This window comes from Kluyvera fluvialis (assembly GCF_059725275.1).
Genome location: NZ_AP046142.1, coordinates 3,386,663 through 3,444,333 on the forward strand (window position 1 = coordinate 3,386,663; position 57,671 = coordinate 3,444,333).

At 53.2% G+C, this 57,671-nt stretch carries 50 protein-coding genes (2 of these 50 running past the window's edge); 21 read left to right on the forward strand and 29 right to left on the reverse strand.

Features of this window, described 5'->3' with window-relative positions; genetic code table 11:
- From tolA to mngA, 10 genes are all read right to left on the reverse strand, one after another.
- On the reverse strand, positions 1 to 576 hold the 5' portion of the coding sequence (tolA, locus tag AC6I4B_RS15990; protein ID WP_497766470.1) for a cell envelope integrity protein TolA. Its footprint begins 669 nt before the window's first position; 576 of the gene's 1,245 nt are visible here — the first part of the coding sequence; it begins with the start codon at positions 574 to 576; its stop codon lies off the left edge, out of view.
- A gap of 94 nt (positions 577 to 670) precedes the next feature.
- Entirely contained in the window at positions 671 to 1,099 is a 429-nt protein-coding gene (tolR, locus tag AC6I4B_RS15995; protein WP_035892731.1) for a colicin uptake protein TolR, read from the reverse strand.
- A 3-nt stretch (positions 1,100 to 1,102) separates the two neighbouring features.
- Complete coding sequence (gene tolQ, locus AC6I4B_RS16000; RefSeq protein ID WP_497766472.1) at positions 1,103 to 1,795, reverse strand: Tol-Pal system protein TolQ; 693 nt, start codon at positions 1,793 to 1,795, stop codon at positions 1,103 to 1,105.
- Positions 1,792 to 2,196: a tol-pal system-associated acyl-CoA thioesterase gene (gene ybgC, locus AC6I4B_RS16005; protein WP_497766474.1), complete on the reverse strand. Its 405-nt coding sequence runs from the start codon at positions 2,194 to 2,196 to the stop codon at positions 1,792 to 1,794. Before ybgC ends, tolQ begins: the two co-directional genes overlap by 4 nt.
- Positions 2,197 to 2,342: 146 nt before the next feature.
- Positions 2,343 to 2,639 (reverse strand): cyd operon protein YbgE, encoded by a 297-nt coding sequence (ybgE, locus tag AC6I4B_RS16010; protein WP_497766475.1) that lies wholly within the window; start codon positions 2,637 to 2,639, stop codon positions 2,343 to 2,345.
- Complete coding sequence (gene cydX / locus AC6I4B_RS16015; protein ID WP_497766477.1) at positions 2,639 to 2,752, reverse strand: cytochrome bd-I oxidase subunit CydX; 114 nt, start codon at positions 2,750 to 2,752, stop codon at positions 2,639 to 2,641. The genes ybgE and cydX overlap by 1 nt, the downstream gene beginning before the upstream one ends.
- Positions 2,753 to 2,766: 14 nt before the next feature.
- Positions 2,767 to 3,906, reverse strand: coding sequence for a cytochrome d ubiquinol oxidase subunit II (gene cydB, locus AC6I4B_RS16020; RefSeq protein ID WP_497766478.1), 1,140 nt, complete (start codon positions 3,904 to 3,906; stop codon positions 2,767 to 2,769).
- Between the two features lie 15 nt (positions 3,907 to 3,921).
- Positions 3,922 to 5,490, reverse strand: a complete 1,569-nt coding sequence (gene cydA, locus AC6I4B_RS16025) for a cytochrome ubiquinol oxidase subunit I (RefSeq protein ID WP_497766480.1) — start codon at positions 5,488 to 5,490, stop codon at positions 3,922 to 3,924.
- Between the two features lie 713 nt (positions 5,491 to 6,203).
- Positions 6,204 to 8,837, reverse strand: a complete 2,634-nt coding sequence (gene mngB / locus AC6I4B_RS16030; protein WP_497766482.1) for a mannosylglycerate hydrolase — start codon at positions 8,835 to 8,837, stop codon at positions 6,204 to 6,206.
- 24 nt (positions 8,838 to 8,861) lie between these two features.
- On the reverse strand, positions 8,862 to 10,778 hold the full coding sequence (mngA, locus tag AC6I4B_RS16035) for a PTS 2-O-a-mannosyl-D-glycerate transporter subunit IIABC (RefSeq protein WP_497772202.1): 1,917 nt from the start codon (positions 10,776 to 10,778) through the stop codon (positions 8,862 to 8,864).
- A gap of 184 nt (positions 10,779 to 10,962) precedes the next feature.
- Between mngA and AC6I4B_RS16040 the strand changes: the two genes are divergently transcribed.
- Positions 10,963 to 11,679 (forward strand): GntR family transcriptional regulator, encoded by a 717-nt coding sequence (locus tag AC6I4B_RS16040; protein ID WP_497766483.1) that lies wholly within the window; start codon positions 10,963 to 10,965, stop codon positions 11,677 to 11,679.
- Between the two features lie 99 nt (positions 11,680 to 11,778).
- On the opposite strand, the gene sucD is transcribed toward AC6I4B_RS16040, so the two are convergent.
- From sucD to sdhC, 8 genes are all read right to left on the reverse strand, one after another.
- Positions 11,779 to 12,648, reverse strand: coding sequence for a succinate--CoA ligase subunit alpha (gene sucD / locus AC6I4B_RS16045; protein ID WP_497766485.1), 870 nt, complete (start codon positions 12,646 to 12,648; stop codon positions 11,779 to 11,781).
- The gene (gene sucC / locus AC6I4B_RS16050) at positions 12,648 to 13,814 is read right to left on the reverse strand and encodes an ADP-forming succinate--CoA ligase subunit beta (RefSeq protein WP_497766486.1); all 1,167 of its coding nucleotides are present in this window, start codon (positions 13,812 to 13,814) and stop codon (positions 12,648 to 12,650) included. The genes sucD and sucC overlap by 1 nt, the downstream gene beginning before the upstream one ends.
- Positions 13,815 to 13,925: 111 nt before the next feature.
- A complete protein-coding gene (odhB, locus tag AC6I4B_RS16055) occupies positions 13,926 to 15,149 on the reverse strand; it encodes a 2-oxoglutarate dehydrogenase complex dihydrolipoyllysine-residue succinyltransferase (RefSeq protein WP_497766488.1) in 1,224 nt (407 codons plus the stop codon).
- A gap of 14 nt (positions 15,150 to 15,163) precedes the next feature.
- Positions 15,164 to 17,965, reverse strand: a complete 2,802-nt coding sequence (gene sucA, locus AC6I4B_RS16060) for a 2-oxoglutarate dehydrogenase E1 component (RefSeq protein ID WP_497766489.1) — start codon at positions 17,963 to 17,965, stop codon at positions 15,164 to 15,166.
- A gap of 260 nt (positions 17,966 to 18,225) precedes the next feature.
- Entirely contained in the window at positions 18,226 to 18,942 is a 717-nt protein-coding gene (gene sdhB / locus AC6I4B_RS16065) for a succinate dehydrogenase iron-sulfur subunit SdhB (protein ID WP_497766491.1), read from the reverse strand.
- Positions 18,943 to 18,957: 15 nt separating this feature from the next.
- On the reverse strand, positions 18,958 to 20,724 hold the full coding sequence (gene sdhA / locus AC6I4B_RS16070; protein ID WP_497766493.1) for a succinate dehydrogenase flavoprotein subunit: 1,767 nt from the start codon (positions 20,722 to 20,724) through the stop codon (positions 18,958 to 18,960).
- The gene (gene sdhD / locus AC6I4B_RS16075; RefSeq protein ID WP_497766494.1) at positions 20,724 to 21,071 is read right to left on the reverse strand and encodes a succinate dehydrogenase membrane anchor subunit; all 348 of its coding nucleotides are present in this window, start codon (positions 21,069 to 21,071) and stop codon (positions 20,724 to 20,726) included. Before sdhD ends, sdhA begins: the two co-directional genes overlap by 1 nt.
- Positions 21,065 to 21,469 (reverse strand): succinate dehydrogenase cytochrome b556 subunit, encoded by a 405-nt coding sequence (gene sdhC / locus AC6I4B_RS16080; RefSeq protein ID WP_497766496.1) that lies wholly within the window; start codon positions 21,467 to 21,469, stop codon positions 21,065 to 21,067. The genes sdhD and sdhC overlap by 7 nt, the downstream gene beginning before the upstream one ends.
- A 637-nt stretch (positions 21,470 to 22,106) precedes the next feature.
- Here sdhC and AC6I4B_RS16085 point away from each other — a divergent pair.
- On the forward strand, positions 22,107 to 23,390 hold the full coding sequence (locus AC6I4B_RS16085; RefSeq protein WP_497766497.1) for a citrate synthase: 1,284 nt from the start codon (positions 22,107 to 22,109) through the stop codon (positions 23,388 to 23,390).
- 279 nt (positions 23,391 to 23,669) lie between these two features.
- Here the strand turns inward: AC6I4B_RS16085 and nei are convergent, their stop codons facing one another.
- The gene (gene nei / locus AC6I4B_RS16090) at positions 23,670 to 24,461 is read right to left on the reverse strand and encodes an endonuclease VIII (protein WP_497772203.1); all 792 of its coding nucleotides are present in this window, start codon (positions 24,459 to 24,461) and stop codon (positions 23,670 to 23,672) included.
- A 57-nt stretch (positions 24,462 to 24,518) separates the two neighbouring features.
- The gene (locus tag AC6I4B_RS16095) at positions 24,519 to 25,262 is read right to left on the reverse strand and encodes a type 2 GTP cyclohydrolase I (RefSeq protein WP_497766499.1); all 744 of its coding nucleotides are present in this window, start codon (positions 25,260 to 25,262) and stop codon (positions 24,519 to 24,521) included.
- 281 nt (positions 25,263 to 25,543) lie between these two features.
- On the opposite strand from AC6I4B_RS16095, the gene dtpD reads away from it, so the two are divergent.
- Complete coding sequence (dtpD, locus tag AC6I4B_RS16100) at positions 25,544 to 27,025, forward strand: dipeptide permease DtpD (RefSeq protein WP_497766501.1); 1,482 nt, start codon at positions 25,544 to 25,546, stop codon at positions 27,023 to 27,025.
- Between the two features lie 23 nt (positions 27,026 to 27,048).
- Here the strand turns inward: dtpD and phrB are convergent, their stop codons facing one another.
- From phrB to AC6I4B_RS16115, 3 genes are all read right to left on the reverse strand, one after another.
- The gene (gene phrB / locus AC6I4B_RS16105) at positions 27,049 to 28,473 is read right to left on the reverse strand and encodes a deoxyribodipyrimidine photo-lyase (protein WP_497766503.1); all 1,425 of its coding nucleotides are present in this window, start codon (positions 28,471 to 28,473) and stop codon (positions 27,049 to 27,051) included.
- Positions 28,474 to 28,519: 46 nt separating this feature from the next.
- The gene (locus AC6I4B_RS16110) at positions 28,520 to 28,693 is read right to left on the reverse strand and encodes a hypothetical protein (RefSeq protein ID WP_497766505.1); all 174 of its coding nucleotides are present in this window, start codon (positions 28,691 to 28,693) and stop codon (positions 28,520 to 28,522) included.
- Positions 28,694 to 28,966: 273 nt separating this feature from the next.
- Complete coding sequence (locus tag AC6I4B_RS16115; RefSeq protein WP_497766506.1) at positions 28,967 to 29,173, reverse strand: YbfA family protein; 207 nt, start codon at positions 29,171 to 29,173, stop codon at positions 28,967 to 28,969.
- A 306-nt stretch (positions 29,174 to 29,479) separates the two neighbouring features.
- Here AC6I4B_RS16115 and kdpF point away from each other — a divergent pair, with 306 nt between their 5' ends.
- From kdpF to AC6I4B_RS16165, 10 genes are all read left to right on the forward strand, one after another.
- The gene (kdpF, locus tag AC6I4B_RS16120; protein ID WP_349594468.1) at positions 29,480 to 29,569 is read left to right on the forward strand and encodes a K(+)-transporting ATPase subunit F; all 90 of its coding nucleotides are present in this window, start codon (positions 29,480 to 29,482) and stop codon (positions 29,567 to 29,569) included.
- Positions 29,569 to 31,248, forward strand: a complete 1,680-nt coding sequence (gene kdpA / locus AC6I4B_RS16125; protein WP_497766509.1) for a potassium-transporting ATPase subunit KdpA — start codon at positions 29,569 to 29,571, stop codon at positions 31,246 to 31,248. Before kdpF ends, kdpA begins: the two co-directional genes overlap by 1 nt.
- Before the next feature lie 20 nt (positions 31,249 to 31,268).
- Complete coding sequence (gene kdpB / locus AC6I4B_RS16130; RefSeq protein ID WP_497766511.1) at positions 31,269 to 33,317, forward strand: potassium-transporting ATPase subunit KdpB; 2,049 nt, start codon at positions 31,269 to 31,271, stop codon at positions 33,315 to 33,317.
- A 10-nt stretch (positions 33,318 to 33,327) separates the two neighbouring features.
- On the forward strand, positions 33,328 to 33,903 hold the full coding sequence (gene kdpC / locus AC6I4B_RS16135; RefSeq protein WP_497766513.1) for a potassium-transporting ATPase subunit KdpC: 576 nt from the start codon (positions 33,328 to 33,330) through the stop codon (positions 33,901 to 33,903).
- A gap of 2 nt (positions 33,904 to 33,905) precedes the next feature.
- Positions 33,906 to 36,593 (forward strand): two-component system sensor histidine kinase KdpD, encoded by a 2,688-nt coding sequence (gene kdpD / locus AC6I4B_RS16140; RefSeq protein ID WP_497766515.1) that lies wholly within the window; start codon positions 33,906 to 33,908, stop codon positions 36,591 to 36,593.
- Positions 36,590 to 37,267: a two-component system response regulator KdpE gene (gene kdpE / locus AC6I4B_RS16145; protein ID WP_497766517.1), complete on the forward strand. Its 678-nt coding sequence runs from the start codon at positions 36,590 to 36,592 to the stop codon at positions 37,265 to 37,267. Before kdpD ends, kdpE begins: the two co-directional genes overlap by 4 nt.
- Positions 37,268 to 37,544: 277 nt before the next feature.
- Complete coding sequence (gene speFL, locus AC6I4B_RS16150) at positions 37,545 to 37,649, forward strand: leader peptide SpeFL (RefSeq protein ID WP_006819052.1); 105 nt, start codon at positions 37,545 to 37,547, stop codon at positions 37,647 to 37,649.
- A 244-nt stretch (positions 37,650 to 37,893) separates the two neighbouring features.
- Positions 37,894 to 40,089, forward strand: a complete 2,196-nt coding sequence (gene speF, locus AC6I4B_RS16155) for an ornithine decarboxylase SpeF (protein ID WP_497766519.1) — start codon at positions 37,894 to 37,896, stop codon at positions 40,087 to 40,089.
- Positions 40,086 to 41,399, forward strand: a complete 1,314-nt coding sequence (potE, locus tag AC6I4B_RS16160) for a putrescine-ornithine antiporter (RefSeq protein ID WP_497766521.1) — start codon at positions 40,086 to 40,088, stop codon at positions 41,397 to 41,399. The genes speF and potE overlap by 4 nt, the downstream gene beginning before the upstream one ends.
- Positions 41,400 to 41,467: 68 nt before the next feature.
- Positions 41,468 to 41,944 (forward strand): pyridoxamine 5'-phosphate oxidase family protein, encoded by a 477-nt coding sequence (locus AC6I4B_RS16165; protein WP_497766523.1) that lies wholly within the window; start codon positions 41,468 to 41,470, stop codon positions 41,942 to 41,944.
- A gap of 79 nt (positions 41,945 to 42,023) precedes the next feature.
- Here the strand turns inward: AC6I4B_RS16165 and pgm are convergent, their stop codons facing one another.
- The gene (gene pgm, locus AC6I4B_RS16170) at positions 42,024 to 43,664 is read right to left on the reverse strand and encodes a phosphoglucomutase (alpha-D-glucose-1,6-bisphosphate-dependent) (RefSeq protein ID WP_497766525.1); all 1,641 of its coding nucleotides are present in this window, start codon (positions 43,662 to 43,664) and stop codon (positions 42,024 to 42,026) included.
- A gap of 23 nt (positions 43,665 to 43,687) precedes the next feature.
- The gene (gene seqA / locus AC6I4B_RS16175) at positions 43,688 to 44,251 is read right to left on the reverse strand and encodes a replication initiation negative regulator SeqA (RefSeq protein ID WP_497766527.1); all 564 of its coding nucleotides are present in this window, start codon (positions 44,249 to 44,251) and stop codon (positions 43,688 to 43,690) included.
- A 183-nt stretch (positions 44,252 to 44,434) separates the two neighbouring features.
- Between seqA and ybfF the strand changes: the two genes are divergently transcribed.
- The 4 genes from ybfF (at position 44,435) to fur (ending at position 47,073) form a co-directional block, all read left to right on the forward strand.
- Positions 44,435 to 45,199, forward strand: coding sequence for an esterase (ybfF, locus tag AC6I4B_RS16180; RefSeq protein WP_497766529.1), 765 nt, complete (start codon positions 44,435 to 44,437; stop codon positions 45,197 to 45,199).
- 129 nt (positions 45,200 to 45,328) lie between these two features.
- Positions 45,329 to 45,622 (forward strand): LexA regulated protein, encoded by a 294-nt coding sequence (gene ybfE, locus AC6I4B_RS16185; protein ID WP_497766531.1) that lies wholly within the window; start codon positions 45,329 to 45,331, stop codon positions 45,620 to 45,622.
- 150 nt (positions 45,623 to 45,772) lie between these two features.
- Positions 45,773 to 46,303 (forward strand): flavodoxin FldA, encoded by a 531-nt coding sequence (gene fldA, locus AC6I4B_RS16190; RefSeq protein WP_497766533.1) that lies wholly within the window; start codon positions 45,773 to 45,775, stop codon positions 46,301 to 46,303.
- A gap of 317 nt (positions 46,304 to 46,620) precedes the next feature.
- On the forward strand, positions 46,621 to 47,073 hold the full coding sequence (fur, locus tag AC6I4B_RS16195; protein WP_497766535.1) for a ferric iron uptake transcriptional regulator: 453 nt from the start codon (positions 46,621 to 46,623) through the stop codon (positions 47,071 to 47,073).
- A 191-nt stretch (positions 47,074 to 47,264) separates the two neighbouring features.
- Here fur and AC6I4B_RS16200 read toward each other — a convergent pair whose 3' ends face one another.
- The 4 genes from AC6I4B_RS16200 to nagE form a co-directional block, all read right to left on the reverse strand.
- Complete coding sequence (locus AC6I4B_RS16200; protein ID WP_497766537.1) at positions 47,265 to 47,597, reverse strand: ChiQ/YbfN family lipoprotein; 333 nt, start codon at positions 47,595 to 47,597, stop codon at positions 47,265 to 47,267.
- Between the two features lie 49 nt (positions 47,598 to 47,646).
- Complete coding sequence (gene chiP, locus AC6I4B_RS16205) at positions 47,647 to 49,053, reverse strand: chitoporin ChiP (protein WP_497766539.1); 1,407 nt, start codon at positions 49,051 to 49,053, stop codon at positions 47,647 to 47,649.
- A gap of 426 nt (positions 49,054 to 49,479) precedes the next feature.
- Entirely contained in the window at positions 49,480 to 51,135 is a 1,656-nt protein-coding gene (gene glnS, locus AC6I4B_RS16210) for a glutamine--tRNA ligase (protein WP_497766541.1), read from the reverse strand.
- Positions 51,136 to 51,354: 219 nt separating this feature from the next.
- Complete coding sequence (gene nagE, locus AC6I4B_RS16215; protein ID WP_497766543.1) at positions 51,355 to 53,304, reverse strand: PTS N-acetyl glucosamine transporter subunit IIABC; 1,950 nt, start codon at positions 53,302 to 53,304, stop codon at positions 51,355 to 51,357.
- A 342-nt stretch (positions 53,305 to 53,646) separates the two neighbouring features.
- Between nagE and nagB the strand changes: the two genes are divergently transcribed.
- The 4 genes from nagB to nagD form a co-directional block, all read left to right on the forward strand.
- Positions 53,647 to 54,447 (forward strand): glucosamine-6-phosphate deaminase, encoded by an 801-nt coding sequence (nagB, locus tag AC6I4B_RS16220; RefSeq protein WP_497766545.1) that lies wholly within the window; start codon positions 53,647 to 53,649, stop codon positions 54,445 to 54,447.
- Positions 54,448 to 54,506: 59 nt separating this feature from the next.
- On the forward strand, positions 54,507 to 55,655 hold the full coding sequence (gene nagA, locus AC6I4B_RS16225) for an N-acetylglucosamine-6-phosphate deacetylase (RefSeq protein ID WP_497766546.1): 1,149 nt from the start codon (positions 54,507 to 54,509) through the stop codon (positions 55,653 to 55,655).
- An 8-nt stretch (positions 55,656 to 55,663) separates the two neighbouring features.
- Positions 55,664 to 56,884, forward strand: a complete 1,221-nt coding sequence (nagC, locus tag AC6I4B_RS16230) for a DNA-binding transcriptional regulator NagC (RefSeq protein ID WP_497766548.1) — start codon at positions 55,664 to 55,666, stop codon at positions 56,882 to 56,884.
- A 67-nt stretch (positions 56,885 to 56,951) separates the two neighbouring features.
- Positions 56,952 to 57,671, forward strand: the 5' portion of a protein-coding gene (gene nagD, locus AC6I4B_RS16235; RefSeq protein ID WP_497766550.1) for a ribonucleotide monophosphatase NagD. The gene runs 33 nt beyond the window's last position; only the first 720 of its 753 coding nucleotides appear in the window; its start codon is at positions 56,952 to 56,954; its stop codon lies off the right edge, out of view.

Sequence of the window (57,671 nt, forward strand, 5' to 3'; positions counted from 1 at the left end):
TTTTGCTGCTTCTGCTTCTGCTTTTTTCTGTGCATCGGCGGCGGCTTTTTTCGCAGCTTCTGCGGCAGCTTTCACTTGAGCATCGGCCTTCGCTTTCGCATCAGCAGCGGCTTTAGCTGCAGCCTCAGCCGCCTCTTTTGCCTGCGCATCCGCTTTGGCTTTCGCGTCCGCAGCTGCTTTCGCCGCCGCTTCTTCCGCCTGCTTCTGTTGTTCTTGAGCTTGCTTCGCAGCTTCCTGAGCCTGTAAGCGCTCTTTTTCCAGCGCTTTTAAACGTTCCTGTTCAGCAGCCTGCTTTTCACGCAACTCTTCAGCCTGCTGCTGTGCCTGTTTTTCGCGCTGCTCTTGCGCGCGTTTGGCACTCGCTTGTTGCTGCTGTGTACGATTATAGTTGTTAACGACCGCTCCAGGATCGACCATAACCGCATCGATAGACGAACCGCCGCCACCGCCGGCAGCAGCGTCCATGTGCTCATCGAACGAACTCCAGATAAGTGCTGCAAACAGAATAACGTGCAGCACTGCTGAAATAATTATCGCTCGTTTAAGCTTGTCGTTTTGTTCGGTTGCCTTTGACACTCTCGGTTCCCAAAAACTGTTCCCCCATTACCCTGCAACGCAGGTGCAGGCCGTTCCCAACCTGCAAACCCGCGAGCGTGCGGCATGTCGGCGATTAAATTGGCTGGGTCATCAACCCGACCGATTTCACCCCGGCGCTGTGTAACAGGTTAAGCGCTTTAATTATTTCATCGTAAGGCACGTCTTTCGCGCCCCCAATTAAGAAGACCGTTTTCGGATTCGCCTGCAAACGGCGCTGCGCTTCTGCAACCACCTGTTCAGGCGGTAGCTGCGGCATCTTCTCCTGACCTACGTTCACGCTGTATTGCCCCACACCGGAAACTTCAACAATCACCGGGGGTTCATCATTACTGCTTACAGCCTGTGATTCGGTTGCATCAGGCAGATCCACTTCCACGCTCTGCGTAATGATCGGCGCTGTCGCCATAAAGATAAGCAGCAGCACCAACAACACATCCAGCAGCGGAACGATGTTAATTTCGGACTTCAGTTCGCGACGCCCGCGTCCACGTGCTCTGGCCATGGCTTACCCCTTGTTGCTCTCGCTGGCGGTAAAAGCCTGACGGTGCAGAATGGCGGTGAACTCTTCCATAAAGTTGTCGTAGTTCATTTCCAGCTTGTTCACGCGCTGGTTCAGGCGGTTGTACGCCATAACCGCAGGAATTGCCGCGAACAGACCGATAGCCGTCGCGATCAACGCTTCCGCAATACCTGGCGCAACCATTTGCAAAGTAGCCTGTTTCACCGCGCCCAGCGCGATAAAGGCGTGCATGATCCCCCACACCGTACCGAACAGACCGATATACGGGCTGATAGAACCGACAGTACCCAGGAACGGTATGTGCGTTTCCAGATTTTCCAGTTCGCGGTTCATGGAAATGCGCATCGCACGCGAAGCCCCTTCCACTATCGCTTCCGGTGCATGGCCATTGGCACGATGCAGCCGCGCGAACTCTTTGAAGCCGCTATAGAAAATCTGCTCAGAACCTGCCAGATTGTCCCGACGCCCCTGGCTCTCCTGGTACAAGCGAGACAGTTCGATGCCAGACCAGAACTTATCTTCAAACGCTTCTGCTTCACGGCTTGCGGCGTTAAGAATGCGCGTTCTCTGGATAATGATGGCCCAAGATGCGATTGAAAAACCAATCAAAATCAGCATGATAAGTTTAACCAGAAGGCTCGCCTTCAGGAACAAATCAAGGATATTCATGTCAGTCACTGCTTAAACTCCGCGACAATAGACTTGGGAAGCGCACGAGGCTTCATGATGAGTGGATCAACACAGACAATCAGGACTTCTGCTTCGTTCAGAACCTTATTCTCAGCGTTGACAATTCTCTGCGTAAATACCATTGAAGTACCCCGCATTGATGTAATTTCTGTCTGGACTTCGAGCATATCGTCGAGTCGGGCAGGCGCAAAATACTCCAGCGTCATCTTACGCACGACAAAGGCCACGCGTTCAGCCAGCAATACCTGTTGACTGAAGTGATGGTGACGCAGCATCTCTGTGCGTGCTCTTTCATAGAAAGCGACATAGCTGGCGTGGTAAACCACACCACCGGCGTCGGTATCTTCGTAATAGACCCGAACCGGCCATCGAAACAGCGTTGTATTCACTTTACATCCCAGTAATACAAAAAAAATTTGGGGTTTTTGAACTTCGCTACTATACGCGCGGGAAAGATGGTTTGGAATGGGGGGAAGTAAACGGAGCGTAAATTTTTATGGGCTTATGCAAGCCCATTATCATTAGGCGATAATTTTCATCTGTAGAAGAAAAAAATCAGTCCCGCGAACAGGACGAGATCGGCGATAAGCGGACAAAAAATCCCCTGCCAGTGGATTGCACGTGGACGGAACCCCACCCCGTGAATTACGCCAGCGCACACTGACCACATCAGCAGAAAACCATGCCAGATTTCCAGCTCACTGGTCTTCGCCGCAAAACGCGCCGGATCCCAGAAAATGCAGCCAGCTAACGCCAGGGCCATAACAAGGGAAAGCGCCCGCAAGGGGCGCTTATCCATTATCGCGTACAACATTGCGATAACATTTTTCATTACTGGTTTTCTTCACCTGCTTTGGACGCTTCTACATGCTCCAGCGCCAGGGCGGTGATCACGCCGAATGCACAGGCAAGAAGCGTTCCCAAAATCCATGCGAAATACCACATATCTAGCTCCTTACTTAGTACAGAGAGTGGGTGTTACGTTCGATATCTTCTTTGGTGATACGACCGAACATTTTCCAGTAACACCAGGTGGTGTAGGCCAGGATAATCGGTACGAAGATAATCGCAACATAGGTCATCACGTTCAGCGTCAGCTGACTAGATGTCGCATCCCACATGGTCAGGCTCGCATTCATCATTGTGCTGGATGGCATAATGAACGGGAACATGGTGATGCCCGCAGTCAAAATGATGCACGCCAGAGTCAATGAGGAGAACAGGAACGCCCACGCGCCTTTATCTGCTTTAGTGCTCAGAATCGTCAACAACGGCAGCACCACGCCCAGAGCAGGAATCGCCCACAGCGCTGGCATGTTGTTGAAGTTCACCATCCATGCACCCGCTTCACGCGCGACGTCTTTGGTCAGTGGGTTCGATGGGCCTGCGTGATCCATAACAGATTTCACCACATAACCGTCGATACCGTAGTAAATCCAGACGCCCGCCAGAGCGAAGCACACCAGTGTAACCAGCGCCGCCGCCATCGATACGGAGCGAGTACGCAGATGCAGTTCACCCACCGTACGCATTTGCAGGTAGGTCGCGCCCTGAGTCAGGATCATCCCCACGCTCACAATCCCAGCCAGCAGGCCAAACGGGTTCAGCAGCTGGAAGAAGTTACCGGTGTAGTACAGGCGCAGATATTCATCAATGTGGAACGGCACGCCTTGCAGCAGGTTGCCGAACGCCACGCCGATAACCAGCGGTGGCACGAAGCTACCAACAAAGATGCCCCAGTCCCACATGTTGCGCCAGCGGGTGTCTTCAATCTTCGAGCGGTAATCAAAACCTACCGGACGGAAGAATAAAGAAGCCAGCACCAGAATCATCGCCACATAGAAGCCGGAGAACGCAGCTGCGTAGACCATCGGCCAGGCAGCGAACAGCGCGCCGCCTGCGGTGATGAGCCACACCTGGTTACCGTCCCAGTGCGGGGCGATGGCGTTAATCATAATTCGACGCTCGGTATCATTGCGACCGAGGAAACGGGTGAGCATCCCCACCCCCATGTCGAAGCCGTCGGCGACAGCGAAGCCAATCAGCAGAATGCCAATCAGCAGCCACCAGATAAAACGTAGTACTTCATAATCGATCATTTGACGACTCCTGTCTTAGCGTGCCGGCTGAGTAGTCGCGGTGGACTGCTCAAAGTGGTAGCGACCGGTTTTCAGGCTGCTTGGCCCTTTGCGCGCGAACTTGAACATCAAGAACAGTTCGGCCACCAGGAACAGCGTGTAAAGACCGCAAATCAGCACCATGGAGAAGATAATGTCGCCGGCTGTCAGTGACGAGTTCGCCACTGCGGTTGGCAGCACTTCACCGATGGCCCACGGTTGACGCCCATATTCGGCGACAAACCAGCCCGCTTCTACGGCAATCCACGGCAGCGGCAGCCCGAAGAACGCAGCGCGCAGCAGCCATTTTTTCTCACCGATACGGTTACGAATCACCGTCCAGAAGGATGCCGCGATAATCAGCAGCATCAGTACACCGCACGCCACCATGATACGGAAGGCGAAATACAGCGGCGCAACGCGTGGAATGGAATCTTTGGTCGCTTTCTGAATCTGCTCTTCGGTCGCGTCAGCCACGTTCGGCGTATAGCGTTTGAGCAGCAGACCGTAGCCCAGGTCTTTCTTCACGTCGTTGAACTGAGAACGCACCGCAGGGTCAGTTGCGCCGGAACGCAGTTGCTCCAGCAGCGAGTAAGCCTTCATGCCGTTACGGATACGCTCTTCGTGCTGCACCATCAGATCTTTCAGACCGGTAACCTGCTTGTCCACAGAACGGGTTGCGATGATGCCCAGCGCGTAAGGAATTTGAATCGAGAAGTGGTTTTCCTGCGCATCCTGATCGGGAATACCAAACAGCGTAAAGGATGCCGGAGCCGGCTGAGTTTCCCATTCGGCTTCAATGGCAGCCAGTTTGGTTTTCTGCACGTCACCCATTTCGTAACCCGATTCGTCACCCAGGACGATAACGGACAGGATAGCCGCCATGCCGAAGCTGGCTGCAATCGCGAAAGAGCGCTTAGCAAAGGCGAAATCACGGCCTTTGAGCATGTACCAGGAGCTAATAGCAAGGATGAACATCGCGCCAGTCACATAGCCCGATGCCACGGTGTGAACGAATTTCACCTGAGCAACTGGGTTCAGTACCAGCTCAGAGAAGCTCACCATCTCCATGCGCATGGTTTCAAAATTGAAGTCTGAGGCAATCGGGTTCTGCATCCAGCCGTTCGCAACCAGGATCCACAACGCAGAAAGGTTGGAGCCCAGAGCCACCAGCCAGGTTACCGCCATGTGCTGGACTTTGCCCAGACGATCCCAACCGAAGAAGAACAGACCTACAAAGGTAGATTCGAGGAAGAAGGCCATCAGACCTTCGATGGCCAGCGGCGCACCGAAAATATCACCCACATAGTGAGAATAGTAAGACCAGTTAGTCCCGAACTGGAACTCCATGGTCAAACCGGTAGCCACACCCAGCGCAAAGTTGATACCAAACAACTTGCCCCAGAACTTGGTCATATCTTTATAAATCTGTTTGCCGGAAAGGACGTACACCGTTTCCATGATTGCCAGCAAGAACGCCATACCCAGCGTCAGCGGTACAAACAGGAAGTGGTACATCGCGGTCAAGGCAAACTGTAAGCGCGACAGTTCGACTATATCTAACATTATGACTCCTTGCTCATCGCATGAAGACTCCGAGATTGAACCCGTGAACCAGATTCAAACACATGCCCCAATACAAATTTATTTGTGTCCCGTTTCGTTACGACTTCATCCCGAGAGGAAACCATCGTCGGCAAAGGTTACAAATACGTTAATAAAAAAACCAATTTGATCCCTCAATATATTACGCCGTAATAACCATACAATAAACAGGTTTTTACTGTAGTGTCTTTACGTTTTACGACGTTGATCAATATATAGCGGAGAGGGTACTTTTCATCCAGTTTGATGTGGGGCAATTAAACTCTCTTTTGTCATCGTTTCCAAGTATTACATATTGATATAAATCAATATTTACGTTTTATGTTGAATATGTGTTTAAACAAACAATCAATGTGAATTGATTGTTAATTAAATGTTCAAACAAAGAATTTTATAGTTGCCAAAAAAGACAATATGAGAATTATAGGTAATTTTATTTAACCTAATGGCGGGAAGCAAAAAGAAAAGACAAGATGGGATTGTGTTAATTCGTTCACAGTAATTTTTAGCTAGCACATATTTAGGTATTTTCTACCCTCGCCGCATTTTCCTTCCTCTCCGGCAAACATCACGGCGTTAGTTTATGGATATAATAAACCAGGTTGATTATTTCAACATCACTTAACAACGCGCATTATCTGCCGGAGCCAACGGCTCCGGCAGCGTCGTTATGCTCAGTTTAGCTTCACACTAAACGTTCGCGACTGCCCCGGCAGGAACACTCCGGTAATACCGCTGGTGTCTAACGGCTCCCCTTTTGGCACTTCATCCATTCCCGTTTCGCTGCAATGGGCAACGCTTCGGCTAAACGAGACAGCGGCATCGCCACACAGGCTGTCTGAAGGGTTGAACAGCCGCAGAATAATTTCATCACGGTCTTCCGCTTTCTTTAATGCGCTCAGTTGGCAGCCAACCGGTGACATCGTCAACAGGCTATAGCTGTCTGGCGTCGTAAACGGCGCTTTATTGAGTTTCATCGCATCCCACGGAATTTTGTTGTAACACTGAACCGGCGTTAACCACGCGCGCGCTTGCTGCGCCAGCCCCACGCTCAACGGCGTACCGTTGTAGCTAAACATACTGAAACGCGCATGGAATACGCCGCGCATTTGTGAATCTGGCACTGGCATTTTTATCCCCGATGGTCGCCCCGGGCGGAGCAGTAAATCTTCTTTGCCCAGCAAGCCGACACCGCGCAGTAAGGTCAGCGCAAAGGTTTTATTCTCCTCCCCCACCACTTCAAATTCGCGCAGCCCTTCACTGAATATCGCCAGGCCGTTACTCCCTTCCTGCAACGCGGCATAATTCAATAAATTCCACACCGGAACCGGCGCTTCTTTCCACCCCTCTTCCTGCCAGTTCGCCATTGCCGGGTCTTGAATCGGGCGCATTACCGTACCAAACTGGGTATCCGCCAGCACTTCCTGTGTGTTGAATGGTGTAGGAATCAGTACGCGCACACGATGGTCGTCGGCCTGGTTATCAAGACGGACATCGACATCAATACGGCGGCTGTTATGGCTGAGCGTAACGGTCATTTCAACGCCTAATTCGCCGTTACGTTGCCGTGCCGAACGTTCGCTCAGGTTAGCTGGAACCGCCATGCGATAGCGAAGAATCACCCGACTTTGCCACGCCTCGTGGATAACCTGGTGCTCAACGCCCGCCCCCGCTGATGTTAGCCGCCACTCTTCGCGCGACGGCGAATAATCATATTCATCGCCGTCATCGGCGCTTTCTTCTATTTCCAGCACGCGTTGGTAAACAATGCCGGTGTCTTTATCGCGCAGGCACAGCGTCCCATCAACGTTGAGAGAGATTTGCCAAAATGCGTTTTCCAGCAGCGCAGAGGTGTCGGCAAGCGGAGCTGCCAGGTGACCCGCAACGTGCGGTTCTATATATAAGGTGCGATAGCCCATCGACGGCAGGGTCTGATAAAGTTGAATATCAAACTCCATAAACGGTTCATAGTTGCCGTAATGCACAATTTGTCGGTCAATCAGGCCAGGGTCTAATTCACGCGCGCTGCGGATAAAATAAGGAATCTCGTTGCCGTTACCGTCCACCAGGCGGAACTGGCTGGCGCGCAGGCGAACGGTAGTGTTAATCACCTCTTCGCGCGGCCACGGCATCAGGTTAAACATCACCAGCTTGTCTTCGTCGCTTTGCGGCATGTTATCGACAATTTTGCGCAGATAAAAACGCAGCAGATTGTCAGCCATATCCTCGGCAAGCTCGAAACGCGAGGCAATTTCCCGATGCACTTTGTCGCTACAGCAGCAACCAATGCTGTCGTGCGCATGGTTTTTTAAGATCTCTTTCCACATTTTTTCCAGCAAACCGTGGTGATACTCAAAACCCAACGTCCAGGCGAGGGTTGCCAGCGGTTCCAGCAGATTAACAATCTTATTTTCAATGCGCGCGTGGGCGACTTTGATATCCATACGCGTCGAACCAATAGTGCGGTGCACACGCATATATTTGCCATCAATAAACTCACCACGCAGCGTCGCTAACTCATCGCGATGCGCTTCTATGGCGCTAAATACCTCTTCGAAGCGGCTCATCACGAACTCACGCTGCGGGTAGACTTCTCGCAGCTTGTCCATCACCGCAAAGATATTTTGCTGGAGTGGCATTTGATCATGCCCGTTAGGCAGCAAAATCTCTTTCGTCACCGAGGCGTTTTCCAGCACCTCAAAGTAGCTGTCGAGCCGTTTACGCAGCCCGGCTTCATCCTCCGGTAAGTACTTACCAATCGCGTAGCCCAGCGGTAGCACCTGTGCCGCCACTTCGCTGCCATCGCTGCTTTGCCATAAGAATTCGGTTTTGTCAGTGCCGTGGCGTTCAGAACAGCCCCGCCAGAACATGGTCCGCGTGATACCAAAACCGTTATAGATATGCGGCAGTTGCCCGGACATACCGAACGAGTCCGGCAGATAGCCAATTTTCATCGGCTCACCAAACGCCATGCAGTCACGAATGCCGTACATCAGGTTGCGAACAATCGACTCACCGGCAACGATGGTGGTGTCCGTTTGCGTATACCACGGGCCGATAATCAGCTTTCCGGCTTGCACCAGCGCTTTCACTCGCTCTCGGTTTTCTGGCTTCACGGCGAAATAGTCTTCCAGCACCGCCGTTTGCCCGTCGAGTACGTAATATTTGTACTCGGCATCCTGCTCAAGGCGAGTCAGGATTTCTTCCATATTGTTAACCAACAAAATACGCGACTCTTCAGTGGTGAAATACCACTCACGGTCCCAGTGCATATGTGGCGTAATGTGAACGCGAGATACTGTTTTCATCTTCGTTTCCTGTGAAGTAAATGCTTACGGCATCACGCTATCGGTGACATATTTTCCCTGCTTAACCGCCTGGCGACGCCAGACCAGCAGAACCGCCGTGGAGATCATCGCGCCCACTAACGCAGCGCCAAACCAGCCCGCCGCCGCGACAAATGCGCTGATTCCGGCGTGGTGAAGTAAAAAGATCGAGAAAATCCCCGCCCCTGGTGTCGCCAGGCCAATGCCCATCGCGCCGACAATGGCACCAGTCACCATCGAACCGAGAACAAACGAACCAATAACCCGCAGCGGATCTTCAATCGCCAGCGGGATCGCCCCTTCGGTAATGCCCGCCAGCCCCAATAGCCAGGTCGATTTACCGGTTTCAATTTCAAACTGTTTAAACAACTGCGGCGCAATCATGGTCGAGGCGGTGACGGTAAAAGCGGAAACCATTTTGACCGAGGCGAAAATGGCATAAGGCCCATACACCCCGTTCGCCATCGCGCCCAGACAGAAGGCATAGGAGGCTTTGTTCACCGGCCCGCCTAAATCGAACGAACACATAAAGCCGAGAATCATGCCAAGCAACAGCGCATTGGTTCCCGAAAGGCCATTCAGCCAGGCGGTCAGCGAGTTGTTAATCCAGGCGACAGGTTCACCAATGACGAACAGCATCAGGCTACCCGCCACCAGCGTGCCAATAACCGGATAAAGATAGAACGTTAAAAAGCCATTGAATTTGCTGCTTAAACGCAGGTGCTGTTTCACCCAACGCATGAGATAACCGGCAATCAGGCCACCGGCGACACCGCCAAGAAAACCCGAACCGATTAAGTTCGCCGCCAAACCTGCCGCAAAGCCCGGAGCCAGCGCCGGTTTATCCGCCAGTGAATAGGCGGTATAGGCCGAAAGCACCGGAACCATCAGTGTGCCCAGCATCCCACCGCCCAATTGGCGATACATCCACAGCCAGGATTTTTCTAAGCTATACACATCTTGTAGGCCGAAAATCTGCGCAATTAATACCGCCACCGCCAGCACCGTCCCTCCGGCGACGATTAACGGCACGGCAAACGAAATGCCGCTCAGCAGCGCTTGTTTCAGGTCAGTTTTCAGCCCTTTTTTCACCTCTGCCTGTGGCTGAGAAACGCGCTGGCCTTGTAGCGGCTCCAGCGCTAACGCTTGTTCAATCAGCGCTTTTGCGTGGCGCAGCGGTTCGGCTACCGGAACGGAAATCGCCGGGATGCCGTTGAAACGTTCACTTTCTTTAAGCGCGACCTCGGCGGCAAAAATACAGGCGCGCGCATCGTTAAGCTGTTGAGCCGTTAAGCGCCCTTCAATGCCGTTGGCCCCCTGCTTTTCAACCACCACGTTGACGCCCATTTGCCGACCGGCTTTCTCCAGATATTCAGCCGCCATATAGGTATGTGCAATGCCCGCCGGACAGGCGGTAACGCAAACAATCGTAGGAGCATCTGCCGCTACAGCCGACGTAGGCTGTTGCGCCTGCACGTCTAACGCCGCTAACACGTCGTCGGCGCTGGTCGCCGCCATGACACGAGCGCGCAGTGAATCATCAGCCAGACACGTCGTCAGTTCGGTCAGAATTTGAATATGAGTCGAACCGGCTTCACTTGGCGGGATCGCCAGCAAAAAGATCAGCTCAACGGACTCCGGGCCATCAACCCCTTCCCAGCTCAGCGGTTCACTCAGCGTTGCCACTGCAAAAGCCGCCTCTTTAACCGCCGACGATTTGCCGTGCGGCACTGCCAGCCCCTCACCAAGCGCCGTTGGCCCTTGAGATTCGCGGTGAAAAACTTCCGTCAGATAAGCATCCGCATCGGTGATTTTGCCCAATTCAACGAGCCGCTGCGCTAACTGGCGAATGGCATCGTCACGATCGGTAAATCGTGCATGTACACAGACCGCACGAGGGTGGGACAAGGTCGTTAGGTTCATCATGATACTCAGAGGATTGTCATTATTGTGTGCAGCGATTGTCGCAGACAAAACAATACCTTTATGTGATCACTTTCACTAACGAGAAAATATTTGTATTTAATTTGTATTATTTACTATTGTACAAATGTCGGCATAATTCGTCCTAACCGTCTGACTTTATTGCCGACAAAAGCGAAAAAAGATGAGCAAAAAACCGATGTACCGCCATATAGCTGACATACTGCGCGCACAGATAGCGAAAGGTGAATTAAAACCGGGTGATGCTCTCCCCACCGAATCAACGCTACAGGCCCGTTTCGAGGTAAGCCGCGTGACCATCAGACAGGCGCTTAAGCAGCTGACGGAACAAGGCATCATCGAGAGTATTCAGGGCAGCGGTTGGTATGTAAAAGAGGAGCGGGTTAACTACGATATCTATCAGCTCACCAGCTTTTATGAAAAGCTCGCCGACCGTCATGTCGAAACGCATAGTGAAGTGAAAGTTTTTGAGGTCATTGCCGCCGGAGAATCGTTGGCTGAACAGCTACAGGTCGCGGCTACGGATAAAGTCTGGCATATCAAACGCGTTCGATTTATTAAGCAAAAGGCCGTCACTCTGGAAGAAACCTGGATGCCGCTGGCGCTGTTTGCCGATCTCACCTGGGAGGTGATGGAGAACTCCAAATATCACTATATTGAACAGACGAAAAAGATGGTGATTGAGCGCAGCGAGCAGGAAATTATCCCGGTGATCCCCAATGAAGAAACGGTCACCATGCTGGGGATAGCGCCCGGTAAGCCGGTACTGGAAAAAGTCTCACGCGGTTTTCTTCAGGATGGTCGTATTTTTGAATACAGCCGCAACACCTTTAAAAGTGACGATTACAAATTTACGCTGGTTGCCAGACGTCGCCATTAAAAAAGGCCATCATCAGATGGCCAACCATGTCGAAACTAGACATATAAGGCTCCCTCTTTCCCTGTATGCAACGGGAATTCGATGAGGGAGCAGAGAGGATTACTTAATAACGGATTTCAGTGCTTCGCCGATATCGGCCAGGCTGCGCACGGTTTTCACGCCAGCAGCTTCCAGCGCCGCGAATTTCTCATCCGCAGTCCCTTTCCCGCCCGCGATGATTGCGCCCGCGTGACCCATACGTTTACCTTTCGGCGCAGTCACACCGGCGATGTAACCCACAACCGGCTTGGTGACATGATCTTTAATGTACGCCGCCGCTTCTTCTTCCGCGCTACCGCCGATCTCACCGATCATCACGATCGCTTCAGTTTGCGGATCTTCCTGGAACAGTTTCAGGATATCGATAAAGTTAGAGCCAGGGATCGGATCACCGCCGATGCCCACACAGGTGGACTGGCCGAAACCGTAATCGGTGGTCTGTTTAACCGCTTCATAGGTCAGCGTACCGGAACGGGAAACGATACCTACTTTACCTGGTTTGTGAATATGGCCTGGCATGATGCCGATTTTGCATTCGCCTGGGGTGATAACCCCTGGGCAGTTCGGGCCAATCATGCGCACACCGGCTTCATCCAGTTTCACTTTCACGGTCAGCATATCCAGCGTTGGGATACCTTCGGTGATGGTGATGATAAGTTTAATGCCTGCGTCGATGGCTTCCAGAATGGAGTCTTTGCAGAACGGTGCAGGAACGTAGATAACAGAGGCGGTTGCGCCCGTTGCTTCTACGGCTTCACGCACGGTGTTAAACACTGGCAGACCCAGATGCTCAGTACCGCCTTTACCTGGCGTTACGCCGCCAACCATCTGCGTGCCGTAGGCAATCGCTTGTTCGGAGTGGAAAGAACCCTGGCTACCGGTAAAGCCCTGGCAGATAACCTTGGTATTTTTATCGATTAAAATGGACATTATTTCCCCTCCACTGCGGCAACAACCTGCTGTGCTGCGTCCGTCAGACTTTTCGCTGCAATAATATTCAGGCCGCTGTCAGCCAGTTTTTTCGCGCCGAGTTCGGCGTTGTTACCTTCCAGACGTACGACAACGGGAACGTTAACGCCCACTTCGGCTACTGCGCCGATGATACCGTCGGCAATCAGGTCGCAACGCACGATACCGCCGAAGATGTTAACCAGAACGGCTTTAACATTGTCATCAGAGAGGATGATTTTGAACGCTTCGGTCACGCGCTCTTTGGTTGCGCCGCCGCCAACGTCAAGGAAGTTAGCCGGTTCGCCGCCGTGCAGTTTAACGATGTCCATCGTGCCCATTGCCAGGCCCGCACCGTTAACCATACAACCGATGTTACCGTCCAGCGCAACGTAGTTCAGTTCCCACTGTGCCGCCTGCGCTTCACGTGGATCTTCCTGAGACTGGTCACGCATTTCACGCAGATCCGGCTGGCGGAACAGGGCATTGCCGTCAGCGCCCAGTTTACCGTCGAGGCAAATCAGATCGCCCTGCTTGGTGATAACCAGCGGGTTGATTTCGATCAGTGCCAGGTCGCGCTCAAGGAAAATAGTCGCCAGACCCATAAAGATTTTGGTGAACTGCTGAACCTGTTTACCTTCCAGACCCAGTTTAAACGCCAGCTCACGACCCTGGTAAGGCATTGGACCTGCCAACGGATCGAGCGCCACTTTGTGGATCAGGTGCGGGGTTTCTTCCGCCACTTTTTCAATTTCCACGCCGCCTTCGGTAGACGCCATGAATACAACGCGACGAGAGCTACGGTCTACAACCGCGCCCAGGTACAGCTCTTTACCGATGTCGGTAGCAGATTCAACCAGAATCTGGTTTACCGGCTGACCGTGCGCATCCGTTTGGTAAGTCACCAGACGTTTGCCCAGCCAGTTTTCAGCAAAAGCACGAATCTCTTCTTTGGTGTTAACGACTTTCACACCGCCCGCTTTGCCGCGGCCACCAGCGTGAACCTGACATTTCACTACCCACGGGCCAGCGCCGATTTTTGAAGCGGCTTCTTCTGCTTCACGCGGAGTAGTACAGGCATAACCCACCGGAGCCGGTAAGCCATAGCGGGCAAAGAGTTGTTTTGCCTGATATTCATGTAAGTTCATGTGTTCTATCCATCCTATAAAATGTTATTGAGTTGTGGTCTGGATCTTTTAGTTCTGCATAGCACAGAGCGAACCCTCTCCCCGCTCGGGGAGAGGCCGCCAATATCACGACTACACGTCTAACAGCAGACGGGTTGGATCTTCCAACAACTCTTTAATTGCCACCAGGAAGCCTACAGACTCGCGTCCATCAATCAGACGGTGGTCGTAGGACAACGCCAGGTACATCATCGGCAGAATTTCAACTTTGCCATTTACCGCCATTGGACGGTCTTTAATGGCATGCATACCCAGAATCGCGCTCTGAGGCGGGTTGATAATCGGGGTAGACATCAGGGAACCGAAAACGCCGCCGTTGGTAATGGTGAAGTTACCGCCGGTTAAGTCTTCTACTGTCAGTTTGCCGTCACGGCCTTTCACTGCCAGCTCTTTGATGTTCTTTTCAATGTCTGCCATGCCCAGCGCGTCTACGTCACGCAGAACTGGGGTTACCAGGCCACGTGGGGTCGAAACCGCCATGCTGACATCGAAATAGTTGTGGTAAACCACATCATCGCCATCGATAGATGCGTTCACTTCCGGGTAGCGCTTCAGCGCTTCAACCACGGCTTTCACGTAGAAAGACATAAAGCCCAGACGGATACCGTGGCGTTTTTCGAACGCTTCACCGTACTGCTTACGCAGGTCCATAATCGGCTTCATGTTGACTTCGTTGAAGGTCGTCAGCATCGCGGTCGAGTTTTTCGCTTCCAACAGACGTTCAGCAACACGTTTACGCAGACGCGTCATCGGTACGCGTTTTTCGCTACGACCGGCCAGCAGGGCAACCGGTGCAGCAGCGGCAGCCGCAGGTGCTTTGGCTTCTGCTTTCGCTGGAGCTTTCGCCAGATGTTTTTCAACATCTTCACGAGTGATACGGCCACCGACGCCAGTGCCTTTAATCGCGCTGGCTTCAAGGTTGTGTTCACTCAGCAGGCGACGAATCGCCGGGCTGAGCGCATCGTTGGACTGTTCTTCCAAAGAGGCCTGCTGGCGCTGCGCTGGGGTAGCTTCTTTGTTTTCAGCTTTCGCGCTGGTTTCTTTACCCGCGCTGTTGCCTTCACGCAGGCGGCCCAGAATCTGGCGAGAAGTCACGGTCGTGCCTTCATCTTCCAGAACGGCATCCAGAATGCCATCAGCCGACGCCGGTACTTCCAGTACCACTTTGTCAGTTTCGATTTCTACCAGCACTTCATCACGAACTACCGCATCGCCCGGTTTTTTATGCCAGGTTGCCACGGTCGCATCAGCTACGGATTCAGGCAGGTCGGGAACCAGAATATCTACGCTACTCATTGTGTATCCTTTAATTAATCGACGTTCAGCGCGTCATTGACCAGATCTTGTTGCTGTTTCTGGTGAACGGACATATACCCTACCGCCGGTGAGGCGGAGGCTGGGCGACCTGCGTAACGCAGAGCGGCCCCAAATGGAACTACTTCACGCAAGTGATGCTGGCTACAGTACCAGGCCCCCTGGTTCAGAGGCTCTTCCTGGCACCAGACAAAATCATGCACGTGAGCAAATGGTTTCAATGCTTCCTGTACCGCCTGGTGTGGGAACGGATACAGCTGCTCGATACGCACGATGGCGACATCTTTTTGGTCGTTTTTGCGACGCTGTTCCAGCAGGTCGTAGTACACCTTACCGGAGCACAGCACGACGCGTTTCACCGCTTTCGGATCCAGCTCGTCAATCTCGCCAATCGCTGGCATAAACGTGCCGTTTGCCAGTTCATCCATGCTAGAAACCGCCAGCGGATGACGCAGCAGCGATTTCGGTGACATCACCACCAGCGGACGGCGCATCCCGCGCAGCGCCTGACGACGCAGCATGTGATAAACCTGTGCCGGGGTAGACGGAACACAAACCTGCATGTTTTGCTGAGCGCAAAGTTGCAGATAACGTTCCAGGCGCGCGGAGGAGTGCTCCGGCCCTTGCCCTTCGTAGCCATGCGGCAGCAGCATCACCAGGCCACACATACGACCCCATTTTTGCTCACCCGAGGAGATGAACTGGTCGATAACCACCTGCGCACCGTTGGCGAAGTCGCCGAACTGCGCTTCCCAAATGGTCAGCGTGCGCGGTTCAGCCGTTGCATAGCCGTATTCAAAGGCCAGAACCGCTTCTTCAGACAGTACGGAGTCCCACACTTTGAACACGCCCTGGCCGTTATGCACGTGCTGTAACGGGGTGTAGGTAGAACCATTGGATTGGTTATGAATTACTGCGTGACGGTGGAAGAAAGTACCGCGACCGGCATCTTCACCGGACAAGCGCACCGGAATACCTTCGTCAACCAGCGTCGCGTACGCCAGGTTTTCCGCACCGCCCCAGTCGAACAGCTTCTCACCCGCCGCCATTAACTGACGGTCGCCGTAGATTTTCGCTACGCGAGACTGCATTTCAATGGCATCCGGTACGGTACTGATACGGTTAGCCAACTCCTGCAAGCGCTTCATGTCAACCTTGTTCGGGTAACTTTCGTCCCACTCATGGTTGAGGTACGGCGACCAGGTAAAGGAGTGCATGTTCATTGGACGCCACTCTTTCACCACGCATTCGCCCGCGTCCAGCGCGTCGCGATACAGGTTAACCATCTCGGTAGCATCTTCCAGCGTGGCAACTTTCTCTGCTTCTAACTTGTCAGCGTAGATTTTGCGCGGCGTTGGATGTTTTTTGATTTTCTGGTACATCAGCGGCTGGGTTGCGCTCGGCTCGTCGGCTTCGTTATGGCCGTGACGGCGGTAGCAAAACAGGTCGATGAAGACATCGCGTTTAAAGGTATTACGGAAGTCCAGCGCCAGACGGGTAACGAAAGCCACCGCTTCCGGGTCATCCGCGTTAACGTGGAAAATCGGCGCCTGCACCATTTTACCGATATCAGTACAGTACGGCGTAGAGCGCGCATCCAGCGGGTTAGAGGTCGTGAAGCCTACCTGGTTATTGATAACGATACGCACCGTACCGCCCACTTCGTAACCCCGCGCTTTGGACATGTTCAGGGTTTCCTGAACCACGCCCTGCCCGGTCACTGCGGCGTCGCCGTGAATGGTGATTGGCAGAACTTTATTGCTGCTCGGCTCGTCCAGACGGTCAAGGCGCGCACGAACGGAACCCATAACCACTGGGCTAACGATTTCGAGGTGCGACGGGTTGAACGCCAGTGCCAGGTGCACCAGGCCACCTTCGGTTTCGATGTCGGAGGAGAAGCCCATGTGGTACTTCACATCCCCCGTACCGAGGTGTTCTTTATGTTTGCCGGAGAACTCGTCAAACAGTTCCTGAGATTGTTTACCCAGGACGTTAATCAGCACGTTCAGACGGCCACGGTGCGCCATACCCAGCACCACTTCACGCGTGCCGCTCTTTCCCGCATGGCGGATCATCTCTTTGAGCATTGGCACCAGCGCATCGCCGCCTTCCAGCGAGAAGCGTTTTGCGCCCGGGAATTTCGCCCCCAGATAACGTTCCAGACCTTCCGCCGCCGTCAGTTCGCTCAGGAAGCGTTTTTTCTCTTCGGCGCTAAAGGTGGCGTGACCGGCTTCAAAACGCTGCTGAATCCAACGTTTTTCTTCGGTGCTGGTAATGTGCATGTACTCTGCGCCAATCGAGCCGCAGTAGGTCTGTTTGAGCGCGTCAATCAGATCCCCGAGCTTCATCGTATCTTTGCCGATGGCGAAAGAACCGACGTTAAAGCTCTCCTGGAAGTCGGCCTCAGTCAGATCGTGGAAAGCGGGATCTAAATCAGCCACTTTATCCTGCTGCCACAGTCCCAGCGGATCAAGATTCGCATGCTGGTGACCACGGAAGCGATAAGCGTTGATAAGTTGCAGGACTTTAACCTGCTTCGCATTCGTGTCAGGGTCGGAAATCGAAGAGGAATAACGTGAGGCATCTTTCGCCAGACGACGGAAATAATCACGCGTTGTTGAATGGAGTTGATCTGGTTTGACTCCGGTACCAGGTAACTGCTGGAACGTCGAACGCCAGTTAGCGTCTACCGAGTCAGGATCGGTTAAGAAGTCTTCATAGAGCTGTTCTATCCAGCTCTGGTTCGAGCCAGAGAGGTAAGAAGAGTCCAACCAGGCTTTCAAAGCGCTGTTCTGCATCGTGATCCCTTAAGCATTTATATGCTTACTTCGCCGTGGATACTACCACGCACACCGCTGTGCGTGCCGGGGTTCACCTGTTGCGGACTGTCGTGTCATCTGCGTCCGCTAAGGAACCTTTAAAAACTGTCGAACATAAAAGGGGCAGTTTTTAGAGGTTTCCTGCATATATCTGCCCGATGGCGCTGCGCTTATCCGGCCTACAGTGACTCGCCTGTAGGCCGGATAAGGCGTTTATGCCGCCATCCGGCATCTGTTACTTATGCGCTACGTTGCAGCAGCATCGACTTAATATGGCCGATGGCACGCGTCGGGTTCAGACCTTTCGGACATACACTGACGCAGTTCATAATGCTATGGCAGCGGAATACGCTGAAAGCATCGCTCAACCCTTCCAGACGGCTGTCGGTTTCGGTATCGCGGCTATCAATCAAGAAGCGATACGCCGCCAGCAAGCCCGCCGGGCCGATGAACTTATCTGGGTTCCACCAGAACGATGGGCAAGATGTAGAGCAACATGCGCAGAGAATACACTCGTACAAGCCATCGAGTTTTTCACGCTGCTCAGGCCCCTGAAGGTGCTCGCGAGCAGGAGGATTTTGCCCATTATTCAACAGGTAAGGCTTAATCTTCTCATATTGTGCATAGAATTGCCCCATGTCTACCACCAAATCGCGGATAACCGGCAGGCCTGGCAGAGGACGGATAACAATTTTCTTACCCGGCTGTACCAGCGCCGAGACAGGCGTAATACAAGCCAGACCATTTTTACCGTTCATGTTCAGGCCGTCGGAGCCACAAACCCCTTCACGGCAAGAGCGGCGGAACGACAGACTTGGGTCTTTTTCTTTCAACTGGATTAACGCATCCAGCAGCATCATGTCGCGCCCTTCTTCGCCTTCCAGGGTGTAATCCTGCATACGCGGAGCGTCGTCAACATCCGGGTTATAGCGATAAATTGAAAACTCGAGTTTCATTTTCCTGTCTCCGCATTAGTAAGTACGAATCTTCGGCGGGAATGCCGGGCGCAGTTTCGGTTCCATATTGACGCTACGACGCGTCATGGACTCCGACTCTGGCAGATACAGGGAGTGGCACAGCCAGTTTTCATCATCACGATCCGGGAAGTCGAAGCGGCTATGCGCGCCACGGCTTTCGGTACGGAAGTTTGCTGAAACCGCAGTGGCAAACGCGGTTTCCATCAGGTTATCCAACTCCAGGCACTCAACGCGCTGGGTGTTGAACTCGCTGGAGGTATCGTCCAGGCGCGCATTTTTCAAACGTTCGCGGATCACTTTCAACTGCTCAAGCCCTTTCGCCATCGCATCGCCTTCACGGAATACCGAGAAGTTATGCTGCATACATTCCTGCAACGCTTTGCGAATTTCGACCGGATCTTCGCCGTTACGGTTGCCATTCCAGCGGTTCAGACGTTCGAGAGAGGCGTCAATTTCTTCGTCGGTGGCATCGCGCAGTGCGCCCTGCTCGGCGATAGATTCTTGTAAATGCAGACCAGCCGCGCGGCCAAAGACCACCAGGTCAAGCAGTGAGTTGCCGCCCAAACGGTTAGCACCGTGAACCGATACGCAGGCGATTTCACCGACGGCAAACAGCCCAGGGATCACCACATCTTCGCCCTGCTCGTTCACCGTCAGCGCCTGACCGGTGACTTTGGTCGGAATACCGCCCATCATGTAGTGGCAGGTTGGGATAACCGGAATCGGCTCTTTCACTGGGTCAACGTGAGCAAAGGTACGAGAAAGCTCCAGGATACCCGGCAGACGGGATTCCAGCACTTCTTTACCCAAGTGGTCGAGTTTCAGTTTCGCGTGTGGACCCCACGGGCCATCACAGCCACGGCCTTCACGGATTTCAATCATGATGGAACGCGCCACCACGTCACGACCCGCCAGGTCTTTCGCATTCGGCGCATAACGTTCCATGAAACGCTCGCCGTGTTTGTTCAGCAGATAACCACCTTCACCACGGCAGCCTTCGGTGACCAGCACGCCCGCACCGGCGATACCGGTTGGGTGGAACTGCCACATTTCCATATCCTGCACCGGCACGCCAGCGCGGATAGCCATACCCACGCCGTCACCGGTGTTGATATGGGCGTTAGTGGTAGACTGATAAATACGGCCTGCGCCGCCGGTTGCCAGCACGGTTGCGCGGGCTTTGAAGTACACCACTTCACCGGTTTCAATGCACAGTGCGGTACAGCCGACAATCGCACCATCGGCGTTTTTCACCAGATCCAACGCATACCACTCGGAGAAAATGGTGGTGTGGTTTTTCAAATTCTGTTGATACAGCGTGTGCAGCAGTGCGTGGCCGGTACGGTCAGCCGCCGCAGCGGTACGTGCCGCCTGCTCGCCGCCGAAGTTTTTCGACTGGCCGCCAAACGGACGTTGATAGATGCGACCATCGTCGAGGCGCGAGAACGGCAGCCCCATGTGCTCCAGTTCCAGAATCGCTTCCGGGCCGGTTTTACACATATATTCGATAGCGTCCTGGTCACCAATGTAGTCCGACCCTTTCACGGTGTCGTACATGTGCCATTCCCAGTTATCTTCATGGGTATTACCGAGTGCGACGGTGATGCCACCTTGCGCAGACACGGTATGGGAACGGGTTGGGAACACTTTAGACAGCAGCGCACAGGTCTGGCCGCTTTGGGAAATTTGCAGCGCTGCGCGCATACCTGCGCCGCCTGCGCCAATAACTACAGCATCAAATTCTCTGACTGGCAGTTTCATCACACACCCCACACCACAACAAATCCATAGATAACGTAAACCAGCAGCGCAACAACAATCAGCAGTTGCAGCGTCAGGCGCAGAGCCAGTGGTTTAACGTAGTCGGTTAACACCTGCCACATGCCGATCCAGGCATGAATCAAGATTGAGAACAAAGCCAGCAAGGTGAACACTTTGGTGAACGCAGAGGCAAAGAAACCGCTCCAGACTTCCCAGGTTATCTCACCGCTCGTCGCAAAAAATCCCACCATATAGATGATGTACAGAGTCAGGACAATGGCGGTGGCGCGGACCAGGATGAAGTCATGTACGCCGTTGCGTCCTAATGCTGAGGCGTTGCTTACCATACGAGTACTCCTGCAAGAATTGAAAGCACGACAGTAATAACAAAAGAGATCATGGCGGAACGCTTACCGGCTTCGAGGGTTTCTTCCAGGTAGCCAAAATCCATTAACACGTGACGGATACCAACAACCGCGTGGTAGGCCAGCGCCGTGAGGATGCCCCACATAATGAATTTAACGAAGAAACTGCTCATGATGGATGAAGCGGTTTGGAAGCCTTCCGGGGAAGAGAGACTCGTGCCCAGCAGCCACAGCAGAATGCCGACAGCCACAAACGTGATAACGCCGGAAACGCGATGGAGAATGGACGCTATCGCTGTTATAGGGAACCGGATTGTTGTCAAATCCAGATTGACAGGTCTTTGTTTTTTCACATTTCTTATCATGAATAACGCCCACATGCTGTTCTTATTATTTCCTTCCTCCGGTCCGCAGGCGGGTCAAGCAGCGTCCTTTCTATAACTTTGCGTCATGTAAAACACTGCTTCCAGATGCTAAAACAAGACGCTAAAACGCTGGGTGGCTCGGGATTGCAGGGTATTCCGGAGACCTGGCGGCAGTATAGGCCGTTCACAAAATCATTACAATTAACCTACATATAGTTTGTCCGGTTTTATGCAGAACAGTGATCATGCTCACGATTAAAACAATTTTTTAAAAATTAATCACGTGATTTGACAAATATTAAACATTATTGTTACAACCATCACCTGTAAAAGCATATAATGCTCAAAAGTTATGGGGTCACTCTTTCACCTGATAATAAGTTATGTAACAGTGTTGTGGAGTTGACCTAATCTATCAGGACAGTTATTAGTGTTGTTCAGGTTTGAATCATCGGATTGCTAAGACCCTGATTTGCTGTAGTTTCACTGTAGATTAGACGTGCACCGTCAAGCGCCCTTGCTCTGTACCCTGGTTTCATCTTCTACAACAGAGCCGTGAGCCAAATAACAAACTGGCAACGTCGAAATATTTTTTGAATTGCAAATCCGGCATCCAGCAGTCTTAAGCAAAAAGGCGCTAAGGAGACCGTAAATGGCTGATACGAAGGCAAAAGTCACTCTATCGAGTGATACTGCTATTGAACTGGACGTGCTAAAAGGCACGCTCGGTCAGGATGTTATTGATATCCGTAGTCTCGGTTCGAAAGGCATTTTTACTTTTGATCCTGGTTTTACTTCGACTGCATCTTGCGAGTCTAAAATCACTTTTATTGATGGTGATGAAGGCATCCTGTTGCATCGTGGCTTCCCTATCGACCAGTTAGCCACCGAGTCTAACTATCTCGAAGTGTGTTACATCCTGCTGTACGGTGAGAAACCCACTCAGGCCGAATTCGACGAGTTCCAGACCACCGTCACTCGCCATACCATGATTCACGAGCAGATTACCCGTCTGTTCCACGCCTTCCGCCGCGACTCTCACCCAATGGCGGTGATGTGCGGGATTACCGGCGCCCTGGCCGCGTTCTATCACGATTCCCTCGACGTCAATAACCCGCGTCATCGTGAAATCGCCGCCTTCCGCCTGCTGTCTAAAATGCCAACTATGGCGGCCATGTGTTACAAATACTCAATTGGTCAACCGTTCGTTTACCCACGCAATGACCTCTCCTACGCGGGTAACTTCCTGCGAATGATGTTCGCCACCCCTTGCGAAGAGTATGAAGTGAACCCAGTGCTGGAACGCGCAATGGATCGTATTCTGATCCTGCACGCTGACCACGAACAGAACGCCTCTACCTCAACGGTACGTACTGCCGGTTCAAGCGGCGCGAACCCGTTTGCCTGCATCGCTGCGGGTATTGCATCACTGTGGGGGCCAGCTCACGGCGGAGCCAACGAAGCGGCGCTGAAAATGCTGGAAGAGATCAGCACCGTTCAGCATATTCCTGAGTTCGTTCGTCGTGCGAAAGACAAGAATGATTCTTTCCGCCTGATGGGCTTTGGTCACCGCGTGTACAAAAACTACGACCCGCGCGCCACGGTGATGCGTGAAACCTGCCATGAAGTGCTGCGTGAGCTGGGTTCGAAAGATGACCTGCTGGAAGTGGCGATGGAGCTTGAGCACATTGCGCTCAACGACCCGTACTTCATCGAGAAGAAACTGTACCCGAACGTTGACTTCTACTCCGGTATCATCCTGAAAGCGATGGGCATTCCATCTTCCATGTTTACCGTTATCTTCGCGATGGCGCGTACCATTGGCTGGATTGCACACTGGAACGAAATGCACACCGACGGCATGAAGATTGCGCGTCCGCGTCAGCTCTACACTGGCTACACGCAGCGCGACTTCAAATCCGACCTTAAGAAATAAGCTACGGTCTGAAGATAAAAAAGCGCCTGCGGGCGCTTTTTTTGTATGACCAACAGCCCTGTACATCTGGCTTTGTGTTGCCGGATGGCGGCGATGCCTTATCCGGCCTACATATATCGCAACGGTAGGCCTGATAAGCACAGCGCCATCAGGCTTTGTGCCTCCGGTTGACTTATCCCGTCCACATATATTGCAACTGTAGGCCTGATAAGCGCAGCGCCATCAGGCTTTGTGCCGCCGGATGGCGGCGATGCCTTATCCGGCCTACGCGGCATCAACTTAATGCTGGCATTTCGGACACCAATAAAATGGCCTTGATGCTAACATCGTTTTCTCAATAATTCCGCCGCAGCGCTCGCAGGCTTCCCCCTCGCGATGAAACACCTTAAAGCGGAACAGCGCGCCGTGGTGTTTGTTATCGTCAACCTTGCCGCGCGTGTTATAAGACAGACGCGGAATCTCCAGCAACGCTTGTGCCAGCGCATCAAGCTGCGCCTCGTTAAGCTGTGAAGCTTTATGCTGCCCGGTTAGCCCCACCTGCCAGAGAATTTCCACCCGCAAATAGTTACCCAGCCCGGCAAGAAACGCTTGATCCAGCAACAGACCCGAAAACTGGCGGTTGCGAAATTTAGCCGACAGCAGCCGCTCTTTTACCGCCTGCGGCGTCAGCGTCATATCAAGCACATCCGGCCCGACGCGCAGCAAAAACGGATGCGTTTTGAGCTGTTTCGCCGTCAGCATTTCGATATCCGACGCGCTGTACAGCAAAATCGCTTTGTCCGCCGTTTGCAACCTCACCCGCAGCACACGCGAGGTATCAGGCGTTTCTCCGGCATTCACAACCCGCCACACCCCGTAGAGCTGATTATGGCTATACAACGTCAACCCACCGGAGAAATGGGTCAACAGCGCTTTGCCGCGCGTTTCAACCTGAGTGACATGCTGCCCGATAAGCGTCGGGGCATATTGAGCCAACTGAGGAAAAGCAAACCAGGCCTCGGTCAACGGTTTGCCTTTAATCGCCACCTCCAGGCTATCCGCCGCGCGGCGGATTTCTGGGCCTTCAGGCATCATTCTGTCCTTTCTTTATTGATTCATTCCGCGTTACACACCGCGTTTATCCCCGGATCAGGCCGGATTTGGGATATCGACAAAGGTGACATCCAGATCGGTTGTCTCGTTCAGCCATTCGCTCAACGCGCGAATCCCACCGCGCTCGGTAGCATGATGTCCGGCTGCGTAAAAATGCAGTTCCTGTTCACGAGCGGAATGAATGGTTTGCTCGGAAACTTCACCACTAATAAATGCATCGACACCAAAACGGGCGGCACTGTCGATAAAGCCCTGCCCACCGCCGGTACACCAGGCTACGCGCTGCACTTTATCCGGCCCCGTATCGCCGCTCCACAATGGTTTACGCCCCAGACGCGCTTCAATCCATGAGGCCAGTTCAAGGCCGGAAACCGGCATCGACAGTTCCCCCCACAGTACCAACGGCTCAATTTCACCTTTGATGGTAATCCCCAGCAGTTGCGCCAGTTGGGCGTTGTTGCCCAGTTCCGGGTGCGCATCCAGCGGCAGATGCCAGCCAAAGAGGTTGATATCGTTGGCCAGCAGCGCCTTCAGGCGGTTGCGTTTCATCCCGCGAATTACAGGGGACTCCCCCTTCCAGAAGTAACCGTGATGCACAATAACGGCATCGGCCTGCTGGCGAATAGCTTCGTCAATCAGCGCCTGGCTGGCGGTGACGCCGGTGATAATTTTCTGCACCGTTTCCCGCCCTTCAACCTGAAGCCCGTTGGGCGCGTAATCGCTAAAGGCGGCGCTATTGAGTTTTTCATTAATCAGTTGTTCTAGCTCAGTATTTTTCATCGTCGCTCCTTTCGCCATTGATGCTGTACTACAGAATAAAATAGCGTCCTCTGGCCGTTGCGTCGATACACAATTCCTTGCACCAGCGGAAGCCGCGATTAATTACGCGCATTTAGTGCTTAAATAACACAAATTGTCTGTTTTTACGTGACCAGTTTAATGTATATTTATGCAACCATATCGCATATTGAAAAGATAATACGATTTTCATCGTATTATTACATTATTGAAACAAAACCTTGCGCAGCGTGCTGTTGTTGGGTTTCGAGGTTAGATGTGCAATGAATAAAACATCATCACAGCCCAAGGCGATTTACTACGTCGTCGCCCTGCAAATTTGGGAATACTTCAGCTTCTATGGGATGCGCGCGCTGCTGATCCTGTATCTCACTAATCAACTGAAATACAACGATACCCACGCTTACGAGCTGTTCAGCGCCTACTGTTCGCTGGTGTACGTCACGCCGATTCTTGGCGGCTTTCTGGCAGATAAAGTTCTCGGCAACCGCGTGGCAGTGATGATTGGTGCGCTATTAATGGTTGTCGGCCATATGGTGCTGGGCGCGAGTGAAATCGCGCCGATGTTCTTGTATCTCTCGCTGGCGATTATCGTCTGCGGCTATGGGTTGTTTAAGTCGAACGTGAGCTGCCTGTTAGGCGAGCTGTATGAACCGACCGATCCGCGTCGTGACGGCGGCTTCTCGCTGATGTATGCGGCGGGCAACGTTGGCTCCATTATTGCGCCTATCGCCTGTGGCTTTGCGCAGGAGCAGTACAGTTGGGCGATGGGCTTTACTCTTGCAGCCGTTGGCATGTTAGCGGGGCTGGTCATTTTCATCAGCGGTCGCCGCCACTTCGCCCACACCGCTGGGGTGAAAAAAGAAGTGCTGATGGCGAAAAACTTCCTGCTACCTAACTGGGGCTGGCTGTTGGTACTGCTGGTTGTCGCTCCTCTGTTTATCACCGTGCTGTTCTGGCAGGAATGGTCAGTGTATGCCCTGATTGTGGCGTCGATTATTGGTTTGGTGGTGTTGGCGAGGATCTATCGCCGCGCAGAAACCGCCGAGCAACGTAAAGATTTACGCCTGATTGTGGTGCTGACGTTCTTCAGCCTGTTGTTCTGGGCCTTTGCGCAGCAGGGTGGCAGTTCAATCAGCCTGTATATTGACCGTTTCGTTAACCGCAACGTGCTGGGTTATGAAGTGCCAACCGCCATGTTCCAGTCGGTGAACGCGTTTGCCGTTATGCTGTGCGGCGTGGTGCTGGCGTGGCTGATTAAAGAACAAATCACCACGCATCGCGACTTGCGTCTGTGGGGCAAATATGCGCTGGGTCTGGGGCTGATGAGTGCGGGCTTCTGCATTCTGACGTTAAGCGCCCGTTGGTCGGCGATGTACGGGCACTCCTCGATGCCGCTGATGCTGCTGGGGCTGTCGGTGATGGGGTTTGCCGAGCTGTTTATCGACCCGGTAGCGATGTCGCAGATTACGCGGATCCAAATTCCTGGCGTGACCGGCGTACTGACCGGCATTTATATGCTGCTGTCCGGTGCGGTGGCTAACTATGTCGCGGGGATTATCGCAGACCAAACCTCGCAGGCGTCCTTCGACTCTGCCGGTGCGGCCGATTACTCCATCAATGCCTACATTGATGTGTTCAGCCAAATCACCTGGGGTTCGCTGGCCTGCGTCGGCGTCGTGCTGGTTATCTGGCTTTACCACTCGGTCAAAGTGCGTAACCGCCGTCTGGCGGCAAATGTCTGACCCCGACCACGAGGCCTGATTTTTCAGGCCTCGCTCTTTTTCGCCGCTTCATAGGCGGCAAGCGTCGTAACTCTCGCCTCACTGTGGTTGACCATGGGTCGCGGATAATCCAGCATGACGCCGTGTTTATCCGCCCATGTCCAGGGCGTGTGGATCGCGTTATCTGGCACGGTAGAAAGCTCCGGCAACCAACGGCGGATAAACGTCCCCTCTTTATCAAAACGCTCGCCCTGGGTCGTCGGGTTAAAAATGCGAAAGTAGGGAGCCGCATCAGTTCCGGTAGAGGCCGCCCACTGCCAGCCGCCGTTATTCGCCGCCAGACAACCATCCACCAGTTGCGACATGAAATAGCGTTCACCGGCACGCCAGTCGATCAACAAATCTTTCACCAGGAAACTGGCGACAATCATCCGCAAACGGTTATGCATCCAACCAGTAGTATTAAGCTGGCGCATGGCGGCATCCACAATGGGATACCCCGTTATCCCCTGCTGCCAGGCCTCCAGCTCGCCAGGCTGTTCGCGCCAAAGCACGCGATCGGTCCAGTCGATAAACGGGCGGTGCTGACATAAACGCGGATAATAAGTCAGGAGATGACGATAAAACTCACGCCAGATAAGCTCGTTTAGCCACACGCTACCCGCACCACCGTCAAGCGCTTGCGGCTGCTCTGCCAGTAGTCGATGCAAACACTGGCGCGGCGAAAGTACGCCAACCGTCAGGCAGGCCGACAGGCGGCTAGTGCCTTCCACGGCGGGGAAATCGCGCTGTTCGGCGTATTCACTGGCGTGCTGCTGGCAAAACTGACGTAGCTGTTGAATCGCTGTTTTTTCATCAGTGGCAAACAGGTCACGGTCGAACGGCTGCTGCGGGTAGCTCAGGGTGATCTCCTCACTCTGCACCACAGGAGGGACTGATTGCCGAGGCTCTGGCGCACGGACACAGGTGGGGATGTGCTCCCGCAAACGTCGCAGCCAGGCATTTTTAAACGGCGTAAAGACTTTGTACATCTCATGGTTGCCGGTCATCACGGCGCCTGGCGGCAAAATGACGCTGTCATCAAACCCCTGACATACCGTCCCAATCAGCTCCCGCTCTAGCGCCGCATCGCGCTGGCGTTCGTTAAACTCATACTGGTAGTTATAAAAAAGCTGCGCCACGCCATACTGCTGACAGACGTTTTTCACCATTTCGATACTGGCAGTAAAGTCAGCAACCTCATGGAAAATAAGGGGGATATTTTTCTCCGCCAGCGCTAAACGCAGGGCATTAAGCTGTGCGGCGATATAGGCCGCCTGGCGCGGAGCCATATCGTGCGCCGTCCATTGCTGGGGCGTTGCGATATACAGCGCCAGTACCTGCGCATCGGGATCACGGCAGGCAGCCGCAAGGGCAAGATTATCATGCAGGCGTAAATCCGCGCGAAACCAGACCAGATGAGTGGACATAAATTTCCTGAATATATTTAACAATATATTCATATTACACCAATTATTACTTTGCCCATGCCTGATGGCGCAGGTTCGTAGGCCGGATAAGGCATCGCCGCCATCCGGCAACCAGCGGCACAACGCCTGATGGCGCTACGCTTATCAGGCCTACACCGGTTTGTTCGCCAACATTTTCCGCTGGCGCGGGTTTGTAGGCCGGATAAGGCAACGCCGCCATCCGGCAACCAGCGGCACAACGCCTGATGGCGCTACGCTTATCAGGCCTACACAGGTTTGTTCACCAACATTTTCCGCTGGCGCAGGTTTGTAGGCCGGATAAGGCATCGCCGCCATCCGGCAACCAGCGGCTCAATGCCTGATGGCGCTACGCTTATCAGGCCTACACCGGTTTGTTCGCCAACATTTTCCGCTGGCGCGGGTTTGTAGGCCGGATATAAAAAAACCGCCCCTGAGAAGGGGCGGTTAATGTTATTTATTTACGGTGACTTGATTAATAAAAGTCACAGGCGGCTTCTTCAGCCTGCTCCATCCATACCGGTTTATCGCTGGTTTTAGACCAAACGCGGTGCAGATAGCTATAAAAACGGGCGCGATCTTTCCAGAACAGCATGACCGGCAATGCCGCAATGCCCGCCACTACGACGAAAGCACGGCGCATTAACACAACGTGTGCAGGATATTTCTTATACAGGTCCATATTCTCTCCCCTAAGTTGGCCGGCAATACTCGCCGGAAAATGAAATTCAGTAATCAGGCTAAAAGAGTACCGCTTTTTGTGTAATTTTACTACTCATCCGACCACTTTTTTTGGCCTTGTCGTGCCTTTGTTTACTCTCATTACGTAATTTAGTTACTCAGTTGTTAAATTAATACTAACCATTAGTTAAATTATGGTCTTAGCCATTTTTATATTTTTTTTACACCCTGACCCGCGATTTTTGCGAAATCTTTGCACCTGAAAACCTACGCTTAGCGCAATAACTCAACCCGTTGGAGGTGGATTGTGACTACAGGCGTAATAACCGGCGTGGTGCTGGTATTCCTGTTACTGGCGTATCTGGTTTATGCCCTTTTAAAGGCGGAGGCGCTCTAATGGCTGCTCAGGGATTTTTACTCGTCGCCAGCTTTCTGCTGGTGCTGTTTATCGTTGCCCGACCGCTCGGAAAAATGCTGGCGGTGATGATCGACAACGCGCCGCTGCCGGGCCTCGCCCGCACTGAAAAGGTGCTGTGGCGGGTGTTGGGAATTTCCGGGCAAGAGATGAGTTGGGGGCGTTATGTTATCGCCATTCTGCTGCTTAACCTGTGCGGCTTGCTGGCGCTGTTCGCACTGCTGATGCTGCAAGGCTATCTGCCGCTTAACCCGCAAAATTATCCAGGGCTGTCCTGGGATCTGGCGCTAAATACCGCCGTCAGTTTCGTCAGCAATACCAACTGGCAATCCTACGGTGGCGAAACCACGTTGAGCTATTTAAGCCAGATGGCGGGGCTGACGGTGCAGAACTTCCTGTCTGCCGCCACCGGTATTGCCGTGCTGTTTGCCTTAGTGCGAGCCTTTGCGCGCCATAGCGTTTCTACGCTCGGTAACGCATGGGTGGATATCACCCGCATTACGCTGTGGCTGCTGCTGCCTATTTCATTATTACTGGCGCTGTTTTTTATCCAGCAAGGTACGCTGCAAAACCTGCTGCCGTACCAGCCGTTTACCACTCTTGAAGGGGCACACCAGTTGCTGCCAATGGGGCCGGTTGCCTCGCAGGAAGCCATCAAAATGCTCGGCACTAACGGCGGTGGCTTCTTTAATGCTAACTCATCGCACCCGTTCGAAAACCCGACGGCGCTGACCAACTTCGTGCAAATGCTGGCGATTTTCCTCATCCCCGCCGCGCTGTGCTTTGCCTTTGGTGAAGCGGTTGGCGATAACCGCCAGGGGCGCGCCATTCTGTGGGCGATGACTCTGATTTTTGTGGTCTGCGTTGCGGTGGTGATGTGGGCTGAAACTCGTGGGAATCCGCACCTGCTGGCGTTTGGCGCAGATAGCAGCATCAATATGGAAGGCAAAGAGAGCCGCTTCGGCATTCTCGCCAGCAGCCTGTATGCGGTAGTGACGACAGCGGCGTCCTGCGGTGCGGTTAACGCCATGCATGACTCCTTTACTGCGTTGGGCGGCATGATCCCGCTGTGGCTGATGCAAATTGGCGAAGTGGTCTTCGGCGGCGTCGGCTCCGGCCTGTACGGCATGTTGTTATTCGTCATGCTGGCGGTGTTTATCGCCGGGCTGATGATAGGCCGCACACCAGAATATCTTGGCAAGAAAATTGATGTGCCGGAGATGAAAATGACCGCGCTGGCCATCCTCGTAACACCGACGCTGGTGCTGCTCGGCACGGCTCTGGCGATGATGACCGACGCCGGGCGCAGCGCGATGGCCAACCCAGGCTCGCACGGTTTTAGCGAAGTGCTGTACGCCGTATCGTCAGCCGCCAACAACAACGGTAGCGCCTTTGCTGGCCTTAGCGCCAATACCCCATTCTGGAACTGCCTGCTGGCGGCGTGCATGTTCCTGGGCCGCTTTGGCGTCATCATCCCGGTGATGGCTATTGCCGGTTCACTGGTCACGAAAAAAACTCAGCCCGCCACAACCGGTACGCTGGCCACCCATGATGCGCTGTTTATCGGCCTGCTGATTGGTACGGTGCTGCTGGTTGGCGCCCTGACCTTTATTCCCGCACTGGCGATTGGCCCTGTTGCGGAACATCTTTCCCTGTTTTGAGTGATGCGGAGCTATTGGTTATGAGTCGCAAACAACTGGCGCTGTTCGAACCGTCTTTGGTTCGCCAGGCGCTGATCGACGCCGTGAAGAAACTCAGCCCGATGATTCAATGGCGCAACCCAGTGATGTTTATCGTCTGGATTGGCAGCCTGCTCACCAGCGGCCTGGCTGTCGCGATGGCAACGGGTCATCTGCCCGGCAATGCCGGGTTTAGCGGGGCAATTGCCCTGTGGCTGTGGTTTACCGTGCTGTTCGCCAACTTTGCTGAAGCAATGGCGGAAGGCCGCAGCAAAGCGCAGGCCAACAGCCTGAAAGGCGTGAAGAAAACGGCGTTTGCCCGCAAGCTGCGGGAAGCCCGCTACGGCGCGGAAATGGATCACGTCCCCGCCGATGAGCTGCGCAAAGGTGACGTGGTGCTGGTAGAAGCCGGTGACATCATCCCCTGCGACGGTGAAGTGATTGAAGGCGGTGCTTCCGTTGATGAAAGCGCGATCACCGGCGAATCCGCACCGGTTATCCGTGAGTCCGGCGGGGATTTCGCCTCAGTCACCGGCGGCACTCGCATTCTCTCTGACTGGCTGGTGGTGCGCTGTAGCGTAAACCCCGGCGAAACATTCCTCGACCGGATGATTGCGATGGTCGAAGGCGCGCAGAGACGCAAAACGCCGAACGAAATCGCCCTGACGATTTTGCTGGTCGCGCTGACTATCGTGTTCCTGCTGGCAACCGCCACTCTCTGGCCGTTTTCTGCCTGGAGCGGCGCGCCGATTAGCGTCACCGTGCTGGTTGCCCTGCTGGTGTGCCTGATTCCAACCACTATCGGCGGCCTGCTGTCGGCAATTGGTGTGGCCGGGATGAGCCGCATGTTGGGGGCAAACGTCATTGCCACCAGCGGCCGCGCGGTAGAAGCGGCGGGTGACGTTGACGTGTTGTTGCTGGACAAAACCGGCACCATCACGCTGGGTAACCGCCAGGCATCGCAGTTTTTACCCGCTCAGGGCGTGGATGAGAAAACGCTGGCCGATGCCGCGCAACTGTCATCCTTAGCCGATGAAACGCCGGAAGGCCGCAGCATCGTGGTGCTGGCGAAACAGCGCTTTAACCTGCGCGAGCGCGATGTACAGGCGCTGCACGCCACCTTTGTACCGTTTACCGCCCAAAGCCGAATGAGCGGGATTAACATCGACAACCGGATGATCCGCAAAGGTTCTGTCGACGCGATCCGTCGCCACATTGAGAGTAACGGTGGACGCTTCCCACTCGACGTAGAGCAAAAAGTCGAAAGCGTGGCGAGCCTCGGCGCGACTCCGCTGGTAGTGGCTGAAGGTGCGCGTGTGCTGGGTGTTATCGCCCTGAAAGATATCGTCAAAGGGGGGATTAAAGAGCGTTTTGCCCAGTTGCGTAAAATGGGTATCAAAACGGTGATGATCACTGGCGACAACCGTTTGACCGCCGCTGCGATTGCCGCCGAAGCGGGCGTTGATGACTTTCTGGCCGAAGCCACGCCTGAGGCCAAACTGGCGCTAATTCGCCAGTATCAGTCTGAAGGCCGGATGGTGGCAATGACCGGTGACGGCACTAACGACGCCCCGGCGCTGGCGCAGGCCGACGTCGCCGTCGCGATGAACTCCGGTACGCAAGCGGCGAAAGAAGCGGGCAACATGGTGGATTTGGACTCAAACCCGACCAAACTGATTGAAGTGGTGCACATCGGTAAACAGATGCTGATGACCCGTGGTTCGTTAACCACCTTCAGTATCGCCAATGACGTCGCGAAGTATTTCGCCATTATTCCTGCGGCCTTTGCCGCCAGTTGGCCGCAGTTGGGTGTGCTGAACATTATGCATTTGCACTCACCAGACTCGGCCATTTTGAGCGCGGTCATTTTCAATGCGCTGATTATTGTGTTCCTGCTGCCGCTGGCGCTGAAGGGCGTGAGCTATCGTCCGCTGTCGGCGTCAGCCATGCTGCGCCGCAACCTGTGGATTTACGGTGCAGGTGGCCTGGTCGTGCCGTTTATCGGCATTAAAGTTATCGATCTGCTGTTAACCCTGTTCGGCCTGGTGTGAGGTAAAAACGATGTCTGCATTACGTCCTGCAATAGTGATTTTTGTATTTCTGGCGCTGATTACCGGTGGGCTTTATCCGCTGTTGACGACCGCGCTGGGGCAATGGCTGTTTCACCGACAGGCGACTGGCTCGCTGCTCATTGAAAACCACGAAATTCGCGGATCGTCGCTGATCGGGCAGAACTTTACCGATCCCGGTTACTTCCAGGGCCGTCCTTCCGCCACAGCGGAGGTCGCGGATAACCCGATGGCTTCCGGCGGTAGCAATCTGGCCGCCAGCAATCCGGCGCTGGATAAACAGTTTAGCGACCGCATCGCCGCACTGCGAGCCGCTAACCCAGACGCCAGCCGCGAAGTGCCGGTCGAACTGGTCACCGCTTCCGCCAGCGGTTTAGACCCTAACCTGACACCTGCCGCAGCGCTGTGGCAAGTGCCGCGCATCGCCAAAGCGCGCCACCTTTCCGCTGACTGGCTGGTGCTACAGGTTCAGGCGGCAACGCGCACGCCGTTACTCGGCTTTCTCGGCCAACCTGTGGTAAATATTACTGAGCTGAATATGGCGCTGGATGCCCACAAGGATAACTAACCATGACCGATGAGCCGCTGCGTCCGAACCCGGATCGCCTGTTGGAACAAACCGCTGATGCGCACCGTGGCAAGCTGAAGATTTTCTTCGGTGCCTGCGCTGGAGTAGGCAAAACCTGGGCGATGCTGGCAGAGGCGCAGCGCCTGCGTTCACAAGGGTTAGACGTGCTGGCCGGCGTGGTGGAAACCCACGGCCGCAAAGAGACAGCGGCCATGCTCCACGGCTTGAGCGTGTTACCGCCAAAACGCACCGCCTACCGGGGGCGCTATGTGCAAGAATTCGACCTTGATGCCGCCCTCGCCCGCCGTCCGGCGCTGGTATTAATGGATGAACTGGCGCACAGCAATGCGCCCGGTTCACGCCACCCCAAACGCTGGCAGGATATTGATGAGCTGCTGGACGCGGGGATTGACGTTTTTACCACCGTTAACGTCCAGCACCTTGAAAGCCTCAACGATATTGTCAGCGGCGTAACCGGAATTCAGGTGCGTGAAACCGTGCCCGATCCTTTTTTTGATGCCGCCGATGAAGTGGTGCTGGTAGACCTGCCGCCGGACGATCTACGCCAGCGTTTAAACGAAGGCAAAGTGTATCTTGCAGGCCAGGCCGAACGGGCCATTGAGAACTTTTTCCGCAAGGGCAATCTGATTGCGCTGCGTGAGCTGGCGCTGCGTCGCACGGCCGATCGCGTGGATGACCAGATGCGCGCCTGGCGCGATGCTCAGGGACAGGAAAAAGTCTGGCATACCCACGACGCCATACTGCTGTGTATCGGACACCATAGCGGCAGTGAAAAACTGGTGCGCACCGCCGCACGTCTGGCGGCACGGTTGGGGAGTGCCTGGCACGCGGTGTATGTCGAAACCCCTACGTTGCACCGCCTGCCGGAGCCACAGCGGCGCGCGGTGTTAAATGCGCTGCGCTTAGCGCAAGAACTGGGCGCAGAAACGGCGACGCTTTCCGAGCCATCGGAAGAAGCGGCGGTCATTCGTTATGCCCGCGAACACAACCTCGGCAAAATTGTGATTGGCCGCCAGCAAAAGCGCCGCTGGTGGCGCGGCGAGCGCTTTGGTGACCGCCTCTCCCGCCATGCGCCAGAGCTGGATTTACTGGTCGTCGGCGTTGATGAAACCCCTATAGCGCTGCCGGAACGGCCTCACGATAGACGCCCTTTTATCGACAAATGGCGGGTGCAAATTCGCGGTTGTCTGGTGGCGCTGGGGCTGTGCGCCGCGATTACCTTTATTGCTGCTCAATGGCTGGTCGCGTTCGAAGCCGCTAACCTGGTGATGCTCTATCTGCTGGGTGTGGTGGTGGTCGCGTTGCGCTATGGTCGCTGGCCGTCGGTGCTGGCGACGGTGATTAACGTAGTCAGCTTCGATTTGGTGTTCGTCGCCCCGCGCGGCACACTGGCGGTGTCTGACGTGCAATATCTGCTGACTTTCGGCGTCATGCTCACCGTCGGGCTGGTGATTGGTAACCTTACCGCCGGAGTGCGCTATCAGGCGCGAGTGGCGCGTTATCGCGAACAACGCACTCGCCACCTGTATGAAATGTCGAAAGCGCTGGCGGTGGGCCGTAACGCTCATGATATCGCCCTGACCTGCGAACAATATATTCGCTCAACTTTCCATGCCCGCAGCCAGGTACTGCTGCCGGATGAGCACGGCAAGCTGACCTCGCAGACGCATCAGGATGGGATGACGCCGTGGGATGAGGCCATCGCCCACTGGAGTTTTGATAAAGGGCAACCTGCCGGGGCGGGCACTGATACGCTACCGGGTGTGCCGTATCTGCTGTTGCCGCTGCGCAGTGCCGATAAAACTCACGGCCTGGTGGTGGTTGAGCCGAATAACCTGCGCCAACTGATGGTTCCTGAACAGCAACGATTACTGGAAACATTCACCCTGCTGGTTGCCAGCGCGCTGGAGCGTCTGGCGCTGACCGCCAGCGAAGAACAGTCGCGGTTAATCAGCGAACGCGAAAGCCTGCGCAACTCGCTGCTGGCGGCGCTGTCCCATGACTTGCGCACACCGCTAACCGTGCTGTTTGGACAGGCGGAAATTCTGACATTAGATTTAGCCAGCAGCGGATCGCCGTATGCGCCGCAGGCTAACGAGATTCGCCAGCACGTGCTCAACACCACTCGACTGGTCAACAATCTGCTGGATATGGCGCGCATTCAGTCCGGCGGCTTTAACCTTAATAAAGAGTGGTTAACGCTTGAAGAGGTGGTTGGCAGCGCGCTACGTATGCTAGAGCCGGGTTTAAGCGGGCGGCAAATTACGCTCTCCCTGCCCGACCCGCTGATGCTGGTACATCTTGATGGCCCGCTGTTTGAACGGGTGCTGATAAACCTGCTGGAAAACGCAGTGAAATACGCAGGCGATGAGGCCGCTATCGGGATCAGCGCCAGCACAGAACACAATACGTTATGTCTTGAGGTGTGGGATAACGGACCGGGTATTCCGAACGGGCAGGAACAGCATATTTTCGCCAAATTTTCCCGTGGGCATAAAGAGTCGGCAGTTCCCGGCGTAGGGTTGGGGCTGGCGATTTGCCAGGCCATTGTCGATGTCCACGGCGGCACGCTTTCTGCCAGCAACCGCCCACAGGGCGGCGCCTGTTTTCGTGTTACACTTCCGTTAGAGAAACCACCAGAACTTGAAGAAGGACAAGAGGATTTGTGACCAGCGTTCTGATTATTGAAGATGAACAGGCGATTCGTCGTTTTCTGCGCACCGCGCTGGAAGCCGAAGCGTTGCGCGTTTTTGATGCCCCTACGCTACAGCGTGGCTTGTTAGAAGCCGCCACCCGCAAACCGGATCTGGTGATTCTTGACCTTGGCTTACCCGATGGCGATGGCCTCGATTTTATTCGCGATTTCCGCCAGTGGAGCCAGGTGCCGATTATCGTGCTGTCTGCTCGCAGCGAGGAGAGCGATAAAATTGCGGCGCTGGACGCCGGAGCCGATGACTATCTCAGCAAGCCATTTGGTATCGGCGAGCTACAGGCGCGTTTGCGCGTAGCACTACGCCGTCACGCCGGGACACAGCCCAATGAGCCGGTTATCACCTTTGCCGACATCAGCGTTGACCTTGCCGCTCGGCGTATCGTGCGCGGCGGCGAAGAAGTTCATCTCACCCCCATCGAGTTTCGTCTGCTGGCAGTTTTGTTGAACAACGCCGGTAAGGTACTCACCCAGCGCCAACTGCTGAGCCAGGTTTGGGGGCCGAATGCGGTGGAGCATAGTCACTATTTACGCATTTATATGGGGCATCTTCGCCAGAAATTAGAAAAAGACCCCGCGCGCCCGCAGCATTTATTAACCGAAACCGGTATTGGCTATCGTTTTATGCTTTGAATATTTATTCATATTATTTGCTCTTTTTATTTATCTTATATAAGATTCAACGCAAGGCATATAAAATATCTAATTGATGTGAGATGTGACTTTTAAAACCAACATTTAAACAATTATTTTACAATGCAAAAACAATTCAGCATTTCATCTTGTAATAACCCCGGTCAATAACTGATTATTTTATAAATAATCTCCAGTTATTGATCCCCCTCACAGTTTTCCATCTATCCGGGGATAAAATGACTTCGCTTTAGAATATTTCTCTGAGGTATACGAAATGGAAAACAATAACCGAATGATGCCCCATATTCGACGGACAACTCATATTATGATGTTTGCCCATCGTAATAGTTTCGACTTTCACTTCTTTAACGCCCGATAAGTCTCCCGACTTCGGGCGCCCCGCAGCTATCTCTTGCTAAAACAGGCTTTTGCCTGCTGCCAGCGCTCACCCTGACAAACCCATTGCGACCGGCCACCGGACTGGTTGGGTTTGCGACATCCTGAAAAAAGTAATTTCCTGATTTTATTGTCAGCGGGATCCTATTGCTTTTTTTCCGGCATTATCAATTTCTCCATTGAGAAATTGAGGGACTACTATTATCAAAAATTAAAGAGATGAAAAAATGTCTGAATTAAAAATTGCCGTAAGTAGCACTTGCCCGGACTGTTTTACTACGCAACGTAATACTATTAATACCAGCGACACCCGCTTTATTGATGTTGCTGCCGCCGTATTATCCATCGAGGATGTAGAATGTGGGAAACTCGATGAAATAGATGCGACGGGTTATAACCTGCCAGTGTTTATTGCTATTAATAAAGATCAAACCGTTCCTTCTGAATATCTTTCACGTATTCAGGGGGTATTTGAACACGACGAAACCCGTAATGATTTTTATGGTCGTCAGTTAGAAACCGCCGCACACCGCTATGAAGTGCAACTGCGTCCACCGTTCTTCAGTGCGTTAGTTGACTATGTTGCTCAAGGCAACAGCGCGTTTGACTGCCCAGGGCATCAGGGCGGTGAGTTCTTCCGCCGCCATCCTGCGGGTAACCAATTTGTTGAATACTTTGGCGAGACGCTTTTCCGTTCCGACCTGTGTAACGCCGACGTCGCGATGGGCGACCTGCTGATTCACGAAGGCGCTCCCTGCATTGCCCAGCAGCACGCAGCCAAAGTATTTAACGCCGATAAAACCTACTTCGTACTGAACGGGACATCCTCTTCCAACAAAGTGGTGCTTAACGCGCTGTTAACCCCAGGGGATCTGGTACTGTTCGACCGTAACAACCACAAATCTAACCACCACGGTGCGCTGTTGCAGGCAGGGGCAACGCCGGTTTATCTGGAAACCGCACGTAACCCGTACGGCTTCATCGGTGGTATCGATGCTCACTGTTTCGAAGAGAGCTATCTGCGTGAACTGGTGGCGGAAGTTGCGCCAAACCGCGCACATAATACTCGTCCATTCCGTTTGGCGGTCATTCAGTTAGGGACTTACGACGGTACAATTTATAACGCTCGTCAGGTGGTGGATAAAATTGGTCACCTGTGCGATTACATCCTGTTCGACTCCGCGTGGGTTGGCTACGAACAGTTTATTCCGATGATGGCTGACTGCTCGCCGCTGCTGCTTGAACTGAACGAAAATGACCCAGGTATTCTGGTGACTCAGTCAGTGCATAAACAGCAAGCAGGTTTCTCTCAGACTTCGCAGATTCACAAAAAAGATAGCCATATCAAAGGCCAGCAGCGTTATGTTCCACATAAACGCCTCAACAATGCCTTTATGATGCACGCCTCCACCAGCCCGTTCTATCCGCTGTTTGCCGCTCTGGATATCAACGCCAAAATGCATGAAGGCCAGGCGGGTCGTAACATGTGGATGGACTGCGTTTCTAACGGTATCGAAGCCCGTAAGCTGATTCTTGAAAACTGTCACCACATTCGTCCGTTCGTACCAGAACAGATCGACGGTAAACCTTGGCAGTCCTGGCCAACCGAGCAAATCGCCAATGACCTGCGCTTCTTCCACTTCGTTCCAGGCGAACGCTGGCACGGCTTTGAAGGTTATGCAGAGCATCAATACTTTGTTGACCCATGCAAACTGCTGCTGACCACCCCAGGGATTGACGGTAACGGGGAGTACGACACCTTTGGTGTTCCGGCAACCATTCTGGCGAACTTCCTGCGTGAGCACGGCGTTGTCCCAGAAAAATGCGACCTGAACTCTATTCTGTTCCTGCTGACCCCAGCCGAAGATATGGCCAAACTGCAACAACTGGTTGCCCTGCTGGCGCGTTTCGAAACCCTGCTGGAAGCCGATGCACCTCTGCAAGACGTTCTGCCTTCACTGTACAGCCAGCATCAGGATCGTTATGCCGGTTATACCCTGCGTCAACTATGCCAGGAAATGCATGACCTGTACGCACGTCATAACGTGAAACAGTTGCAGAAAGAGATGTTCCGTAAAGCGCACTTCCCACGCGTCAGCATGAACCCACAGGAAGCTAACTACGCCTATCTGCGCGGCGAAGTTGAACTGGTTCCGCTGTCACAGACTGAGGGTCGTATCGCCGCCGAAGGTGCTCTGCCATATCCTCCAGGAGTTCTGTGTGTTGTTCCTGGGGAAATCTGGGGCGACTCCGTACTGCGTTACTTCACCGCGCTGGAAGAAGGTATCAACCTGCTGCCGGGCTTTGCGCCAGAGCTGCAAGGGGTTTACATCCAGGAAAATAATGGTCGCAAAGAGGTGTGGTGCTATGTGATTAACTCTCAGCAGCCGCAACCTGCGCTGCTGAAAGGGGAGAAATTATGAGCAAAACCAATAAAATGGGTGTTGTTCAGCTCACCATCTTGACGATAGTGAACATGATGGGCTCCGGCATCATCATGCTGCCTACCAAGTTGGCTGAAGTCGGCACCATTTCCATCATATCCTGGTTGGTCACCGCCGTCGGTTCGATGGCGCTGGCCTGGGCCTTTGCGAAATGCGGGATGTTCAGCAAGAAATCCGGCGGCATGGGCGGCTACGCCGAGTATGCCTTTGGTAAGTCTGGCAACTTTATGGCCAACTATACCTACGGGGTTTCTCTGCTGATTGCTAACGTCGCTATCGCTATTTCCGCCGTCGGCTACGGCACCGAATTATTCGGTGCTGCCCTTAGCCCGGTGCAGATCGGTATCGCAACCATCTGTGTGCTGTGGATTTGTACGGTCGCTAACTTCGGTGGTGCGCGCATTACCGGGCAAATCAGTAGCATCACGGTGTGGGGGGTTATTATTCCGGTCGTTGGCCTGTGCGTTATCGGCTGGTTCTGGTTCAGCCCAACCATGTACGCAGAGTCCTGGAACCCGCATAATGCACCGTTCTTTACTGCGGTAGGTTCTTCTATCGCCATGACGTTGTGGGCATTCCTCGGTCTGGAATCTGCCTGTGCTAACGCCGATGTGGTAGAAAATCCAGAACGTAACGTGCCAATCGCCGTACTCGGCGGGACGCTGGGGGCGGCGGTGATTTATATCGTCTCCACCAACGTGATTGCCGGGATTGTGCCAAACATGGATCTGGCAAACTCTACCGCGCCGTTCGGTCTTGCCTTTGCGCATATGTTCACGCCGACAGTCGGTAAAGTCATCATGGCGCTGATGGTGATGTCTTGCTGCGGTTCACTGCTCGGTTGGCAGTTCACCATTGCTCAGGTGTTTAAATCTTCGGCGGATGAAGGTTACTTCCCGAAAATTTTCTCCCGCGTGAGCAAGGCTGACGCTCCGGTGCAGGGTATGTTGGTGATTGTTGTCATTCAAACCGGCCTGTCATTAATGACGATTAGCCCGTCGCTGAACAGCCAGTTCAACGTGCTGGTTAACCTGGCGGTGGTGACCAACATTATCCCATACATCCTGTCGATGGCAGCGCTGGTTATTATTCAGAAAATGGCGAATGTACCAGGGAATAAAGCGACACCGACCAATGTGGTGGCCTTTATTGGTGCGATGTACAGCTTCTATGCGCTGTACTCCTCCGGTGAAGAAGCGATGTTGTACGGTTCCATCGTGACCTTCCTCGGTTGGACACTGTATGGCCTGGTATCTCCACGCTTCGAACTGAAAAATAAACACAGTTAATACCTACCTTTGCGGGTTGCTGGCAACGGCAACCCGATTTTTATTCTCCCCTTCTTAAGATAACCATCATGAGCAATCCAGAGCGGGTCGTGACGGACCCAGACGCGATCCTCGCGATTATGAATACCCACCAGGTTTGCCGCATTGCACTTAATGACGAGGTTAGCCCGTACATCGTGCCGGTGAATTTTGGCTATGAGTATCAGGATGGGCATTGGACGCTCTATTTCCACGGCGCGCGCACCGGCAAAAAGATGCGCTTGCTGCGAAAGAATCCAGCGATTAGCGTTGAGATAGACGGCGACCATCGCCTGCTTCCGGCAGACGATGCCTGCGACTATAGCTACGCTTACAGCAGTATTATCGCCAGTGGGCAAGCCTCTATTTTGCAGGAGCGTGAAGCCATGCAGCACGGGCTGGACGTGATTATGCGCCAGGCTGTACCAGGAAAAATATTTAGCTATAGCGAAGAGATGATGAAGGCGGTTTGCGTCGTGCGTATCGACTGTAAAACGCTAACCTGCCGTCAAAATCGGGCGATGTAAAAAAAGGAGCCGAAAGGCTCCTTTTTTATGGGTTGGTATTGCCTGATGGCGCTTTGCTTATCAGGCTTACCGTATCAACTCAGGCATTTTTCAGCACTTCGCTGACAATCTCTACGGCTTCTTTCTCAATCTGCTGACGATGTTCAGCACCGAGGAAACTTTCACAGTAGATTTTGTAGGCGTCTTCCGTGCCGGACGGACGCGCTGCAAACCAGCCGTTGTCGGTCATCACTTTCAGGCCGCCAATCGATGCGCCGTTACCCGGAGCCGCCGTCAGACGTGCGGTGATCGGATCACCTGCCAGCGTGCTAGCACTGACCATTTCAGGAGACAGCTTCGACAATGCCGCTTTCTGTGCGGAAGTAGCGCTAGCCTGCAAACGGTTGTAGCTTGGCGCACCAAAGCGCGCAGCCAGTTCGTTGTAGTGCTCTTGCGGGTTCTTACCGGTCACGGCCGTAATTTCTGCCGCCAACAGGCACATGATGATACCGTCTTTATCCGTTGACCACGGCGTGCCGTCGAAACGCAGGAAAGATGCCCCCGCGCTCTCTTCGCCGCCGAAACCGAAGCTGCCGTCAAACAGACCGTCAACGAACCATTTAAAGCCCACCGGCACTTCTACCAGCTTGCGGCCCAGATCGTTAACCACGCGGTCAATCATTGCTGAAGAGACCAGCGTTTTACCCACGGCAACCTCTTTGCCCCACTGCGGACGATGCTGGAACAGGTAGTTGATAGCCACCGCCAGATAGTGGTTCGGGTTCATCAGCCCTGCCGGAGTGACGATACCGTGACGGTCGTAATCCGGGTCGTTCGCAAAGGCCAGGTCAAACTTATCACGCAGCGCCAGCAGACCCGCCATCGCGCACTCAGAGGAGCAGTCCATACGGATTGCGCCATCTTTATCAAGGTGCATAAAGCGGAAAGTCTGGTCAACGTGATCGTTAACGATGGTCAGGTTCAGGTTGTAATGCGTTGCGATGCGTTTCCAGTATTCGATACCGGAACCGCCCAGCGGATCAACGCCCAGCGTCAGCCCTGCTTTCTGGATAGCCGCCATATCGACGATATCCGCCAGCCCTTCGATAAACGGCTGGACTAAATCGTGTTCTTTCACATGACCGGAAGCCAGTGCTTCAGCCAGGGAAAGGCGTTTAACGCCTTGCAGACCCGCCGCCAGCAGCGCGTTTGCGCGGTCTTCTACCACTTTGGTAACGTTGGTATCTGCCGGGCCACCATTTGGCGGGTTGTATTTGATACCGCCATCTTCCGGCGGGTTATGGGATGGGGTAATCACAATCCCATCAGCCAGCGCGCCGCCTTTTTTGTTGTGCACCAGGATAGCGTTGGAAATCGCCGGCGTCGGCGTGAAGCCATTGTTTTCCTGCACAATGACATCCACACCGTTTGCGGCTAATACTTCAAGAACGGAGATAAACGCGGGTTCAGAGAGCGCATGGGTATCTTTCCCGACGTAACATGGGCCGGTAATGCCATTTTTCGCGCGCTCTTCAGCAATCGCCTGAGCAATCGCTAAAATGTGCTGTTCGTTAAAGCTATGACGACCAGCGCTGCCACGGTGACCGGATGTCCCGAACTTCACCGCATGTTCCGCGTTGCCTACTTCCGGTTGCAGCACATAATACTGCGAGGTCAGTTGAGCGACGTTTATCAAATCACTCTGCTGTGCGGGTTGCCCCGCACGGGTATGGATTGCCATTGCCTTGTCCTTTTATGCAAGGGTTAGATGGTGCCGCAAACCTTTTCAATCAATTCCGCCGGGAATTGCATTGACTGCATGATGTGTTCAACCATGCTGCATTTACGACCCGTATTGGTGTTCGTAATAACCCAGTATGGCGTATCCGGTACCTGTTTTGGTTTTGTCTGGTTACCGTTTTTCAGCAGCGTCTGCTCATCAGCGGCAAAATAGACGCGGGTACGCCCATGGAGGGATTCGGTAGCTTCTGCGAATGCGTTGTTATCCAGAGAGTACAGCGTGGTCAACACCAGCATAAAACGGTTCACCGCTCTTTTTTGCTCTGCGTATTCATCGGAGAGCAGCAGTTCGCGCATGGCACGGACTTTGTCTTTCGTGGTTTTTACCGATTTAACCTCAGCAACGGGGGTAGCAGCTGGCGCGGGAGCGGGTTCTGCTTTGACGACCGGCGCAGCAGCCACTGCCGGCTGTGCGGTGGCGGAGAATTTCAGCATACGCCGTAAAATGTCGGACGCGCTCTCACCGATGTGCAGAGTGTGGGCCGCAATATAGCGATAGAGCTCGTCATCAACTTCGATCGTTTTCATCTTAATCCGGTGCGATAATTTTTTCTGAATACAATTTGCTGGGATTATAAAGTCAAAACCCAACAGCGGGTAGCGCCAAACCAGGAAGACAGCAAAATTCGGATGAGTTCCTCTCTTGCCCCTGAGCGTTAGAATGTCCAACATGATACCCTAACCCGACAACGCGAAAAAAAGAACTTTGCTATGAAATTGAATGTCCGAGCGCAATCTGCACAAAACCTGCACAATAATTCCCCCATCCTTCTTGTCCACGGTCTGTTCGGCAGTCTGGACAACCTCGGGATCCTGGCGCGAGACCTGGTTGCCGACCACGATATCCTTCAGGTTGATATGCGCAACCACGGGCTGTCGCCACGTTCCGATGAAATGAACTACCCCGCGATGGCACAGGATCTTCTCGACACTCTCGACGCCCATCATATTGAGAAAGCCACGGTCATTGGTCACTCGATGGGGGGCAAAGCGGTCATGGCGCTGACGGCGCTAGCGCCAGAACGTATCGACCACCTGGTGGCAATTGATATCGCCCCGGTGGATTATCACGTTCGCCGCCACGATGAGATTTTCGCCGCGATAAATGCGGTTACCCAGGCCGAGGTGGTGACCCGCCATCAGGCCGCCGCCGTGATGCGCGAGCATCTGGCCGAAGAAGGGGTAATTCAATTTCTGCTGAAGTCGTTTGTTGACGGAGCCTGGCGTTTCAATGTGCCGGTGCTGTGGGAGCAATACCCGCATATCGTCGGCTGGCAGACTATCCCGGCCTGGGATCACCCAGCGCTGTTTATTCCCGGCGGCAATTCGCCATATGTCACTGAAGCCTATCGTGCTGACCTGCTGGCGCAATTCCCGCAGGCGAAAGCGCACGTGATTGCCGGTGCGGGCCACTGGGTCCACGCCGAAAAACCGGATGCGGTGCTGCGCGCTATCCGTCGCCACCTCGCAGAGTGATTAAAAATGCATCGACCGCGCACCAGAATGACCGTGGTCGTTGGCGCGCGGGTTCCACTGATGTATGATTGCGCGCTGTCTGCGCTGGGCATTGCCCGGTAGCTTGTTTCCCCGAAGTCACTCAGAACCATGGCAAAAGAACAAACGGACCGTACGACATTAGATTTGTTCGCAAATGAGCGTCGGCCGGGAAGACCCAAAACCAATCCGCTTTCGCGCGATGAACAGCTTCGCATTAATAAGCGCAATCAGTTGAAACGCGACAAAGTGCGCGGCCTGAAGCGCGTAGAGCTGAAGCTGAACAACGATGCCGTTGATGCGCTCAACGAGCTGGCGACTGCCCGTGACATGAGCCGTAGTGAACTTATCGAAGAAATTCTGATGAGCCAACTGGCCCTGCTGCACGGACAGGGGAAAGTCTAAAAAATCCCCCAAAACACACTTTCATGTTGCAGAGTGTGCAGTACGGCACAATAGCTGTTTCCGCACGCTTCTCTGTTCTGCTATTATTGCCCTTATCTGTGGGCAATAAGCCACCACCATATCATTAAGTTTCAAGAGGTTATTTTACTCATGGCAATCGTTGGCATCTTCTTTGGTAGCGACACCGGTAATACCGAAAATATCGCAAAAATGATTCAAAAACAGCTTGGTAAAGATGTCGCTGACGTCCACGACATTGCCAAGAGCAGCAAAGAAGACCTGGCTGCATACGATATCCTGCTGCTGGGCATCCCGACCTGGTACTACGGCGAAGCACAGTGTGACTGGGATGACTTCTTCCCAACGCTGGAAGAGATTGATTTCAATGGCAAACTGGTTGCGCTGTTCGGCTGTGGCGACCAGGAAGATTACGCAGAATACTTCTGCGACGCGCTGGGGACTATTCGCGATATTATCGAACCACGCGGCGCGGCTATCGTTGGTCACTGGCCAACGGCGGGCTACCACTTCGAAGCGTCTAAAGGCCTGGCCGATGACGACCACTTCGTCGGTCTGGCGATTGATGAAGACCGTCAGCCAGAACTGACCGCTGAGCGCGTTGAAAAATGGGTTAAGCAGGTTGCAGAAGAGCTGCACCTCGACGAAATCAAAAACGCCTGATGATAATGAGGTGTGATTATTAAATCACACCTCATTAATAGGTAAAAGCAATCAAAATAATAGATACAATTTTTTAACTTTTTAACACTTACCTGTACAATGTCCTCTGGTTTAGAACTTATCCGATATAGGTTCTGCGCGCAGGTTCATCGCTTAATTTGTCGGTGAAGCCTCGTTTTTGAAAGCTTCGTTTACCCGAATCTTGCTGTTTTCATTTTGATAGGGTCATTCTATAATGAGACGCATTAAACCGGGTGCATTCTCTGTGATACTTTCGCTGATGGAAGTTAATCGTTTAGCAACAGGACAGATTCCGCATGACTGACAATAACACCGCACTAAAGAAGGCTGGCCTGAAAGTCACACTTCCACGGTTGAAAATTCTGGAAGTCCTTCAGGAACCGGATAATCACCATGTCAGCGCGGAAGACTTATACAAACGCCTGATCGACATGGGTGAAGAGATTGGTTTAGCCACGGTTTACCGTGTTCTTAACCAGTTTGATGACGCCGGTATCGTAACGCGCCACAATTTCGAAGGTGGCAAATCTGTTTTCGAACTGACTCAACAGCACCACCATGATCACCTGATCTGCCTCGACTGCGGCAAAGTTATCGAGTTCAGCGATGATTCCATCGAAGCTCGCCAGCGTGAAATCTCGGCGAAGCACGGCATTCGCTTAACCAACCACAGTCTTTATCTTTACGGTCACTGCGCAGAAGGCGATTGCCGTGAAGATGAAAATGCCCACGAAAGTACCGAGAAATAATCTCTCGTCTTCCGTTAAAAGCCAGCCATTGTGTGCTGGCTTTTTTATTTCCTGTTATCGTGCCCCTTCCCTGCCACTGGCACGTCCTGACTTTGTTGCCCGACCAGGCGCGGTAAAATGCCTCGATAACGTGAAGCCATAAAAAAGCCGGAGTCACTCTCGCGGCTCCGGCCTTGAAGAAGAAAAGAGGTTTATTTAACTGGGTTATTACTGCGAATTTCCTGCCAGATTTTATCGCAACGCTTAGCAACCGCTTCGTCGTTACCGGTTTTTCTGGCCTGAATGCACTGTTGGTAATCCAGTACGCGCACACTTTCCTGGCTTGCGAACTGCTCGTGCGCTTTTTCCTGACGCAGCACGTTTAACACGCTCTGGCAGGCTTCAATTTTGTCCGGGTTACCCTGGGCGGTATTGATACAAGCGCTGTAGGCATCTCTCAGCTTGCTGTCTTCTTTCGGGGCTGGTGACTGCGCGCAGGCGGCAAGCCCGGCAGCCATTAAGGCAACAATAATCAGTTTTTTCATACCATGAGCCTCTTCGCTACGGCAGGGGAACCCCCTGCCGTGTCATGCATCAGAAAATAGTGAATGGTGCGATAACCATGAATTTCACGTCACGCTCATCCTGGAAGATGTTGCCGTAACCACCGCCCCAGCTTGGGATGTCAGAGTGGTTGTCGTACTGAGTGAAGTGCAGTTTGAAGAGAGTGCCCTTCGCACGGCCTTCCTGTACGGTGTACATTGCATCCAGGCTGTATGCTGATTCTCTGATGGTGTTGTTTTTGTCGTAGTACGCATCTGGGTTGATCTGCCAGGTTGCTGGCTTCGCATCCCATGCATAGACGTAGGACGCACCCACTGCCCAGCCAGGAAGATCCCAGTTTTTCAGGTCGTACATGCCGCCGAAGAAGACTGCTTTTTCGCCGTTGGCGTTGAAGTCAGAGCGGTTATCCCACCAGATATCCAGACGACCGTTAGACGATGCATAGGTTGGGGTCATACGTTGCAGGAAGTAACCCTGCTGACCATCGGCCTTAACCCAAGTCCCTTCCAGGCGGAAATCGAACACCTCTTTCAGTTTGTAGCCGAAGGTTAACGCTTGCAGCCATGCAGTGCCGTCGTAAATGTCGTTGGTGCTATGGTCGTTAACTTTATCGCGAGTACCGTAGAACTGATAGCTGGTGGTCAGCGGGCCGCCAGGGATATCAAATTTGTAGCTGGCTTTGGCGAAGTACTGGTCAACATAGCCTTCTGCCTGACCAAATGCGGCTTCCAGCACCAGGTCATTTTTGAAATCGTATTTCGCACCGATAGAGTGCAGATAATCAACTTTGGTCTTCTTATCGTTCTGATAGAAGTTGTCCATCTCCAGGTGCCAAGGAGCCTTGTACTCGTTGGTCCACATGTAGGAGAAGCTCAGCGCGCCGTTGTCGCCGTAGTCAAAATTCGCGCCAGCTTCAGCACCCTGATAAGTACCCGGCATAAAGCTCCAGTGCGGAGCTAACAGGGTTTGACCGGTTGGCTGAATATAACCTGCACGTGCCCAGGTTGGGCCGAGTTTGAATTTAGCAGCCGCTTTATACAGGCTGATCCCGCTCTTATCGCCGCTGTAGTCTTCGCTGTAACCTTTGTTTTTGGAAGAGAACGCGATTTCGTTCGGGTGACCACTGCCGTTATCTTCCGCCATTTCGATAGCGGTAAACGCAGCGATATCAAAACCGAACATATCGGCAGCATAGCCAGACTGGAAGTCGAGGTTGGCGTTCCAGGTGGAGTGTGAAAGGTTAGTTTTATATTTATCGTGATCGGTAACATCTTTACGGTCACGCTCACGCTGCCAGTAATAGATGCCGCCGGTTAAGGTTGAATCATCAATGAATCCCGCCGCTTGGGCTTCTGGAGCCATTGCAAAGCCTGACAGTGCTGTCACACCGGCGATAGCCAGCGCCAGCGTACTACGTTTGCCACTAAACGTACGCATAGGTTAATCCTCTTTGACTTTAAAAATGCCGCTGCAAAGCAGAAGCAAAAAAATATGAACTCATAAAAAATAAAATTGTCCTTCACTGCCCACACAGACTATTTTTCGCGACGCGAATTATCAATCCTTTTCCGCAACAAGAGTGCAGGATTATGACAAGGCGCACATAATTGATTTCTATTTGTAACGGAATGCGTTATTAACATTTCTCTATGCCAGCCCTTGTCTGACCTAGATGAAATGTTAATGAGAGCGTTTACACCGTAATTTTGTGACTGAGCACATAAAAGATACGAGTGTGTCGTAGAGGCAGGATATTAAGATTAATTCGCATCGCGAAACTACGAACGGCAGAGTATTAACACGAAAGATAAAAAAACGCCGCATAAGCGGCGTTTTTTTATCAGCGGTATTATTGCGCGGGAATTAACCCACCCAAGTATCACGCAAACCAACGGTGCGGTTAAAGACAAAGTGGTCTGCGGTGCTGTAGCGGCTATCGAGGCAGAAGTAACCCTCACGCTCGAACTGATACGCTTTACCGGCTTCAGCCGCCTTCAGAGAAGGCTCAGCATAACCCTGCTTGATAACCAGTGACTCTGGGTTCATCACAGCAAGGAAGTCTTCTGCTGCGCCTGGGTTAGGCACGCTGAACAGACGGTCGTACAGACGAATTTCAATCGGCAGCGCATGTGCAGCACTTACCCAATGAATCACGCCCTTCACTTTACGGCCATCCGCCGGATCTTTGCTCAGGGTGTCAGCATCGTAGGTACAGAAGATAGTGGTGATATTGCCTTGCGCATCTTTCTCCACACGTTCTGCTTTCACCACATAGGCGTTGCGCAGACGTACTTCTTTGCCCATGACCAGGCGTTTGTACTGTTTGTTCGCTTCTTCACGGAAATCTGCGCGATCGATCCAAATTTCTGCGCTGAATGGCACTTCACGGCTGCCCATTTCCGGTTTGTTCGGATGGTTCGGCATCGTGACCATTTCGCCTTCGCCCTGGTAGTTTTCGATAACCAGTTTTACTGGGTCGATAACCGCCATCGCGCGCGGGGCGTTTTCGTTCAGATCTTCACGGATGCAGGATTCCAGAGAAGCAATTTCAATGGTGTTGTCCTGTTTGGTGACACCGATACGTTTGCAGAACTCACGGATAGCAGCCGCAGTGTAGCCACGGCGACGCAGGCCAGAGATAGTCGGCATACGCGGGTCATCCCAACCTTCTACGTGCTTCTCAGTCACCAGTTGGTTCAGCTTACGCTTGGACATCACGGTGTATTCCAGATTCAGGCGCGAGAATTCGTACTGACGCGGGTGAACCGGGATAGTGATGTTGTCCAGAACCCAGTCGTACAGGCGACGGTTGTCCTGGAATTCCAGCGTACACAGAGAGTGAGTAATGCCTTCCAGCGCATCGCTGATGCAGTGGGTGAAGTCATACATCGGGTAGATGCACCACTTCGTGCCAGTCTGGTGGTGATCGGCAAATTTAATGCGATACAGCACCGGATCGCGCATCACGATAAACGGTGACGCCATGTCGATTTTCGCACGCAGGCAAGCGGTTCCTTCGGCAAAGCCGCCGGTACGCATTTTTTCAAACAGCGCCAGGTTTTCTTCCACGCTGCGATCGCGGTACGGGCTGTTTTTGCCAGGCGCAGTCAGCGTACCGCGATATTCGCGGATCTGTTCTGGCGTCAGTTCATCAACGTAGGCCAGGCCTTTGTTGATAAGCTCAACCGCATACGCATGTAACTGGTCGAAGTAATCAGAAGAGTAGCGAACGTTGCCAGACCAGTGAAAACCTAACCACTCGACGTCGTTTTTAATCGACTCTACGTATTCGATATCTTCTTTTACCGGGTTAGTGTCATCGAAACGCAGGTTGCATTGACCTTGATAGTCTTGCGCAATGCCGAAGTTCAGGCAGATAGATTTCGCATGGCCGATGTGCAGATAGCCATTCGGCTCTGGCGGAAAGCGCGTATGCACCGTGGTGTGCTTACCAGTAGCCAGATCTTCATCGATGATCTGACGAATAAAGTTTGTCGGGCGGGCTTCAGCCTCACTCATCGTGGATTCCTCAAAGCGTAAACAACGTATAACGGCACATGATCTTATAAGCGACGCCCGGAGACAACAATTAGTTGCACAAAAAACGCGGCTCACCGATGAATATAGGGTGATTTGCTGTAAAAAAAAGCGGCGGAGGATAATCCCCCGCCGCTTATGTCTCGCTGATGTGTTAATTGCCGGATAGCCGCGTGCTACGCCCTATCCGGCACACCGCGCTTATTTTGATTTAATTTCGTACAGTGGCGTTTGCCCTGCAACGACATGACCTTCGGCTTTAATAACCAGACCACCGAAATCATCGCTGTTGCTGCAAACCACTGGGCTAATCATTGAGCGAGCGTTCGCATTCAGGAAGTCCAGATCCATTTCCAGAATCGGCTGACCTGCGGTCACTTCTGCGCCCTCTTCGACCAGACGTTTGAAGCCTTTACCTTCCAGCGCAACGGTATCGATACCCATGTGGACAACGACTTCCGCACCTTTGTCAGTTTCCAGACAGAACGCATGGTTAGTGTTGAAGATTTTCACGATAGTGCCCGCTGCCGGAGAAACAACGATTTTATCCGTTGGTTTCACCGCAACACCGTCGCCGACCGCTTTGCTGGCGAAGGCTTCATCAGGAACCTGCTCCAGCGCAACCACATCACCCGTAATTGGAGAAACCAGAGTCTCAACGGTTGTCGCATTGGCGACCGCCTGCGGTTTAGCCGCTGGGGCTGCCGCTGCTGGTGCGCTTTCTGCTGCTGCGGCAGCAACCGGGCCACGCGCAACCACTTTCTTCATGGCGTCGCCGATAGATTCCGCTTTCGCACCCACGATAACCTGGATGGTTTGCTTGTTCAGTTTAACCACACCGGATGCACCCAGACGTTTACACATCGCATCGCTAACCTTAGCGGAGTCGCCAACGGTCAGACGCAGACGGGTAATACAGGCGTCAATCGCTTTCAGGTTGTCAGTACCACCGACAGCCGCAATGTAGCTCGTTGCCAGTTGGTTCAGACCTTCTTCGGTGTTGCTGTTCGCTTCATCAGTCACCACGTTGTCGTCTTTATCTTCACGGCCCGGCGTTTTGAGGTTAAACATGCGAATAACCACGCTGAACAGGACGAAGTAGATAACGAAGAAGATAAGCCCCATTACCACCAGCATCCAGACGTTCTTACTTGCTGCCGGCAGGCTGTACATCAACACATAGTCGATAGCACCTGCGGAGAAGGAGAAGCCTGCATGAATACCCAGCAGCGTAGCGAGGAACAGGCTAACGCCGGTCAGGATCGCGTGCAGGAGGTACAGCAGTGGAGCCAGGAACATGAACAGGAATTCCAGCGGCTCGGTAACACCGGTCAGGAATGCGGTGACTGCAACGGACAGCAGCATACCGCCAACCATTGGACGACGCGCTTTTGGTGCTGCGAAGTACATCGCCAGCGCTGCACCCGGCAGACCAAACATCATGATTGGGAAGAAGCCGGACATGAACATCCCCGCAGTGCCGTCACCCGCATAGAAGCGGTTGATGTCACCGTGGAATACCACGCCAGCGGAGTTGGTAAATTCACCAATCTGGAACCAGGCGATGGTGTTCAGAACCTGATGCAGACCGGTTGGGATCAGCAGACGGTTGATGAAACCAAAGATACCGGAACCCAGCGCACCTGCGCCCACAATCCATTCACCACCGGAATGAATAGCGTGCTGAACCGGTGGCCATACGTAGCCAAAGATTGCCGCTAATACCAGGCAGAAGAAGCCCGTTGCGATCGGCACAAAACGTTTGCCGCCGAAGAAGCTCAGGAAGTCAGGCAGCTTGATACCCGACCAACGGTTGTAGGCCGCACCACCCACCAGACCGGTGATGATACCTGCCAGAACACCCATGTTGATTTCTGGGTTGATAGTGACCATTGCTTTGGTCAGGACGAAATAACCTACTGCACCTGCCAGCGCTGCCGCACCCGCGCTGTCTTTAGACCAGCTGGAAGCCACACCGATGGCGAAAATCAGTGCCAGGTTATCGAAGATTGCTCCACCCGCTTGTGCGATAAAAGCAACGTTAAGTAAGTCTGGCTGACCAAATCGCAGCAACAGTGCTGCTACCGGCAGCACAGCGATAGGGAGCTGTAACGCCCTACCTAGCCGCTGGAAAAAACCTAAAATATTCATCTTATTCCCCCTACGAGACCCCGATACGACTCATTTAAGCCATTTTTTTATTGTGCAAAAAAGCATGACACTGCGATGTCTAGTAAACTGCAATCACAACACTCAGGCTTATGAGTGTGTGAAAATTTAATTCGTATCGCAAATTAAACACGCCTTTTTTGTGACTATAGTCACCAAATATTGTTCTTACCACTCCCTTTCACTGGCTAACCATGAAAACTTATTTTATCATTCAAAAAATCAAAACGGATTGCTCCCTGTCGGTGTAAACGGGTTAAGCTTAGTCGAGTGCACGGAGACGCCATCCGCCAACTGCTTACATTTTACATATTGAGGTGAAGAATGAGACTGATTCCTCTCGTTAACGCTGAACAAGTCGGCAAATGGGCTGCTCGCCACATCGTTAACCGTATCAACGCATTTAAGCCAACCGCAGACCGTCCGTTTGTGCTCGGCCTACCAACCGGCGGCACTCCGCTGGCGACGTACAAAGTATTAGTTGAAATGCATAAAGCGGGCCAGGTTAGCTTTAAACACGTCGTCACCTTTAATATGGACGAATATGTGGGCCTGCCGAAGGAACACCCGGAAAGCTACCACAGCTTTATGCACCGCAACTTCTTCGACCACATTGATATCCCAGAAGAAAACATCAACCTGCTGAACGGCAACGCGCCGGATGTTGACGCAGAATGCCACCGTTATGAAGAGAAAATTCGCTCTTACGGTAAAATTCACCTGTTTATGGGCGGCGTAGGCAACGATGGTCACATCGCGTTCAACGAACCCGCATCGTCACTCTCTTCCCGTACCCGTATCAAAACGCTGACCCACGAAACCCGTGTGGCTAACTCTCGCTTCTTCGACGGTGACGTCGCGCTGGTACCTAAATATGCGCTGACCGTTGGCGTGGGCACGCTGATGGATGCCGAAGAAGTGATGATTCTGGTGCAGGGCGCACCAAAAGCGCTGGCGCTGCAACAGGCTGTGGAAGGCAACGTGAACCATCTGTGGACGATTACCTGTCTGCAACTGCACCCGAAAGCGCTGATCGTGTGTGACGAACCGTCCACGATGGAACTGAAGGTGAAGACTTTGAAATATTTCCACGAGCTGGAAGCGGAAAATATCAAAGGTCTGTAATTGTTTGTCCGTCCCGTAGTGACCTACGGGACAACTTTTTTTGAATACCGGGGGTCGTAATGTATGCATTAACCCATGGCCGAGTTTATACCGGTCACGAAATTCTGGATGACCATGCGATTATTGTCGCCAATGGCCTTATTGAACGTATTTGCCCACTGGCTGACGTACCCGCGAACGTTGAACAGCGTTCCCTGAATGGTGCCATTCTCGCCCCTGGTTTTATTGACGTTCAGCTCAACGGCTGCGGCGGCGTTCAGTTTAACGATACGGCAGAAGCCGTTAGCGTTGAAACGCTGGAAATCATGCAGAAAGCCAATGAGAAATCGGGCTGTACGAGCTTCCTGCCAACGCTTATCACCACCAGCGACGACCTGATGAAACAGGGTGTACGCGTGATGCGTGAGTATCTGGCAAAACATCCAAATCAGGCGTTGGGTCTGCACCTGGAAGGCCCGTGGCTGAACCTGGTGAAAAAAGGCACGCATAACCCTGATTTTGTGCGTAAACCGGACGCCGAGCTGGTGAAATTCCTCTGCGATAACGCCGATGTGATTACCAAAATCACCCTCGCCCCGGAAATGGTGGCTCCAGAAGTCATTACCCAACTGGTTAACGCCGGTATTGTAGTGTCTGCGGGTCACTCTAACGCCACGGCGAAAGAAGCGCGCATTGGTTTTCGTGCGGGTATCTCCTTCGCTACGCATCTGTTTAACGCGATGCCGTACATGTCTGGACGCGAACCTGGCCTGACGGGCGCGATTCTTGATGCTAACGAAATTTACTGCGGGATTATCGCCGATGGTCTGCACGTAGACTTCATCAATATCCGTAACGCAAAACGCCTGAAAGGCGATAAGCTGTGCCTGGTTACCGATGCCACAGCACCGGCTGGCGCAAACATAGAACAGTTCATTTTTGCTGGTAAAACAATATACTACCGCAATGGACTCTGTGTTGATGAAAACGGCACGCTGAGCGGTTCATCACTGACGATGATCGAAGGGGTACGCAACCTGGTTGAGCACGCCAACATTGCGCTGGACGAAGTGCTGCGTATGGCGACGCTGTATCCTGCTCGCGCGATTGGCGTAGAGAAACAACTGGGCAGCATTGCGCCAGGCAAAGTGGCGAACCTGACCGCTTTCACACACGACTTTAAAATCATCAAGACCATCGTTAATGGCGACGAGGTCGTTACTGAGTAAGAAAAAGAATGACATCAGGCGGACAAGCTCAAATAGGTAATGTTGACCTCGTAAAACAGCTTAACAGCGCGGCCGTTTACCGCCTGATTGACCAGCATGGGCCAATCTCGCGTATTCAAATCGCCGAGCAAAGCCAGCTTGCGCCCGCCAGCGTGACTAAAATCACGCGTCAGCTTATTGAGCGCGGATTGATCAAAGAAGTCGATCAGCAGGCCTCCACTGGGGGCCGCCGCGCTATCTCCATCATTACCGAAACCCGCAATTTCCACGCGATTGGCGTTCGTCTGGGTCGTCACGACACCACCCTTACGCTGTATGACTTGAGCAGTAAAGTGGTGGCAGAAGAACACTATCCGCTGCCGGAGCGCACCCAGGAGACTCTGGAACATGCGCTGCTGAATACCGTCGCCCTGTTTATTGAATCGTGCCAGCGTAAAATCCGCGAGCTGATCGCAATTTCCGTGATTCTGCCCGGTCTTGTTGACCCGGAAAGCGGCGTGATTCGTTACATGCCCCATATCCCGGTTGAAAATTGGCGTTTAGTCGAAGCGCTGGAAAAACGCTTCCGCGTGACCTGTTTTGTGGGTCACGATATCCGCAGTCTGGCGCTGGCTGAGCACTACTTCGGTGCAAGCCAGGACTGTGAAGACTCGATTTTGGTGCGCGTACACCGTGGTACGGGCGCGGGAATTATCTCCAACGGGCGGATTTTTATTGGTCGTAATGGTAACGTCGGCGAAATCGGTCACATTCAGGTTGACCCACTCGGCGAGCGCTGCCACTGCGGTAACTTCGGCTGTCTGGAAACGGTGGCCGCCAACGCCGCTATCGAACAGCGCGTACGCCATCTGCTGGAACAGGGCTATCACAGCCGTGTGACGCTGGATGATTGCCACATCAAAACCATCTGCAAGGCGGCCAATAAAGGCGACCCACTGGCGACGGAAGTGATTGAACACGTTGGCCGACACTTGGGGAAAACCATCGCTATTGCCATAAACCTGTTTAACCCACAAAAAGTGGTGATCGCCGGAGAAATTATCGAGGCTGATCGCGTGCTGCTGCCCGCCATTGAAGGCTGTATCAACACTCAGGTTTTAAAGGCGTTTCGCAAAAATCTGCCGGTTGTGCGCTCCACGCTCGACCACCGCTCAGCCATTGGCGCTTTTGCCCTCGTAAAACGGGCGATGCTCAACGGTATTCTGCTGCAACACTTGCTGGAAGGTTAGTCGTAAGAAGAAATGCAGAGGATAACGTGTATAATTACGCCTCTTTAAAACAAACGCCAGGTAGTCCATGACCATTCAGAATGTAATCTGTGATATTGATGGCGTGCTGATGCACGACAACGTTGCTGTTCCCGGTGCTGCAGAGTTTTTAACGCGAATTCTGGAAAAAGGGCTGCCGCTAGTCCTGCTGACCAACTACCCTTCGCAGACCGGGCAAGACTTGGCAAACCGTTTTGCAACTGCTGGCGTCGATGTGCCAGATAGCGTGTTCTACACCTCAGCAATGGCAACCGCCGATTTCCTGCGCCGTCAGGAAGGCAAAAAAGCCTACGTGGTGGGCGAAGGCGCATTGATTCACGAATTGTATAAAGCCGGATTCACCATCACCGACGTCAACCCAGACTTTGTCATCGTGGGCGAAACCCGTTCCTATAACTGGGAAATGATGCACAAAGCGGCCTTCTTTGTGGCGAATGGCGCACGTTTCATCGCCACCAACCCGGACACCCACGGTCGAGGTTTCTATCCGGCCTGTGGCGCACTGTGCGCGGGCATCGAGAAAATCTCCGGTCGCAAACCGTTTTATGTTGGTAAGCCAAGCCCGTGGATTATCCGCGCAGCGCTGAACAAAATGCAGGCCCACTCCGAACAAACCGTCATTGTTGGCGACAACCTGCGCACCGACATTCTTGCGGGCTTCCAGGCGGGCCTGGAAACGATTCTGGTGCTTTCTGGCGTCTCGACGATTGATGACATCGATAGTATGCCGTTCCGCCCATCGTGGATT

Excerpts from the sequence above, each read along its gene's own strand:
- sucA (WP_497766489.1), bottom strand. The coding sequence starts at position 17,965 with ATGCAGAACAGCGCTTTGAAAGCCTGGTTGGACTCTTCTTACCTCTCT.
- AC6I4B_RS16110 (WP_497766505.1), bottom strand. The coding sequence starts at position 28,693 with ATGGCGGCGTTGCCTTATCCGGCCTACAAACCCGCGCCAGCGGAAAAT.
- sdhC (WP_497766496.1), bottom strand. The coding sequence starts at position 21,469 with ATGTGGGCGTTATTCATGATAAGAAATGTGAAAAAACAAAGACCTGTC.
- cydA (WP_497766480.1), bottom strand. The coding sequence starts at position 5,490 with ATGTTAGATATAGTCGAACTGTCGCGCTTACAGTTTGCCTTGACCGCG.
- mngA (WP_497772202.1), bottom strand. The coding sequence starts at position 10,778 with ATGAACCTAACGACCTTGTCCCACCCTCGTGCGGTCTGTGTACATGCA.
- mngB (WP_497766482.1), bottom strand. The coding sequence starts at position 8,837 with ATGAAAACAGTATCTCGCGTTCACATTACGCCACATATGCACTGGGAC.
- sucC (WP_497766486.1), bottom strand. The coding sequence starts at position 13,814 with ATGAACTTACATGAATATCAGGCAAAACAACTCTTTGCCCGCTATGGC.
- sdhD (WP_497766494.1), bottom strand. The coding sequence starts at position 21,071 with ATGGTAAGCAACGCCTCAGCATTAGGACGCAACGGCGTACATGACTTC.
- phrB (WP_497766503.1), bottom strand. The coding sequence starts at position 28,473 with ATGTCCACTCATCTGGTCTGGTTTCGCGCGGATTTACGCCTGCATGAT.
- kdpA (WP_497766509.1), top strand. The coding sequence starts at position 29,569 with ATGGCTGCTCAGGGATTTTTACTCGTCGCCAGCTTTCTGCTGGTGCTG.
- AC6I4B_RS16115 (WP_497766506.1), bottom strand. The coding sequence starts at position 29,173 with ATGGACCTGTATAAGAAATATCCTGCACACGTTGTGTTAATGCGCCGT.
- cydB (WP_497766478.1), bottom strand. The coding sequence starts at position 3,906 with ATGATCGATTATGAAGTACTACGTTTTATCTGGTGGCTGCTGATTGGC.
- nagB (WP_497766545.1), top strand. The coding sequence starts at position 53,647 with ATGAGACTGATTCCTCTCGTTAACGCTGAACAAGTCGGCAAATGGGCT.
- glnS (WP_497766541.1), bottom strand. The coding sequence starts at position 51,135 with ATGAGTGAGGCTGAAGCCCGCCCGACAAACTTTATTCGTCAGATCATC.
- ybfF (WP_497766529.1), top strand. The coding sequence starts at position 44,435 with ATGAAATTGAATGTCCGAGCGCAATCTGCACAAAACCTGCACAATAAT.
- speF (WP_497766519.1), top strand. The coding sequence starts at position 37,894 with ATGTCTGAATTAAAAATTGCCGTAAGTAGCACTTGCCCGGACTGTTTT.
- tolR (WP_035892731.1), bottom strand. The coding sequence starts at position 1,099 with ATGGCCAGAGCACGTGGACGCGGGCGTCGCGAACTGAAGTCCGAAATT.
- cydX (WP_497766477.1), bottom strand. The coding sequence starts at position 2,752 with ATGTGGTATTTCGCATGGATTTTGGGAACGCTTCTTGCCTGTGCATTC.
- nagC (WP_497766548.1), top strand. The coding sequence starts at position 55,664 with ATGACATCAGGCGGACAAGCTCAAATAGGTAATGTTGACCTCGTAAAA.
- sucD (WP_497766485.1), bottom strand. The coding sequence starts at position 12,648 with ATGTCCATTTTAATCGATAAAAATACCAAGGTTATCTGCCAGGGCTTT.
- speFL (WP_006819052.1), top strand. The coding sequence starts at position 37,545 with ATGGAAAACAATAACCGAATGATGCCCCATATTCGACGGACAACTCAT.
- AC6I4B_RS16040 (WP_497766483.1), top strand. The coding sequence starts at position 10,963 with ATGAGCAAAAAACCGATGTACCGCCATATAGCTGACATACTGCGCGCA.
- ybfE (WP_497766531.1), top strand. The coding sequence starts at position 45,329 with ATGGCAAAAGAACAAACGGACCGTACGACATTAGATTTGTTCGCAAAT.
- AC6I4B_RS16095 (WP_497766499.1), bottom strand. The coding sequence starts at position 25,262 with ATGAAAAATACTGAGCTAGAACAACTGATTAATGAAAAACTCAATAGC.
- seqA (WP_497766527.1), bottom strand. The coding sequence starts at position 44,251 with ATGAAAACGATCGAAGTTGATGACGAGCTCTATCGCTATATTGCGGCC.
- chiP (WP_497766539.1), bottom strand. The coding sequence starts at position 49,053 with ATGCGTACGTTTAGTGGCAAACGTAGTACGCTGGCGCTGGCTATCGCC.
- nagE (WP_497766543.1), bottom strand. The coding sequence starts at position 53,304 with ATGAATATTTTAGGTTTTTTCCAGCGGCTAGGTAGGGCGTTACAGCTC.
- ybgE (WP_497766475.1), bottom strand. The coding sequence starts at position 2,639 with ATGAAAAATGTTATCGCAATGTTGTACGCGATAATGGATAAGCGCCCC.
- kdpB (WP_497766511.1), top strand. The coding sequence starts at position 31,269 with ATGAGTCGCAAACAACTGGCGCTGTTCGAACCGTCTTTGGTTCGCCAG.
- sdhA (WP_497766493.1), bottom strand. The coding sequence starts at position 20,724 with ATGAAACTGCCAGTCAGAGAATTTGATGCTGTAGTTATTGGCGCAGGC.
- fur (WP_497766535.1), top strand. The coding sequence starts at position 46,621 with ATGACTGACAATAACACCGCACTAAAGAAGGCTGGCCTGAAAGTCACA.
- fldA (WP_497766533.1), top strand. The coding sequence starts at position 45,773 with ATGGCAATCGTTGGCATCTTCTTTGGTAGCGACACCGGTAATACCGAA.
- odhB (WP_497766488.1), bottom strand. The coding sequence starts at position 15,149 with ATGAGTAGCGTAGATATTCTGGTTCCCGACCTGCCTGAATCCGTAGCT.
- AC6I4B_RS16085 (WP_497766497.1), top strand. The coding sequence starts at position 22,107 with ATGGCTGATACGAAGGCAAAAGTCACTCTATCGAGTGATACTGCTATT.
- kdpD (WP_497766515.1), top strand. The coding sequence starts at position 33,906 with ATGACCGATGAGCCGCTGCGTCCGAACCCGGATCGCCTGTTGGAACAA.
- nei (WP_497772203.1), bottom strand. The coding sequence starts at position 24,461 with ATGCCTGAAGGCCCAGAAATCCGCCGCGCGGCGGATAGCCTGGAGGTG.
- sdhB (WP_497766491.1), bottom strand. The coding sequence starts at position 18,942 with ATGAAACTCGAGTTTTCAATTTATCGCTATAACCCGGATGTTGACGAC.
- nagA (WP_497766546.1), top strand. The coding sequence starts at position 54,507 with ATGTATGCATTAACCCATGGCCGAGTTTATACCGGTCACGAAATTCTG.
- dtpD (WP_497766501.1), top strand. The coding sequence starts at position 25,544 with ATGAATAAAACATCATCACAGCCCAAGGCGATTTACTACGTCGTCGCC.
- AC6I4B_RS16165 (WP_497766523.1), top strand. The coding sequence starts at position 41,468 with ATGAGCAATCCAGAGCGGGTCGTGACGGACCCAGACGCGATCCTCGCG.
- potE (WP_497766521.1), top strand. The coding sequence starts at position 40,086 with ATGAGCAAAACCAATAAAATGGGTGTTGTTCAGCTCACCATCTTGACG.
- AC6I4B_RS16200 (WP_497766537.1), bottom strand. The coding sequence starts at position 47,597 with ATGAAAAAACTGATTATTGTTGCCTTAATGGCTGCCGGGCTTGCCGCC.
- pgm (WP_497766525.1), bottom strand. The coding sequence starts at position 43,664 with ATGGCAATCCATACCCGTGCGGGGCAACCCGCACAGCAGAGTGATTTG.
- kdpC (WP_497766513.1), top strand. The coding sequence starts at position 33,328 with ATGTCTGCATTACGTCCTGCAATAGTGATTTTTGTATTTCTGGCGCTG.